Here is a 53,581-nt window from a genome sequence, read left to right on the forward strand (position 1 = left end):
GAAGGCGACCGCAAGCAGCGCTACATCAGCCACGGCATGGCGATTGCAGCACAAGCGCTCGACCATGTCGGCCTGCCCGCCATCATTCGCCCGTCCTTCACCATGGGCGGCACCGGCGGCGGCATCGCCTACAACCGCGCCGAATTCTACGAGATCGTCCAGTCCGGCCTCGACGCCTCGCCGACCACCGAAGTGCTGATCGAGGAGAGCGTGCTCGGCTGGAAGGAGTATGAGATGGAGGTTGTCCGCGACAAGGCCGACAACTGCATCATCATCTGCTCGATCGAGAACATCGACCCGATGGGCGTGCATACGGGAGACTCGATCACCGTCGCCCCTGCCCTGACGCTGACCGACAAAGAATACCAGATGATGCGCAACGCCTCGATCGCGGTGCTGCGCGAGATCGGCGTCGAGACCGGCGGCTCCAACGTGCAGTTCGCCGTGAATCCTGCCGACGGAAGACTCGTGGTGATCGAAATGAACCCGCGCGTCTCGCGCTCCTCGGCGCTCGCCTCCAAGGCGACCGGTTTTCCGATCGCCAAGATCGCCGCCAAGCTCGCCGTCGGCTACACGCTGGACGAGCTGGAGAACGACATCACCGGCGGCGCGACGCCGGCCTCGTTCGAGCCGAGTATCGACTATGTCGTGACCAAGATCCCGCGCTTTGCCTTCGAGAAATTCCCCGGCGCCGAGCCGGTGCTGACCACCTCGATGAAATCGGTCGGCGAGGTCATGGCCATCGGCCGCACCTTCCAGGAATCGCTGCAGAAGGCGCTACGCGGGCTGGAGACCGGCCTGACCGGCCTCGACGAGATCGAGATCCCCGGCATCGGCCACGGGAACGCGCCCGCCAGCCATGTCGACGACCGCAACGCTATCCGCGCCGCGCTCGGCACGCCGACGCCGGACCGGCTGCGCATGGTGGCGCAGGCGATCCGCATGGGCACCTCGCTGGAAGACGTGCATGCAATGTGCAAGATCGACCCGTGGTTCCTCGAGCAGATCGCCGGCATCCTCGACATGGAAGCCCGCATCCGCGAGCACGGCATTCCCGAGGATGCCACCAATCTGCGCATGCTGAAGGCGATGGGTTTCTCGGACGCCCGCCTCGCGTCGCTGGTCAGGAAAGACGTCGAAGAGATCCAGAAGATACGCGACAAGCTCGACGTTCATCCCGTCTACAAGCGCATCGACACTTGCGCCGCCGAGTTTGCCTCGCCCACCGCCTACATGTACTCGACCTACGAAGTGCCCTTTGCCGGCGCGCTCGCCAACGAGGCGCAGGTCTCGTCGCGCAAAAAGGTCGTCATTCTCGGCGGCGGCCCCAACCGCATCGGCCAGGGCATCGAGTTCGACTATTGCTGCTGCCATGCCGCCTTTGCGCTGCGCGACGCCGGCTTCGAGGCGATCATGGTCAACTGCAATCCCGAGACCGTGTCGACCGACTACGACACTTCCGACCGGCTCTATTTCGAGCCGCTGACGCCGGAGGACGTCTTGGAGATCCTGCGCGCCGAACAGGCCTCGGGCGAACTCGTCGGCGTCATCGTCCAGTTCGGCGGCCAGACGCCGCTCAAGCTCGCCGATGCGCTGGAGAAGGCTGGCATCCCGATCCTCGGCACCTCGCCCGACATGATCGATCTGGCCGAGGACCGCGACCGCTTCCAGAAGCTCTTGCACAAGCTCGGCCTCAGCCAGCCGAAGAATGGCATCGCCTATTCGGTCGAGCAGGCCCGCCTCGTCGCTGGCGAGCTTGGCTTCCCGCTGGTGGTGCGCCCGTCCTATGTGCTCGGCGGCCGCGCCATGCAGATCATCCACGACGAGAGCATGCTGCAATCCTATCTGCTCGACACCGTGCCCGGCCTGGTTCCGGAGGACATCAAGCAGAAATACCCCAACGACAAGACCGGCCAGATCAACACGCTGCTCGGCAAGAACCCGCTGCTGTTCGACACCTATCTGTCGGGCGCCATCGAGGTCGATGTCGATTGCCTCTGCGACGGCAGGTCGACCTACGTCTCCGGCATATTGGAGCACATCGAGGAGGCCGGCATCCATTCGGGCGACTCGGCCTGCTCGCTGCCGGTGCACTCGCTGCCTTCGGAGCTCGTCGACGAACTCGAGCGCCAGACGGCGGCCCTTGCCCGCGCGCTCAATGTCGGCGGGCTGATGAACGTGCAGTACGCGATCAAGGACGGCACGGTCTATGTGCTGGAGGTCAATCCGCGTGCGTCGCGCACCGTGCCCTTCGTCGCCAAGACCATCGGCCGGCCGATCGCAAAGATCGCCGCCCGCATCATGGCCGGCGAGAGCCTGGAAGACGCCTTCGCCCATTACGGCGCCATGCCCGACCCACGCAATCCCGGCCACATCGCGGTCAAGGAAGCGGTGTTCCCCTTCGCCCGTTTTCCGGGCGTCGACATCTTGCTTGGCCCGGAAATGCGCTCGACCGGCGAGGTCATGGGCCTCGACCGCGACTTCGCGCTGGCCTTCGCCAAGAGCCAGCTAGGCGCCGGCGTCGACCTGCCGCGCTCCGGCACGCTGTTCGTCTCGGTGCGCGACGAGGACAAGAAAGGCATCCTGCCGGCGGTCAAGCGGCTCGCCGGCCAGGGCTTCAAGGTGCTCGCCACCTCTGGCACCGCCCGCTTCCTCGCCGAAAACGGCGTCGCCGCCGAGAAAATCAACAAGGTACTGGAAGGCCGCCCGCACATCGAGGACGCCATCCGCAACCGCCAGGTGCAGATCGTCTTCAACACCACGGACGGCCAGAAGGCGGTCTCGGACTCGAAGTCGCTCCGCCGCGCCACGCTGATGCAGAAGGTGCCGTATTACACGACGCTATCGGGCGCGGCTGCGGTGGCTGAGGCGATTGCGGCGCTGCGGGCGGGAAGCCTGGAAGTGCGGCCGCTGCAGGAGTATTTTGCGTAGGCGATTAGCGCCTTCCCTTCTCCCCCTGTGGGAGAAGGTGGATCGGCGCTTTGGCGCCGAGACGGATGAGGGGTGCTCCAGCTTGGCAGATGTCTACTGGACGTCGCTCTCTTAGCCGGGCCAGTTTGCCTGGGGCCGGCAAATCGGCTATCTAATCTGAATATCTGGAAAAGTTTTCAGATTGGTGGAGGCCGCTGGTCTTAGGTATGGACCCTATTACCAGCGGCCCCGATGCCTCGGCTAGGCCGAGAACGATTCTCCGTTTGGACGGGAGAATCAGTCAGATGTTGCCATAGCTCGCACGACATTTGCAATTTTATTTGCCTCTGCTGTCGTCAAATCAAAAGGCAATCCTTGGATTTGAACGATCAAATCTTGGCGAATTGGTATCGGAAGCACCGATACGCTGGTCGGCGGAGCCATCACCGCCGGGGCGGCCGACCGAGCAGCAGGCCGTTCTGCTGACCCTTGGCCCACCTTTTGGCGCTCACTCACCTTTCGCGTTCCAGCCGCCCCTCCGACTTTAAACGTCATTGGGTTATCTTGGTAGTTTAAAAAATCTTCAACCGACGACTTAATGCGGCTCTTGTAAGTATTTAGGCTCCCTGGTGTATAATCGCCGCCAGCGATATTCGAAAATCTATGCATCAAGTGGTCAAGATCGACGTTAGCTAAATCAGCAGCCTCGGTATCATCAAGCAATGCAAGGACTTTTCCCGCCGCTGCCTTCCTGGCATTAGCGGTAGTCTTATTGAGCAGGCCCTTTCTCGCTAGGTAATCCAAAAACTCTAGCAGGGCTTCGCGCGATCTAGGTCTCACATCCATTGCAATCTCCTGTCCCCCATCACAATGATCGGCCTTCTCATCAAAGTCAACACGTACAATGTCAAATTTGATGATTTTTTTAAAAACTCGCCGTTTGATTGGACCTTGGGAGTGATCATTTTGACGGCCGGATTTTGATAGCAGTCACCGCCACGGCTGCAGGCTCGTGTCCCTGCCATAGGCGATGATCGTGTCGCAGACGGAAATCCAGTTCGCGCAGCGCGTCATCGTTCTAGAAGCGCCACGCGCGAAAACCACATCGCCTCAGAGCGATGTCCCGCTCGTCATCAAAAAATCCGAACCCTCATACTGGCCGCCGTCAATCTGGACGACCAACATAGCCTCGGCACATACGAAACCGGCAGTAAACCCCCAACGGGGACTTGACGGCGGAACTTGATGCCTGCGGCGCAAAATCCTTGGCCTAATCGCGGTTGATGGCCTTGTGGCCCGCTCTGCGAACGCCAGCGCCTCGCTCGCCTCAGCCGAGAAACCCAATAAACCGCCCCGCAAACAGCACGGACGTCCACAGCATCAGCGAAAGCACAGCCAGCACGGTCGTGGCCCCACCAGCCGGCTCGTCACCGCCTTTTGCGCGGCGCATGAAGACGAGGAAATTGGCGCCGGCAAGCAGGATGAGCGCCATCTTGGCGAGGAAAACCGGCATCGCCACATATTCGCTCGCCCTGACTGAAAACAGCAGCGAGCCCGTGACCAGCGCACCGCCGAACGCGCCCAATGCGGTGCGGCGCAGCAGCGCCACGAACGCCGGCTGCGGCAGCGAGCGGAAGGCGCCCAGGATCCTGAGGTCCATGAGCCAGACGCTGGTCAGCAGCGCGCCGATCGACATGATGTGCAGCGCATTGACGATTGGGTAGGCGACGAAAGAGGCCTTCAGTCCCCGCACAAGCGCGAGTTGCTCGATGCCGGCGAAAAACCCGTCCATTCAGGCCGGCGGCAAGCGGTCGGGATAGACATCATAGGTCTTGCCGCCGACGATGATGCGGACTGCCTTCATGCGCTTTTCGCTCTCGTCGCGCGAGCGATGGCCGATCGCCGTCACCTCGTCGCCGACCTTGGCAACACCTTCCGTGAAGCCGGCAGCGATCGTGCGGGAGGGCGGAGCCATCTCCACCCGCCAGACCGCTCCCTCGGCGTCGACATCCAGCGTGGCGTGCGGGTTGCCGATATAGATGGCCGTGATCCGGCCCTTGAGTTCGAAAAACCCGTCCTGCGTCCACGACCAGCCATGATGGGCATAGGCTGCGGTGGCGGCGGCAAGGAGCACAGCCGCCCCCAGCGCGACGCTCCGGTTGAAAGGTGACTGCATCGCTCGTCTCCTCGGTTCCGGCATTAGAGGGTAGGTCAGCGCGCGGCAGCGTCAAATCACATGAGGGCCTTTTGGGGCGCTGCGCTCCACAGCCATGGTAACGGCATGGATCCTAGGGTCTGCGCTCCGCTTCGCGTTCGCTCCGCCCTAGGATGACGAAGCGAGGGGAGGTTCCAGCCAATCTCCAACGTTCGCAATTGGCCTTATTCCACTGTACCTTCGTCATCCTAGGGCGGAGCCGGAGCGAAGCGACGTCGCGGAGACCCTAGGATCCATGCCGTTACCTTCGAGCGTCGCAGCCTCTGCTGAACGCACTTACCAAGGCGCTTGCCCCGACCTCTCACCCCGCCCAATCCACCTCGACCATTCCCAGCCGCTGATAGAGCCTGACGGCGGCGGCGTTCTCGACCGTGTTGGTCTTGAGGTCGACATGCACCGCGCCCCTTGCCTGAAACACCGCAAAGGCGTGCCGCATCAGCGCCTCGGCGATGCCCTTGCCGCGCGCCTCGGGATGGACGGCAAGGTCCTTGACGAAAGCCCGCGTCCAGCAGAGTGCCGCGCCCGCCAGCCGGCCCTTGCGGTCGATGACCAGGAAACACAAAGCGGGATCGAATTCGGCGTCGCCCGAAATGCGCGGCCACCATTCGTCGAACGGCCCGTCGGCGCCGTCGTCGAACACCGCGGTCAACAGCGCATGCAGAGCAAGCGCATCGGCGGCTTCGAAGCCGCGCATGAAAAAACCTTCTGGCCAGCGCGGCGCCAGAAGCGTGTCGTCGAGGACCTTGCGCAGTCTTATTTCGTTTGGCGCCGGCGGACGCGGCTCAGGCATCGGGCTGCATGCGGCGGCGCAGGCGGTCGCTGCCGAGGCCGGTTTCGCTCAGCATCCCCCTGCGTTTGGCGTCGTAATAATAGCCGCTCTGGTAGAGCCGGTCGGCGCGCTTGGGGTTGCCGCCTGAGACCAGCCAGGCGCCGCGCAGATATTTCACCGCATATTTCAGATTGGTCTCGGCGTCGAACAGGCCGCTCGCCGGCCCGTCATAGCCCATGCCGCGCGCCGTCGCGTGCTTGATCTGCATCAGCCCCCAATGGCCGCGATTGTAGGCTTTCGGGTTGAAGGTGCTCTCGCGGTTGACGACGCTGCGCACCAGATCGACCGGCACCTGGTAAAGCGCGGAATATTTCTCGATCAGCCGCTCGATCTCGCTGCGGCCGCCGGCGTTCGACTGGCCCTCTGCCAGGTCGGTCGCGGCCAGAGCGGCCGGGTTCTGCGGCACGGTGTAGGAAACCGGCTGAACGCCGGGCATGGCGGCGGTCTGTTCGGTGACCGGCATGGCGACAGCGGCCGTTGCGATGGCTGGCTGGGCATTGGCCGTCATGACGGCGGGCGCAGAAGCCGCCAGCGGCGTCGCCCCGGCAAAGGCGGCGGCCGGCTCGACCGGCAGCGCTGCCGTCTGGGCGAGGCCGGACGGTTCCGGCAGCACCGAAACCGTGTCGGGCAGCGCCAGCGTGAAGCCGGCATCGGTGTTGGCAGAGTTTTCCGTGAAGGCGGGCGCCGAGGTCACCGGCGAAGTCGAGGTGCAACCGCTGAGAGCGGCGACGGCCAACACCGCCGCAAGGACGGGAAAGAGGAATTTTGCTGGCAAGCGGCGCTCGGGTCCGGTTCGTCGGGTGTTAAGAAGTCCTTACACCAGCATCTTTCCCCCGGCAATCCGCGGTAGACGGTGGTTTTCGGGTGGCGAGCCGGGCCGGGAAATGCGATATTGTTCTGGATTTGTACTTCGAAGGATTCCGGAAAGGAGCACGCCATGGACGCCTCTCATGCCACCGCCGGCCACGCGGTATTCGAAACCGTGCTCGGCTTCATGGGCATCGCCTGGAGCGATGCCGGGCTGACCCGGCTCTGCCTGCCGCAGCGCAGTCGCGACGCGGTGGAGCGCCGGTTGCTGCGCCATGCCTCAGACATCGACCAGGCAGCCAAGCCCGAGCCGCAATGGGTTACGGAGCTGATCGCCTCGATCAAGGCCTATGCCGCCGGCGAGGATATCGATTTCTCCGGCGTGCCGGTCGATCTCAGCGGCGTCGACGAGTTCCGCCTGGCGATTTATGACGCGGCACGAAAGCTCGCCTTCGGCGAAACCACCACCTATGGCGAACTGGCCAAACGCGCCGGCCATGCCGGGCTGGCGCGTGAGACGGGCGCCGCACTCGGCGCCAACCCGGTGCCGCTGGTCATCCCTTGCCATCGCATCCTTGCCGCCGGCGGCAAGATCGGCGGATTTTCCGCGCCCGGCGGCTCGGCCACCAAGGAAAAGATGCTGGCAATGGAAGGCGTACGCGTCGGCCCGCCGCCGCCGGCACAAGTGTCGTTCGGGTTCTAGGTGTGCTGATATTCAGGTGACGCCCGCACCCCTGGGACGTCAACCGCCCCTAATCCGGAAGCAGGCGCCGGCGGAAACGCCGGTCGATCTCCACCCGCTTGCATTTGTAGACGGTGCAGGAATTCGTGTCGGCACTCGGCACCGAGGCCCGCGCCCTGACCTCGCCGATGTCGCAGAATTGCTGGCTCCGCACATAGCGGTCGTAGAGCGCCAGCCCCGGCACGCGCGCCGATCTGTAACGCAGGATGACGGCGCCCTCGCGCGCGATCGTCGCCTGCACCTTGCCGCAGCTCATGCGCGTCGGGTCGTAGCGCGAGACCGCCTGCGCCTCGGCGGCCACCAGCGTCAGGCAAGCGGCAAGCAGAACGATTTTCATGGCCCTCTCCCCCAAAACCCGGTCGCGCCCGAAGCCGGCGCGGTCTTCCCGCGTCAGGCGCGCAACGACGACGCTCTCACGCGATTGGGGCGGCCGTTGGGCAGCGTTGCCGCCGCGCCATTTTCCGCCCCGTCTTGTTTTTCGCGCGAAAGCATATTATATGCGGTCCATTGATATTTCGGCCGATCGATCCGGGCCTCGCGATATTCGCGTTTGCTGACGTTCTATCTCCAAAATCTCGATACAAACCGGCTGGGTTTCGGTCCAGTCAAACTAAAGCAAACGTAAAGGACTATCGAAATGGCAACAGGTACGGTCAAGTGGTTTAATTCCACCAAGGGTTTCGGCTTCATCCAGCCTGACAGCGGCGGCGCGGACGTTTTCGTTCACATCTCCGCAGTCGAGCGCGCTGGACTGTCGACCCTGGTCGAAGGCCAGAAGATCAACTTCGAGATCGAGCAGGACCGCCGCACTGGCAAGTCGTCCGCTGGATCTCTGAGCAAGGCAGCCTGATTTTGCGAATGGTGCGCGCCGGGCGCTAGCCCGGGGCGCGCGGCAAGTCACGGATGTACTGGCGGTCGCGCGAGAAGCGCGCCGGAGCGAAAGACCCCGACAAGTCGAAGCAGCAGATTGCTGCCGGCCCGGCCAAAACGCTCCCGATCAGGCTACCAAGCATGGGAAGGCGGGATTTTGTCCCGCCTTTTTGCTGTCTGGATTCCGATGAACCACCGCCTTGGTCCTATGGGACCACTTTGTGGTGTTTTTACCCCGGTCATGGTGCCATCAACCCATGAGCAAGCTTGAACAGATTGAGAAATCCGTCGCCGAACTAAGCCCCGAAGAGCTCAAGGCGTTTGCCGCATGGTTCGAGGCGCTGCAGGCCGACATGTGGGACCAGCAGTTTGAAGGCGATGCCAAGGCCGGCAGGCTGGACAGGCTTGCCGAGCAGGCCTTGGCTGATCATCGGGCCGGCCGGACTCGGCCTCTGTGAAGCATTTTGCCACTCCCTCGTTTTGGGAGGCTTACGCAAAACTGCCCTCGTTGATCAAAGCAAAGGCGAACAGACGTTTCGCCAAACTGAATTCTGAGCCGTTCCACCCGTCGTTGCATTTCAAACAGGTCGGGCGCTGTTGGTCGGCGCGGGTTGATGTCAATTACCGCGCCGTAGCTGTTCGCGACCACGATGACGTGGTCTGGTTCTGGATACGCACCCATTCCGAATATGATCGCCTGCTGAAATAGCCGCGCGTCCATTCACGCCACGGGCCGAAAGCCGCTAGCGCGACGTCCGGAGCGAGCCGCGAAGCGGCGATAAGCGTGAGAACAGAATTAAGGCAGCCACTCCAGCGGCACATGCCCCGGGTCGGCCTCGACCCGTTGCAGCCAGGCAGCGACCGCCGGATAGGCGTCGAGCTGAAAGCCGCCCGTCTCGGCCGTATGCGTATAGGCATAGAGCGCAATGTCGGCGACGCTGAGCGCACTGCCGGCGAAGAAGCTGCTCCCGGCCAGGTGCTTGTCCATGACGCCGAGCGCCTTGTTGCCGCGCTCCAGCGTCAGCGCCAGCCGCTCGGGCGTCGCGTCCTTGGCTCTTTCAGGGAAGGTCAGCAGCGCTCTGCGCACGGCGATATAAGGCTCGTGGCTGTATTGCTCGAAGAACAGCCACTGATAGGCCAGCGCGCGTTCGTATCTGTCCGCCGGCAGGAACCGCGTGCCTTCGGCGAGGTAGAGCAGGATGGCATTGGATTCGGCCAGCCGGCGGCCGTCGTCGAGTTCGAGCAGCGGCACCATGGCGTTCGGGTTTTTCGCGACATAGTCGGGCTTGCGCGTGTCGCCGGCATGCGAGCTGACCTCGACATTGGTGAAAGCGATGCCGAGCTTGGCCATCAACAGGCGCGGCTTGTAGCAATTGCCGCTGTCGATCATTCCATAGAGTATCATCGGTGCTCCCCCTTGCTCGCAACCACCCGTCTCAGGGCTTGATCCAGCCTCTATCGCGGCAGCGGCGGCTTCATCCAGTGATTTGTTTTGGCGTAACCATCAGCGCCGCTGATGCATTCATCCGAACAAAGGGATGACGTTGCTATCCCTGCCAAGCAGTCTGTCGCTCGACAGCGGCTCCTCATCGAACATCGTACCGGCCAGCGCCGGCCGGGCAAGATAAAAGCCCTGCAGCAGGTCGACGCCGCCATCCAGCGCGACGCGCAGATGCGTGGCGTTCTCGATGCCTTCGACCAGCACCTTGGCGCCACGGTCGTGCAGCGTCGAAACCAACGGCCGGAAAAACCGCTCGGCGGCGGCATGGCGGCAGAATTCGGCGAACCAGGTGCCGTCGATCTTGACGATGTCGGGCTGCACCAGAGCGACCCTTTCTTCCGTCGAATGCCCGGTACCGAAATCGTCGATGGCGATACGGACGCCGTCGCGCCGCATCTCACGCGCCAGGCTGACAAGCACCTTGTCGCCAGCCGCCTGCTCGGTGATCTCGCAGACCAGCATGCCGGGATGCAGGCCGAAATCCGCCAGATGCCTGGTCATCAGCCTGATTTCGGCCAGCGCCCGTGCGGGGTCATCGTTGATCAGCGGATTGTAGTTGAAGAACAGGTCGAGCCCGTCAACGCCGATGTTGCGGAAGTTGCGCAAATGCAGCACGCGGCACATGGTTTCGACAAACAGCCGATCCGCTGCCGGCAGGCCTTCGAAGAACATTTGCGGCGCCACCGGCCTGCCGGCACGATGCGGCTCGATCAGTCCCTCGACCGCGACAGCGGCGAGAAATCTGCCGCGCGGCGCGAAGACCGGCTGGTAGGCGCTCCTTAGCCGGAATGCGCCGTAGACGCCATATTCGATGCCGACCTCGTCGGCAAAGATCGCCTCTCCGACCTTGCGCCGCATGTCGGCTTGCCCGGTCACGATGACACCCTGCGGCCAAAGGGCCGCATCGGTCGCCGCGATGGCGAAACGGCCACGGGTATCTTCTCCGCATCGGCCGACACCGCGGCCGCCTGCCCGCTCATGTCGAAGACGCGAAAGCTGGTCGGCGCAAGTTCGGGGCGCGCCAGCACGTAGCCCTGCACCATCGAGGCGCCCGACTTTTCGGCAAGCTCGAGCTGCCAGCCCGTCTCGATGCCCTCGAATACCGTACGGATGCCTTGCTCTTCGAAGCTGGTCACCATGGCGGTCAGCAAGGCGAAGCCGGCACCGGATTCCATCAGCGTCATGATCCAGTCGGCATCGAACTTGACGATGTCGGGTCTGAGTTCCTTGATACGATTGATGTCGGATTCGTCGGCGCCGTAATCGTCGACTGCAATGCGCAAACCGTTGCCCCTGAGCGCCTCGACGAAATTGTAGAGCGTTTCCTGCGACGCCGATTTCTGCTCGGTGACCTCGCAGACGACGCGGCGCGGATCGATGTCGGCCTCGTGCAGCACCAGCCGCATGTCGCGCAGCGCCTTGTCGGCGATGCCGCGGTCGGTGAACACCGACGGATCGAAATTGATGAAGATCGAGGCGTCTCGCGGCAGGCAGGCGCCGGCGTTCAGAAGGTGCAGCGTCCGTGTCAGCGCCTCGATATGCAGGCGGTCGACCGCCGGACAGCTGTTGAAGAAACTCATCGGCTGCTGCGGCTCGCCGTCGCGGAACGGCCGGATCAGCCCTTCGAAGGCGACGACGGAAAGCTTGCCCTTGTTGAAGGCGAAGATCGGCTGGAAAGCGCTTTGCAGCGTATAGAGCCCCCAGACACCGCTGGCGGTGCCGTCATCATGGCGGATGATATGGGCAAGCTCGATGCTGCGCGTCACGGTTCCTCGCTGTACGAGACTGGCAGACCGGCCACGGTCCTGCCGTTCAAGCTTTTACCGATCGTTGATGAATTTATTGTTGCCAGCATTGCGCGTTAGCTCATTCGACAATGCCTGCGCTGGGCTTGCGCCGGGGCTTGCGCTTGACCAGATGATGCGACATGAGAGGCGCCGCGGCGCCTTCGCCGCGCCGGTGCTTTCTGGAGATATCTCTCATGGCCTTTCTTGCCGACGCCCTTTCCCGCGTAAAGCCTTCCGCGACCATCGCGGTGACGCAGAAAGCGCGCGAGCTGAAAAACGCCGGCCGGGACGTGATCGGGCTGGGCGCCGGCGAACCGGACTTCGACACCCCCGACAACATCAAGAACGCCGCAATCGAGGCGATCCGCCGCGGCGAGACGAAATATCCGCCGGTCTCCGGCATCGTGCCGCTGCGCGAAGCAATCGCGAAAAAGTTCAAGCGTGAGAACAATCTCGACTACCGGACGGAGCAGACCATCGTCGGCACCGGCGGCAAGCAGATCCTGTTCAACGCCTTCATGGCGACACTGAACCCCGGCGACGAGGTGATCATCCCGCGGCCCTATTGGGTGAGCTATCCCGAAATGGTAGCGATCTGCGGCGGCACCTCGGCCTTTGTCGAGACCTCGATCGACAACGGCTTCAAGCTGACGGCGGCCGTGCTGGAGAAGGCGATCACGCCGCGCACCAAATGGCTGTTGATGAACTCGCCGTCCAACCCCTCGGGCGCCGCCTATACCGAAGCGGAGCTCAAGAGCCTGGCCGACGTGCTGTTGAAGCACCCGCATGTCTGGGTGCTGACCGACGACATGTACGAGCATCTGACCTATGGCGACTTCGTCTTCAAGACGATCGCCGAGGTCGAGCCTAAGCTTTATGAGCGCACGCTGACCATGAACGGCGTGTCGAAGGCCTATGCCATGACCGGCTGGCGCATCGGCTATGCGGCAGGCCCGGTGCCGCTGATCAAGGCGATGGACATGATCCAGGGCCAGCAGACCTCCGGCGCCTGCACCATCGCCCAATGGGCGGCGGTCGAAGCGCTGAACGGCCCGCAGGATTTCATCCCGAAGAACAAGGCGATCTTCCAGGGCCGGCGCGATCTCGTCGTCTCGATGCTCAACCAGGCGCGCGGCATCACCTGCCCGTCGCCGGAGGGTGCTTTCTACGTCTATCCCTCCTGTGCCCAGCTGATCGGCAAGAAGACCAAGAGCGGCAAGGTGATCGACAGCGACGAAACCTTCTGCTCGGAACTGCTCGAGGCCGAGGGCGTGGCGGTTGTTTTCGGCTCGGCCTTTGGCCTCGGCCCGAACTTCCGCATCTCCTACGCCACATCGGAGACACTGCTCGAAGAGGCCTGCACGCGCATCCAGCGCTTTACTGCCTCGCTGGCCTGAGACGTTTCAGCCGCCATACTGCTCGTCGCTGACCTTCTCCAGCCAGTCGACATGCACACTCTCGAGTGCCTCCTGCATGGCGATGTGGGTCATCGCCGATTTGGCCGCGGCGCCGTGCCAGTGCTTTTCGCCGGCCGCAAAGGAGACGACGTCGCCGGCCCTGATCTCCTGGATCGGCCCGCCCCAGCTTTGCGCGAGGCCGGCACCGGACGTGACATAGAGCGTCTGGCCGAGCGGATGCGTGTGCCAGTGGGTGCGGGCGCCGGGCTCGAAGCTGACCAGCGTGGCCCTGAGCCGCGCCGGCGCCTCTTTCTCGATGATCGGCGTCTGCAAAACCCGGCCGGTGAAATATGTCTCCGGCGCAACGATCGTCGGCACGCTGCCGCAGGCAATGATCTTCATCGTCGCAATCCTCGATTTGATTCCTTGGTGTGCGGACTTAGACCCTACCACTTTCGTCCGATGCCGGCTGCATGTCCTGCCCGGCTACGGGCAAGGCGAGGCCAGAACAGGCCGGTGCGCGTGCGGTAGGCGTTGTAGGCATCGGCCAGCCTTGTCCGCGAAAATTTTCGCTCTTCGTCCAAGGCCGCGATCACATAGATCGTAACGATGCCGGCGACCGGCACCACCGCCCACACCGACCAGGTCGCGAGGCCCCATCCGATCCAGAAGATGATGTAGGACGTGTAGAACGGATGGCGGACATGGAAATAGGGGCCTTCGGTCACCAGGCTATCGGGCGTTTCGGGGTCGAATGCGAAACGCAGCCGCGCCTTGCGTGAGACCGAGATCGCCCACCAGAACAGCGCCGAGCTTGCCAGTTCGATGGCGAGCCCGCCGATCTTCGCTGCCACCGGCTGTCGCTCGATCCACAGCAGCGCCAGAAAGAATAGCGCCGTGCCGACGACGACGGCCGAAATGATCATGGCGCCTTGAGACATGCTCGATGACTGGAAATGCGCGCGCATCGACCAGGCATATTGGCCGAGCGTGGCGATGCTGCTGATCGAGAGGAGAAGGTCGAGTGTGGATTCCATCATCAGGGTCCCCGGGGTTAGCTGTGGTGGATTCGCTGCATCATACCCGGCGCAAGCCGAGAAATCATTTCTTAACCACCGTTCTAAACAACATGGTGATCTCGGCATGCGATGTTGACCTCGAGACAATCCGAAGGTCCAACCAGATATGGCCGTTTCCCACCGCACGATCCGCACGCCGCAAGCGGATTTGCGCCTCAGCCAGTCGTCGGGACGCGGCATCCCGCTTGTCCTGATCCACGGCTCGGGCAGTTCGCGCGCCGTATTCGCCCGCCAGTTCGACAGCCCGTTGGCCGCTGCCCATCGGTTGATTGCTTTCGACCTGCCCGGCCATGGCGAATCGTCTGACGCCCGCGATCCGGCGACGGACTATACCACCTCCGGCCTTGCCCAATCGGCGGCTCATCTCCTCGATGCTTTGGGGATCGGCCGCGCCGTCGTCTTCGGCTGGTCGCTTGGCGGGCACGTGGCAATCGAGCTCGCGAGTTTCCACCGCGCCGTCGGCGGGCTGATGCTAACCGGCGCGCCGCCGGTATCCAAGGGCCCTTTCGGCATGCTGCGCGGCTTCCATGCGCATTGGGACATGCTGCTGGCGTCCAAAAAGACCTATTCCGAACGCGATGCCGAGCGCTTCGAAACGCTCTGCTTCGGCGACACCGCCGACCCGTCCTTCCGCAAAACCATCCTGCGCACCGACGGCCGGCTGCGCGCCGCGGTGACGCGCGGCATGCTCACCGGCAAGGGCGCCGACCAGCGACAGGTGGTCGAGCAAGCCGCATTTCCGGTCGCCATCGTCAATGGCGAGAACGATCCGTTCGTCCGGCTCGGCTATTTTGAGACGCTCGCCTACGGCTCGCTGTGGGAGCATTGCCAAATCGTCCCCGGCGCCGGGCATGCGCCTTTCTGGGAACGTGCGGACCTGTTCAATCCGCTGCTCGCGCGCTTTGCCGAGACGGCGGCAGTGCAGCGCGTGGACGCAACCCCGCTGGCGTCGCGCCTAGCCGGCACCGGCTGAACCCGAACGTCAACTTCAAATCCCTTCAACTTCAAATCCCTTGCCCTCCCGGCCTGCCCGTGGGACGATGCCCTTTGGGTAGGTGGCAAATTGAAAAAAGCCTCGCCCGCGACGGCCGACAGGCCGGCCGCCGCTCACAGGGAAACGCCTGAGTGGAGGTCAGCCATGGGTACTCGCGCCGGAGGACGACGCACGGGACCGAAATGCATTGCCATAGTCGGTCCCTTCGCAAGCGGTAAGACGACACTTCTCGAAGCCATACTCGCCCGTACAGGCGCCATTCCCCGCCAGAATCCCGTTTCGTCGGGAAATACCGTTTCCGATCATTCGCCCGAGGCGCGTGCCCATGCGATGAGCGTCGAGGCGACCTTCGCTACCACCGAATTCATGGGCGAGCCGTTCACCTTCGTCGATTGTCCCGGTTCCATCGAATTCTCCTTCGAAGCCGAGCCGGTGCTGGCCGCCTGCGACGTCGCCGTGGTCGTCGCCGAAGCCGACGAGAAGAAGATCCCTGCCCTGCAGCTGATCATGCGCAAGCTCGATGATCTCGGCGTGCCGCGCATCCTTTTCCTGAACAAGGTCGACAAGGCGATAGCAGGCGTGCGCGACACGCTGAAGATGCTGCAGCCTGCAAGCTCGGTGCCTCTGCTGCTGCGCCAGATCCCGCTGCGCAAGGACGGCGTCGTCATCGGCTCGATCGATCTTGCTCTGGAGCGAGCCTACATCTACCGCGAATATGCCGAGAGCGAGGTCGCGCAGATCCCGAGCGACGACAAGGCGCGCGAGCTCGAGGCGCGCTTTTCCATGCTGGAGACGCTCGCCGACCATGACGACCGGCTGATGGAGCAATTGCTGGACGAGATCGAACCGCCAAAGGATGCCATCTTCGACGATCTTGCCGCCGACCTGCGCGACGGCATAGTGACGCCGGTGCTGATCGGCACCGCCGAGAAGGGCAATGGCGTGCTGCGCCTGTTGAAGACAATCCGTCACGACGCACCCGACATCGAGGCGACGCGCCAGCGTCTCGGCGCGCCCGATGGCAACGCCACCGTGGTCCAGGTGATGAAGACCGTCCACACCGCGCATGGCGGCAAGCTATCGGTGTCGCGCATCCTGTCCGGCCAGGTCGCCGACGCCGCCGAGCTGTTCCTTTCCAATGGCGAAACGGCAAAGGTCTCCGGCATCTACAAGATGCTCGGCAAGGACCAGTTCAAGCTGACTTCGGCCAAGGCCGGCGACACGGTCGCGCTCGGCAAGCTCGACGCCGTCAGGACCGGCCAGACGCTGAGCTCGACCAAGGGCGGCATCAAGCCGCTGGTCACGCTGGCGCCGCCCCAACCGGTCTTCGCCTTCGCTCTGCGGCCGAAAGAGCGCAAGGACGAGGTCAAGATGTCGGCGGCCATCCAGCGCCTGGCCGAGGAAGATCCCTCGCTCAACCTGCATCACAACCAGGATTCGGCCGAAACCGTGCTGTCTGGCCATGGCGAGATGCATCTGCGCGTCGTGCGCGAGCGGCTGGAAGGCAAGAACCAGATCCCGGTCGAAGGCCATGTGCCGGCCGTGCCCTACCGCGAGACGATCCGCAAAGCGACGCAGCAGCGCGGCCGCCACAAGAAGCAATCGGGTGGCCACGGCCAGTTCGGTGACGTGGTGATCGAGATCAAACCGCTGCCGCGCGGGTCAGGCTTCCAGTTCACCGATACGATCACCGGCGGCGTCGTGCCGAAGACCTACATCCAGTCGGTCGAGACCGGCGTGCGCGATTACCTGAAATCCGGGCCGCTCGGCTTCCCGGTCGTCGATGTTGCCGTCAACCTTTCCGACGGCTCCTACCATGCCGTCGATTCCTCCGATATGGCCTTCCAGATGGCGGCGAAGCTGGCGATGAAGGAAGGCATGGCCGCGTGCTCGCCGGTGCTGCTCGAACCGGTGATGAAGGTCGAGATCGTCACGCCGTCCGACGCGACGTCGAAGATCATCGCACTGATCCCGCAGCGGCGCGGCCAGATCCTCGGCTACGACGCGCGGCCTGATTGGCCCGGATGGGACGTTGTTGAGGCGACCATGCCGCAGGCCGAGATCGGCGACCTCATCATCGAGCTGCGCTCGGCCACTGCGGGTGTCGCCAGCTACCGGGCCGTCTTCGACCACATGGCCGAACTCACCGGCCGGTTGGCCGACGAAGCGCTGAACGCCAACGGCAAGGCCGCCTGAAACGGTAGTTTGCGGCCAGAACACAAGGAAACGGCGCCCGGATCATCCGGGCGCCGTTTCGTTGCGGACCGTCTTCGTGGGAGGCGAAACGGCAGGTCCGCCGCATGCTTGCCGCCGGTGCCTGGCGGCGGAGGAAGGTTCGGACGCGGTAGCCGCCTGAGCCCGGGTCGTCCGAGTGATGCCCCCATCCCCCGGACGAGCCACACCGCGTCCTATGTTCTGCTTAATCGATTTGGCGCGCCCGCGGCATGTTACCCGAGGTTACATGTCACTGTTACGCGACCGTTCCGGCCAATTTTCTGGCGATGTGTTGGTTTCGGGCAACAAAAAAGCCGGATCAATGAAGACCCGGCTGAGTTTGATTGGAAGTGCCTGTTAAGGCTAACCTCCAGAGGGGAACACTCGAGAGCGCTAATGGGAGGAGAACGCGCTCAGGAGATGATCTATATATGTGCTCTTCATGCCCAAGAAACAAGCATCTATTTTGCAACACACACATGCAAAAAGGCGCCGGCTGTGGTCTAATCCGTCCCGAAGCGCAATAGGACCAGTTGAATCGCTGAAATGCGGCGTGCGGCAAGGCAAAATTGATCTGCAGCCGCGAATCAGCAGCGATTCTTGCTCCGAAAGTCGAAAAACACAGGATGACGTGGAATCGTGCAGCACGCGTTTGTTTTTTCGGCAGCCAGACCTTGCTGGTGCATGTCGCCTAAAATCCCGCCTCGGACTTGACCCGAGGGTGCAGCGGTTTGTGATGCATGAATAAGAACAAGACCTGAGAAGCGTTGGAGGAAACCGTTCAAGGGCGCGCCTTAGAGCATGATCCCGGTCGAACAGGAAGATTAGAGTCCATCCCGATTTCATCGGGATGGAACAGGCTCTAGGTCAGGAGATCTCCATGCGGCCCGCTTCGGCGATCGCCGGCAGCGTCATCTTCCTTGCTGTAGCGCCCGGCGTGGTCGCCGGACTGCTGCCTTGGCTGCTGACCGACCGCTATCGCCTGCCCTGGTCGAGACTGCCCGGTTTCGTTCTTGTGGGCTGGCTGCTGGTTATCGCCGGCACAGCCATACTGCTGCACGCCTTTGCCCGGTTTGCCCTGGAGGGCCTGGGTACGCCAGCCCCGGTCGCGCCGACCGAAAGGCTGGTGGTCGGCGGCATCTACCGCCATGTGCGCAACCCGATGTATGTCGCTGTGCTGTCGATCATCCTCGGCCAGGCACTGCTGTTTTCGAGCTGGGCGGTCGCCGCCCATCTAGTCATCGCCGCGGCCGCCATGATCTCTTTCGTGAAACTATATGAGGAACCGACGCTTGCCCGCCGCTACGGCGCCGAATACGAAGCCTACCGCTGCGCGGTACCAGGCTGGCTGCCCCGCCTGACACCTTGGCGCGGGTAATTTCTGGACGCCGACAATTAGCGAAACCGGCGATACGGCCCCCTTCTCCCCGTCACTATCCGGGGAGAATGACGCTTTCACCGAAGCTTTCGCCAATCGCCGGCGCTGCTCGGAAAAGTCGACGAGCTGCACTAGAAACTAAAACGACCAGCTGCGCGCCTTGGCGATGATGAAATCGCGGAAGACATGCAGCTTCGCCTGGTTCTTCATCGCGTCGGGATAGGCGAAATAGGTATCGAAGGACGGCACTTCGGTTTCGGGCAACAACTGCACCAGCCCGGAATCCTTGCTGACCACATAATCCGGCAGCATGGCTATGCCGGCGCCGCCCTGCACCGCCCGCTTGATCGACAATATGTCGTTGATCTGCAGCGTCGGCACCCTTTGCCCACCTTCGAAATCGCCGACCGTCTCCAGCCAGTTCAGTTCCGACAGATGCGCCGGCACCGGCACGCCGAAGGTGACGATGCGATGGCCCTTCAGCTCGGCGATCGAATTCGGCTTGCCGTATTTGTTCACATAGGAGGGCGCCGCGTAGAGATGGAAATGCACGGTGAACAGGCGGCGCTGGATGAGGTCCGGCTGCTGCGGCTGGCGCAGCCTGATGGCGCAGTCGGCTTGGCGCATGGTGAGATCGAGCTCCTCATTGGCCAGGATGAGCTGCAGGCTGACCTCGGGATAGAGCTCGATGAATTCCTGCACGCGCTCGGTCAGCCAGCCGGCGCCGAGGCCGACCGTGGTCGTCACCCTGAGCACGCCGGAGGGCCGGTCCTTGGTTTCGGTCAGTCGCGATTTGATGGTTTCGAGCTTCATCAGCACGTCGTGTGCCGTGCGGAACAGCATCTCGCCCTGCTCGGTCAGCACCAGCCCGCGGGCATGGCGATTGAACAGCGGCACGCCGACGTCATGCTCGAGCGCGCTGACCTGCCGCGAGATCGCCGATTGCGACAAATGCAGTGTTTCCGCGGCATGGGTGAACGACCCCGCTTCTGCTGCGGCGTGAAACACGCGTAGCTTGTCCCAATCCAACGCCATGATTTCCCCTCGTCCTGTTTTCTGGCGTCCGCCTGTTTTGGCGTCTGAATGAAAAATCAGGCTTTTGCGCGGCTTTTCTCAGCCGCATGTTCAACAATCACTCCGCCGCTTCGCGGTGAACCTCGATCCCCGCCAGATATTTTTCCGCCTCGAGCGCGGCCATGCAGCCAAGCCCGGCCGCCGTCACCGCCTGGCGGTAGATATCGTCGGTCACGTCGCCGGCGGCGAACACGCCCGGCATGTCGGTGCGGGTCGAATCCGGTGCCGTCCACAGATAACCGTTCGGCTTCTGCTTCAGCTTGCCGGCAAACAGCTCGACCGCCGGTGCGTGGCCGATCGCCACAAACACGCCGTCGACCACGAGATGCATCTCCTGCCCGGTCACCACATTGCGCAGCTTCAGCCCTTCGACCGAAGGCGGCATCGGCGCCTTGCCGGGCCGGCCAGTGATCTCGTCGACGACCGTATCCCAGATGACGCGGACATTGTCCTTCTGCAGCAGCCGCTCGCGCAGGATGCGCTCGGCGCGGAAATCGCTGCGCCTGTGGATGACGGTGACGCTCTTGGCCAGGTTGGAGAGATAGAGCGCTTCCTCCACCGCCGAATTGCCGCCGCCGATCACCGCGACATCCTTGCCGCGATAGAAGAAGCCGTCGCAGGTGGCGCAGGCCGAGACGCCAAACCCCATGAAGGTGTGTTCGCTCGGGATGCCCAGCCACTTCGCCTGCGCGCCGGTGGCGATGATCAGCGCGTCGGCGGTATAGGTCGTACCGGAATCGCCCTTGGCGCGGAACGGCCGCACATTGAGGTCGACCTCGGTGATGATGTCGTTGACGATGTCGGTGCCGACATGCTCGGCCTGCTTGAGCATTTCGCTCATCAGCCATGGGCCCTGGATCGGGTCGGCGAAGCCCGGATAGTTTTCGACATCGGTGGTGATCATAAGTTGCCCGCCCTGCTGCAGGCCGGCGACCAGCATTGGCTTGAGCATGGCGCGGGCGGCATAGATCGCCGCCGTATAGCCGGCAGGGCCGGAGCCGATGATGAGAACAGGCGCGTGCTTGGTGATCATGAAAAGCCTCTGCGGGGGAGCAGCCATGGATTGTGGCATGAACTCTCGTCGATTGTTGCGCGTAATGTAAGTGTTGCCTGCGACGCCAGCAAGGCAAGTTGCCGTTCGTCCCCTGAAAGCTTCCGCACCGGCGACGGCGACAAGCAACCGGTAGCAAGATGATGCGAAAATCCTCGATCCACCGGATGGAATAGACAGCAAAGTCGTTTAACTACAAAGTCGCGAAAGATTCTTTCGCGTCACCACGGAAGCCCGCACGGAAGCCGCCATGCCGATCAAGGCCGATCTCGATGCCATCGACTGGAAGATCCTGCGCGAGCTTCAGCAGGACGGGCGCATGACCAATGTCGAACTGTCGAGCCGGGTCGGCATTTCGGCGCCGCCATGCCTGCGCCGCGTCAGGCGGCTGGAAGAAGCCGGCATCATCCGCGGCTACCGCGCCTTGCTCAACGCGCCGGCGCTCGGCCTCGACGTCGTCGCCTTCTGCCTGATCGGCCTGCATCACCAGGCCGACGCCGAGCTCAAGACCTTCGCCGAGCGCACCCGCGGCTGGCCGATCGTGCGCGATGCCTGGATGGTGTCGGGCGAGTCCGACTTCCTGCTGCATTGCGTGGCGAGCGACCTCGGCACCTTCCAGACCTTTGTCATCGAGGAACTGGCCTCGGCAGCCAATGTCGATACGGTGCGAACCGCGCTGACCATCCGCCGCGTCAAGGATGAAGGGCTAGTGGCGTTTTCAGCTTGAGAGACCTGAGAAACAAAACCCGCCTCAACGGGCGGGTCGTCGGCGCGAGTGGGCACCATAGTTGAATTAGTAGCATAGCTGCCGGCACAAAGCAAGAACAAAATGTGGCAGCCTCGACGAATCTGCCGATCTCCCCCCTTGCGGGGGAGATGCCCGGCAGGGCAGAGGGGGGTGTGACGGATCGCCAACGTCCGATTTCGACCGCTACCAAAATCAGGCCGTCGGCCGAGGATTGCGCTGTAATTGGCTGACCGGTCGGAGGGACAGCGCCCCCCTCTGCCCTGCCGGGCATCTCCCCCACAAGGGGGGAGATCGGCAGCTTCAGCGCTGGCGCCTAATCGAATACCCAATCACCCCGCGTCGCAGAGGCGCGTTTCGACCATTTCGCAGAGATGGTGGTAGAGGCACAAATGCCCCTGCTGGATGATCGGCGTCGAGGTCGAGGGTACGTTGAGCAGGATGTCGGATAGCGGCTTCAGCTTGCCGCCGGTGTCGCCGGTCAGGCTGATGACCGTCATGCCCATCATGCGCGCCTGCTGGGCGGCGGCGAGAATGCTTGGCGAATTGCCGCTGGTCGAGATGGCGAGCAGCACGGCGCCCGCCGAGCCATGCGCCTCGACCTGGCGCGCAAACACCGTGTCGAAGCCGTAGTCGTTGCCCCAGGCTGTCAGCACCGCCGCATTGGCGGGCAGCGCGATGACGTTGTAGGCCTTGCGCTCCCTGAGGAAGCGGCCGACCAGCTCGCCGGCGATGTGGATGGCATCGCTGGCCGAGCCGCCATTACCGGCGATCAGCAACGCCTTGCCCTGCGAAAGCGCGGCGACGACGGCGCTGACCGCCCGCTCCATCTCGCTGGTCAGGTCGCGCTCGACCATCGCCGAAATCGCGGCCGCCGAGCGGGCCAGGTAATCGTTCAGTTCGGACATGAAATCCTCAGTTCCCGGCGCGCAATCTGCCGATGGTGCCGGTCGTGCTCTTGCCGGCGACGAGGTCGACCAGCACGACGCGCCCGCCGGCCTTCTGCACGACATCGGCGCCAACCACCTGATCGACCGTATAGTCGGCGCCCTTGACCAGTATGTCGGGGCTCAGCGCCTCGATCAGCGAAAGCGGCGTATCCTCCTCGAAGATGACGACGGCGTCGACCGAGGCAAGTGCTGCCAGCACGCAGGCCCGGTCATGCTGGTCGTTGACCGGGCGCCCCGGCCCTTTCAGCCGGCGCACCGAGGCATCGCTGTTGAGGCCGAGCACCAGCCGGTCGCACTGGCTGCGCGCCGCGTGCAACAGGCTGACATGGCCGGCGTGCAGGATATCGAAACAGCCATTGGTGAAGCCGACGCTCAAGCCCTCGTCCTTCCAGGCCGCCACCAGCCGCGCTGCGGCGGCGGCATCGAGGATGGCATCCTTGTGGGCAACCGGACCATGCGAGCGAAACAGCGCGCCGGTGAGTTCCTCGATCGTCAGCCGCGCCGTGCCGCGCTTGCCGACGACAACGCCGCCGGCCGCGTTGGCGATCGATCCGGCCATGACACGATCCGCCCCTGCAGCAAGCGCCAGTGCAAACGTCGCGATCACCGTGTCGCCGGCGCCCGAAACGTCGAACACTTCGCGCGCCTGCGTGGCGATATGGCGGGCGTCGTCCGCACCGACGACGCTCATGCCCTTCTCACTGCGCGTCGCGACGACGAAATCGAAACCGTGCGCCGCAATCAGCTGGCGCGCCGCCGCCTCGATCTCGTCGTCGGCGAACACCGCGCGGCCGACCGCCTCGCCGAGCTCCTTGCGGTTGGGCGTGATTGCCGTCGCGCCGGCATAACGCGCATAGTCGCTGCCCTTCGGATCGACCAGCACCGGCTTACCCGCCGCGCGGCAGATCGAGATCAGCTCGCCGGCGACGCCTTCGAGCAGCACGCCCTTGCCATAGTCGGACAGGATGACGATGTCGGCGCCGACCAGCGCGTCGCGGAAATGCCCGACCATCATCGCCCGCTCGGCATCGCCCAGCGGCTTGATTTCCTCTTCGTCGAAACGCAGCACCTGCTGGTTGAGCGCGCTGAAGCGGCTTTTCGACGACGTCATGCGGTCGGCATCCTGCGCCAGCCCGCCGGTGTCGACGCCAAACTCGCCGAGCATGCGCATGAGGTTCTTGCCGGCCTCGTCAGCACCGATCACCGAGACCGGTATCGCGGCAGCGCCGAGCGAAACGATATTGGCGACGACATTGCCGGCGCCACCCATTGCCAGCATTTCGCCGCGCCCGTGCAGCACGGGGATCGGCGCCTCCGGCGAAATGCGCTCGATTACGCCATTGACGAAACGGTCGAGGATGAAATCGCCGACCACCAGCACAGTGGCGCTGCCGAAGCGCAAGATGGCGCGGTGAAGAGGTTCGGGTGAAGGCAGCTTGATCATGTCAACGCGCGGGAGAGCCGATTTCAGTGACAGGGAAATTCGATTGGCAGGGCCGGCCGTTCATGGCGATGCCGATATACCGCAATTCCAGCCAACGCAACGGCAGGCCTTCGACCGATCGCGGCAGCGCGACGGTGCGTCAGCTTTTCTGCAACGCGACATGCACGCCCAGCCCGACGAGCACCGCACCGCCGGCGCGCCGCATCAGTCGTTGCGCCCGGCTCGAGCGCCGCAGCCTGGCGGTCACCGCGCCGGCCAGCATCACGCAAACAATGTCGGCCGACGAGAACATCAAATTGACGATCGTTCCAAGCACGACGAACTGCAGCCAGACCGGAAACGCTGCCGAGGCATCGATGAATTGCGGCAGGAACGCCATGAAGAAAATCGCCGTCTTGGGATTGAGCACCTCGACGGCAACGCTCTCGAAAAAGGCGCGGCGGGCGGATTTCGGCTGAATTCCCGGCAAAACCGCATCGCCTTGGGCCTTGGCGCGAAACAGCGAAACACCGAGCCAGATCAGATACAGTGCACCGACCAGCTTGACCGCCATGTAAAGCACCGGCACGGCATGGAAAAGCACCGACAGGCCGACAGCGGCGGCGAAGACATGGACATAGCCGCCGAGATGGATGCCGAGCGCCGCCATCAGGCCGGACCAGCGGCCGCGCGCCATGGTTTGCGCGGCGGCATAGAGCATCGCCGGACCGGGGATATAGGCGAAGATCGCCGTGGTGGCGAAAAAGGCGACAAGCAGTTCGGTTGACGGCATTACCTTGCTCCTGTCGCCGGTCGGCCGGCAGGCCGACCGAAACGAGACCTTTGCGGCGCCACTATGACGCTCATCCTGCCGCCCGCCACCTGCTTTGTCGACAGCCCGGCCCGGCTCCCCTATAAGGCCAGAATCCCACAAGGCTACAACCGACACAAGGTACCAGAGGCTTTCATGATCATCGTCACGGGCGGCGCCGGCATGATCGGTTCCAACATCGTCGCCGCGCTCAACGCCGACGGTTTCAGCGACATCCTCGTCGTCGACGACCTCACCGACGGCCACAAGATCGCCAATCTCGCCGATCTCGAGATCGCCGATTATCTCGACAAGGACGATTTCCTGGCGCGGATGGAAGCCGGGGACCTCGGCCGCATCGAGGCCGTCTTCCACCAGGGTGCCTGCTCGACCACCACCGAATGGAACGGCAAGTTCATGATGGAGGTCAACTACACCTATTCGAAGCACTTGCTGCACGCCTGCCTGGCCCTGCGCGTACCCTTCCTCTATGCCTCGTCCGCTTCGGTCTATGGCGGCGGCGCCGAGTTCCGCGAGGATCCGCAATACGAATGGCCGCTCAACGTCTATGCCTATTCGAAAAAGCTGTTCGACGACTATATCCGCCGCACCGTGTTCGATACCGACCATTCGCCGGTGGCGGGCCTGCGTTATTTCAACGTCTACGGACCGCGCGAGGCGCATAAAGGCGCCATGGCCTCGGTCGCCTTCCATTTGTTCAACCAGGTCGAACGCGGCGAAAACCCCAAGCTGTTCGGCGCCTATGACGGTTTCGGGCCCGGCGAGCAGAGCCGCGATTTCATCCATGTCGGCGATGTCGCCGACGTCAATCTGTGGCTGTGGAAACGCGGCTCGAGCGGCATCTTCAACTGCGGCACCGGCAAGGCCCAGCCGTTCCGCGCCATTGCCGAAACGGTGATCGATACGCTCGGCCAAGGCCAGATCGAATTCATCGAATTTCCCGACCACCTCAAGGGCAGCTACCAGAGCTTTACGCAAGCTGATATGTCCCGCTTGCGCGCAGCCGGTTACAATGGCCAGTTCCGCACAGTGGAAACCGGCGTCAGAGACTATGTCGAATGGCTGAAAGCCCAACGATCCTCGTGATCGGCCCACGCTGGGTGGGCGACATGGTGATGGCGCAGTGCCTGTTCCAGGCGCTGAGGGAGCTTCATCCGAACGCCGCCATCGACGTGCTGGCGCCGGCCTGGGCAGCCCCCCTGGTCAAGCGCATGCCCGAAATACGCCAGCAGATCGATCTGCCGCTGAAATCCGGCGCGTTCGAATTCCGCGTCCGCAGGCGCTTCGGCCGCCTGCTGCGCGGCCGCTACGACATGGCCTATATCCTGCCGGGCAGCTGGAAGTCGGCGCTGATCCCGTTCTTTGCCGGCATTCCGCGCCGCGTCGGCCATCTCAAGGAAATGCGCTATGGGCTGCTGACCGACATCGTGCCCTTGCCCGATCGCCTGAAACGGCGCACCGCGCAGGCCTATTTCGGCCTTGCCCAGGGCGGCGGCTTCCGGGCTCCCAAGCTTGCCGTCGATCAGGATAACCAGGCGGCACTGCTCGGCCGTTTCGGGCTGACGGCGAGGAAATTCGTGGCACTTATGCCCGGCGCCGAATTCGGCCCGGCCAAGCGCTGGCCGAGCGAACACTATGCCGGCCTCGCCCGCGAGATGATGGCGAAGGGGCTTGGCGTCGCGCTGTTCGGATCGAAGAACGACGCCGAGGTGACGGCTGAAATCGCCGCGCTTGCGCCGGGCGCCGTCGATCTCGCCGGCCAGACGCGGCTGGAGGATGCCATCGACCTGATCGCCGCGGCGAGGCTCGCCGTCTCCAACGACAGCGGGCTGATGCATGTCGCCGCCGCGGTCGGCACGCCGGTTGTCGCCGTCTACGGCTCGACCTCGCCGCAGAACACGCCGCCGCTCGCAGAGCGTCGCGAACTGGTCTGGCTCGGCCTGTCCTGTTCGCCGTGCCACAGGAAGACCTGCCCACTCGGTCATCTCAACTGCCTGAAGGCGCTGGACGTCGAACGCGTGGTGGTGGCGGCGGAGCGGCTGCTGGAAATGCCGGCCGCCGCATGAAGGTGCTGATTGTCAAGACGTCGTCGATGGGCGACGTCATCCACACCTTTCCCGCGATCGAGGATGCGCGCCGCGCCCGGCCCGGCCTGTCGTTCGACTGGTGCGTGGAAGAGGCCTTTGCCGGCATCGTGGCGCTGCATCCCGCCATCCAAACCATCCACAGCGTGGCGATCCGGCGCTGGCGCAGGAAGCTGCTCGAGCCCGGCACATGGCGGGAAGTGGTCGGCTTGTGCCGCGCCTTGCGCGATTGCCGCTACGACCTCGTTCTCGATGCGCAAGGCTTGCTGAAATCGGCGCTGGTGGCGCGGCTGGCGGCAGGACCGATCGCCGGGTTCGACCGCTCGAGCGCCCGCGAGCCTTCGGCGAGTTTATTTTATGGCCATCGCTACGCCGTGCCGCGCGGCCTGCACGCAATCGAGCGCACGAGACGGCTGTTCGGGTTGGCGCTCGGCTACGAGCCGGATTTTTCCCGGCTTGACTCCGGCATCGTTCCGCCAGCCGGAAGATCGACTTTTGTCGGCGAAAAGACCGCCTTCCTGCTGCACGGCACCAGCCGCGAGGACAAGAAATGGCCGGTCGCGGACTGGATCGAAACCGCCCGGCTTCTCGTGGCACGAGGGATGACGCCGGTCACCACCTGGTCGAACGACCGGGAAAAGGCAGTTGCCGAGGCGATCGCCGGCGCCGTTTCGCAAACCGTGGTGGTTCCCAGGTCGCCGCTTGCCGAGATCGCCGCCGTCATCGGCGGCTCGGCGCTGGTCATCGGCGCCGACACCGGCCTGACCCATCTCGCCAGCGCTTTCGGCCTGCCGACGGTGGCGGTATTCCTGGCCACCGAGCCCGGTCTGACCGGCCCGCGCGGCCCATTCTCATCGACGCTGCTGGCCAAGCCCGGCCGCGGCGTCACGCCGCCGGAGGTGATGGCGGAAGCAGAGAGATTGCTGACACTCAAATCGCAGGCTGCGATGTAGAATTTTAGCGGGCGGCAATTGCTGGCTGCGCGTCGGAGGGATGTATGTCGAAGTTTCAGATGCAGATCGAGACTGCCCACCCGATTCTGTTCCTCTCCGACTCCTCGCCGCTGGTGTCGATCCCAGACAATGCGGGCGAGATATTCGCCACTGCAACCAGCGATTGCCTGTGCTTTTGCGGATTGTCCTTTGTCGATGGAGCGACCCTCGTAACCATCACGGATCAGAATTGTGAGGGTGGCGGGGCGAAATTCTTCTGCGGAACAATCGACGTCCCAAGCGGAGTGGCCACTTTGAGCGACAGCAGCTCGTTCCGCTATGTGAACATACCGGTCCCGCCGGGACCGGTGTCAATCGAAGTTTGGGCTGACAACGACCAAAATCCCGATTGGGTCTGGGTCAAGCTTGGGGCGATCCGCGCCCGCTGAGCAGCCTTTCGCCCGCAAGCACGCTGTTTATCGGCTCGCGGCCTAAATAAACTGCACCTGGACGATCTCGTAGCCCCTGGCGCCGCCCGGTGCGTTGACCTCGATGGCGTCGCCGACTTCCTTGCCGATCAGGGCACGCGCGATCGGCGAGGAGATCGAGATGCGGCCGGACTTCACGTCAGCCTCCTGGTCGCCGACGATCTGGTAGGTCTTTTTCTCCTCGGTATCCTCGTCGACCAGCACCACGGTGGCGCCGAACTTGACCTTGTCGCCGCTGAGCTTGGTGACGTCGATCACCTCGGCCCGCGCGATCAGATCCTCGAGTTCGTTGACCCGGCCCTCATTGAGGCTCTGCGCCTCTTTTGCCGCGTGATATTCGGCATTTTCGGAGAGGTCGCCATGCGAGCGCGCTTCGGAGATCGCCTCGATGATACGCGGCCGCTCCTGTTGCTGGCGCCAGCGCAGTTCTTCCTTCAATGACGCGAACCCCTCGCCTGTCATCGGGACCTTGTTCATATGCCTGACCTTTCCTGCCGCCGCCCCCGCAATCGGGAGCGACCTTGTCGATGGTACAAAAAGAAAACGGTCCGGCAGCCTCGGGCTAACGGAACCGTCTCACCACAATTTCGCAAGATATAGCAATCTTCGCGGGTTTTTCACGTCCAAAAAGTCGGTTTTTGAAAAATCATCGACCGATTGCGCGGCTGACCCAACGTAAAGCGGGGTTCCAAGATCGTATCGTGTGTACCGTGATGCCAAATCCCGGTTGTGGCCAAACGTGCGCAGCACAGCAAAAAACCGGCTGCGATCGCTCACAGCCGGTTATGAGGAGCGTTCCGGAGGATCAGCTCCTCATGAAATGATCGATCTGCTCCGACAGCATGCCGTATTCGCGAGACCCCTTGCCCGTGCGCTTCTCGATTTCGCGGAGCTGTTCCTGGGCGCCGGCAAGATCGCCGATCTGCAGGTGCGCCTCGCCGAGATATTCGCGCACCAGCGTGTAATTCGGGTCGATGCGCAGCGCTTCCTCGTAATAGCCGAGGCCGACGGTGACACGGCCGGAATGGCGGTGCGAATAGCCAAGATAGTTGAGGATGCGCGGATCCTGCTTGTTGGCGGCGAGGCTGAGCACGGCGATCGCCTCGTCATAGCGTCCATCCATGGCCAGCGCGCGACCGGCATCATAGATGCTGTCGTCGTCCAGCATGCCTTGCTTCGGCGAGACACATTTCTTCTGCTTCTTGTCCCAAACCTCCCCCTTCTTGCACTGGCTCTGGCCGCCGCCGCCACCTCCCCCGCCTTCACCAGCCGAAAACGCCGGCGCCACAAACAGCGGTAGGGCGGCGATGGCCATGACCTGAATCAGCAGTCGTCTGCGCATTACACTCTCCTTTGAACCTGACAATGCAACACTAACGCCGGGCCGAAGCCGTTTCGTCCCCGGAAAATGCCATTCTATCTCAAAACCGCGATCTCTCCCAGGAAGGCCATCTTATCCCGGGAACAGAGGGCGTCGGAAATCATGGTTCACGATTAACGCCGACGCGCAAGAGAACGTGACGAGCGCTGCAAATCCGCTATCATCGGGCCGACCGAGCACGAAGCAGGGAGACGGCCGGTGCAGCAACGCGTTGAACGAGACTGGGAGCTTTCGATCGGTCCCGACACCGTGCGCCTGTTCATCCTGAAGGCGAAGGCGCTCAGCGCCGCCGTCAACGAAGACTATGCCGACGGCGCCGAGCACGAGGTAGAGCTCGACGGCAACGCGCACGACAACCACCATCACGACGGCCTTGCCGAGGAAAGCTCCGAAAATCTCACGGAGGAGGAACTGCGCGAACTGATCGACGACCTCAATGTCGACGAAGCGGCCGAACTGATTGCGTTGGCCTGGGTCGGTCGCGGCGACTATGACGCGACGGAATGGACGGACGCGCTGACCGCCGCCCGCGAGCGCGCCAACAAGCGCACGGCAAAGTACCTGCTCGGCATGCCGCTGCTGGCGGACTGGCTCGAGGAGGGCCTGGAAGCGATCGGCGCGTGACGGCGCGGTTACCGATTGTGATCGCCGGCCCGCCTCGCCCAAGGCAACTTCCCCGCATTCTGGCCGTTGCGAAGTAATGGCGGCGTTTGGCTTTTTCAGATTGGGTAGATTGCTGCTGGCCGTTACGGCTACGTCGCTGACGGGACCCGCTCTGGCCAAGGCGCCCGAACTGCCGCAAACTGCACCGGTTCCGCAGTTCAACCAGGAAGCCACGCCGCCGTCGCCAGCCGACATCCCGGTCCCCGAGCCGCGCCCGGCGGATGCCCCGGAGGCTGAGCCGCCCCAAAACGAGCAGCCGCAAAACGGGCAGCCCCAAAATGGCCAGCCCAAGACCCAGCAGCCGGAGCCGCCGGCGATTGCACCACAGCCTCCTGAAAAGCCGGCGCAGGCTGAGCCGCCGGCAAGCCCACCGGCCGCGCCACCAAACCCGGCCGAGGCAGACAAAAAGACGGAGCAAGAAATCCTTCCAGATCCTCGCTCGGCCGCCATTGCCGGGAAGGAAATGCCGGCCGAAGAATTGGCCTGCCGCAGGCGGCTGAAGTCGATGGGCGTCGATTTCGAGGAGCGCAAGCCCGAGCATGATACCGCGGTCGGTTGCTCGATCCCTTACCCGGTCGTGCTGAAAACGCTCGGCAAATCCATCGCCATCGGTCCCGAAACCGAGCTCAATTGCCAGATGGCGGAAGCGGCCGCCCGCTTTGCTGCTTCGGTCATCCAGCCTGCCGCAAAGGCCGAGTTCGGCACGGATATCAAATCGATCGGCCAGGCCTCCGCCTTCGTCTGCCGGCCGCGCCACGCCGGCGGCAAACTGTCGGAGCACGCCTTCGGCAACGCCCTCGACATCGCCAGCTTCACGCTTTCCGACGGGAAAGAGATCGATGTCGGTCCAACGCCGCCGCAGAAGGACGCGGAATTCCTGGATGCAGTGCGCAAGGCCGCCTGCGGGCCGTTCAAGACCGTGCTTGGCCCCGGCAGCGATGCCGATCATTCGCTGCATCTCCACTTCGACCTCGAACCGCGCCGCAATGGCGGCACGTTTTGCCAATGACGCCGGGCGCCGACAGTGGCGCCGCAATTTGGCCGCAGGCGTGAACGGCGCCGCTGATTTTTCCTTTACTCTTCAGGTTTAGAGTCTGTGCCATCCAGGGACAGGAACCCTTCCGATGGCCGGGCTATTTGGCGCTGCGCTTGCCGCTGCGCGGCACACAGGACGCGCGCGCATGGCCGGCAGGCTTGCCGCCATGCTTGCCATTGCGGCGATCTCCGCCTGCAACACCGGCAGCGTATTGTCGCTGCAGCCGGCCGTCGATGTCGGCAGCCAGACCGCTGCCGTTCCGCCCAATTCCGACCCACAAGATTCCGGCCCCCAAGATTCCGGCCCGGAATATTCCGGCATGCAGCGCCTCGTCCCGTCCAACCCCTATTTGACGGCCGCCTATCCGCGCTTGGACAACCCGATGTCGCCGGCCGAACAGATGCCGGCCGCAGAGATCGATTGCCGCAAGGAACTGAAGCGCCTCGGCGTCATCTACACCGACGTTGCGCCGATCCACGAAGGCCAGTGCGGCATCGACTATCCGGTCAAGGTATCGGCCATCGGCAGCGTCGAGATGAAGCCGGCCGCGACGCTGACCTGCGACATGGCCGCCACCTTTGCCGGCTGGACCAGGAACGAACTCGTCCCGTCGGCCCGCTGGCGCTATTTTTCAGGCGTCAGGACCATCCACCAGGGCTCGAGCTATTCCTGCCGCAGGATTGCCGGCGAAGGTGTTTTGTCGGAACACGGCAAGGGCAATGCACTCGACGTGATGAGCATCGAGCTCAACAATGGCGACGACATCGACGTCCGCAAGCCCGGCCTGTTCGCCTTCCGCACACGCGGCTTCCTCAACAATGTGCGCGCCGACGGCTGCCAGTACTTCACCACAGTGCTCGGCCCCGGCTACAATTACGATCACCGCAACCATTTCCATTTCGACATCAAGAACCGCAAGAACGGCTACCGCGCCTGCCGCTGATTGCAGCCCCTGCCCAAGACTTGCTGCGGCGGTTAAGATCGTCGAGCCGTCGCGGATTCGCGGAACCTGCACCGGCGCGCGGCGGTTGTGCCATTAACGTCCTAAGAGGATGGCGTGGGGCATATTGACAGCTGTGATAAAGTGAATGGCCATGAACAAGAGCGTCTTCGCTTACATCAATCCGGCCATTCTCAAATGGGCCCGGGAACAAGCCAGCCTCACCCCCGAAGTAGCGGCGGAAGGCCTTGGCGTGTCCGTCGACAAACTGCTTGCCTGTGAATCCGGAGAAAAGCAGCTGACGTTCCCGCAATTCCTGAAGGCTGCGAATTTCTACAAGCGTGCGCCGGCGATTTTCTACCTCGACCAGCCGCCAAAAGGCTTCCAGCCAATTCAGGACTTCCGCCGTCTCCGCGAGACACCAGAGGATGCGTTCAAATCCGGCCTGGAATGGACCATTCGTCAAGCCCAGGAGCGCCGCGAGCTCGCGCTTGAGCTGCGCGCCGATGTCGGCGACCCCATTCAGGAGTTCACCTTGAGGGCGACCGTCAACGATGACGTGGAGAACCTAGCCAAGGTCATCCGCGATTATCTCGGCGTGCGCAAGATCGACCAGCAGGGCTGGCGCGCCAAAGCATTTGACAACTGGCGGGCAGCGATTGAGGCCAAGGACGTGCTGGTATTTATGGTGCCCCGACTCGCCCTGACCGAAATGCGCGGCGTCGCGATAGCCGATGCAAGGTTGCCCATCATCCTCATTAATTCCAAGGACCGCACCAACGGCCGCACGTTCACGCTTTTGCACGAGTTCTGCCATTTGGTGGTCCGCGCCAGCGGCATCAGCGGCCTCGACTTTGTGGCCCCCGAGCCGGCCAAGGCCATAGTCGAGCAATTCTGCAATGCGGTCGCTGGCGCCACCCTCGTGCCCCGCGATTGGTTGTTGGGCGAGCCTCTGGTCCGTGCCAAGGGCCAGGACGTGACTTGGGATAACGACGAACTGGCTGCCCTGGCGGCCCGTTTCGGCGCCAGCCGCGAGGTTGTCCTGCGCCGGCTGCTAACCCTCGGCCGGACAACTAACGCCTTCTATGAAAGCCGCCGTGCGGCCTTCCAGAAGGAATATGACGCGCTTGACCAACGCACCTCCTCCACCGGCGGACCGCCGCGTCACCTGACCGTACTGAGTCAGCTAGGTCGGAGTTACACGCGTCTGGTGTTCCGAGGCTACTACGATCGCCAGCTGACGCTAAGAGACGTGGCCAACCACCTCAACATGCAGGTCAATGCCGTTCCCGATATCGAGCGCGCTGCCTTCGGCATGAACGGATAGGTCGGTGGCAACGGTCTATTGCATCGACACATCGGCGCTGATAGCCGCCTAGTACGAACGCTATAAGCCGAAACGCTTTCCGAAACTGTGGAATCAGTTCGACGCCTTGATTGGCGAGGGCCGCTTGGTGTCGTCGCTCCTGGTGTTGAACGAGTGCGAAAAACGCTCACCCGACTTGCACGAGTGGTTGAAAGAGCGCGAAGCCATGTTCATCGCCCCTGACCAGATGCTGCAACAGCGGGTGCACTATGTCCTCAACACCTACACAGGGCTGGTCGCGGCCGGCAAGCAGAAGTTTGCGGCCGACAGCTTCGTCATCGCGACGGCGGATGTGCGTGGCTACACGCTGGTCACCGAGGAAACGGGCCTAGACAGCCTCCGGAAGATCCCCGGCGTTTGCAATGCCATGGGAATTCCCTTCTGCAATCTGATGCAACTGTTTGATGCGGAAGACTGGACGATCGGCTAGGCGCCGACGGCTGCCAGTATTTCGTGCAAAAGCGCCCCGATCAGCTGCGTTGCGTGCCGCCGGTGGAAGCCTTGATGTGCTGCGCCACCAGACCCTGGACGTGCCACAAGTTTCTGTCGCGGATTCCGCTTTCCTCGAGCATGCTGACGGTGCGGAACAGATACTGGGCGGACGAACCCCAATGTCCGGCTGCGCGCGCCAATGTCTGTGCCACCTGATCGAGCGGCAGCCGCCCGGCATAAGCTTTGCCGTCGGGCGCCGCGACGAAGGCCAGGGCGCGTAGCGGACCGTCGCCACGCGCCGGTTTGCCCTTCATCACGCCCTCATTCGTGCTAGCCGGTTCTACGCCATTTCATGCTAAAATATGACGATAGACCGGCTGAGCGCCGCTTGCCAAGGATTTCCGGCCTGCCAATTCGAGCGCCAATGCATGAGCCAACGAAGCCTTCGACGACGTGCAACGACCTGGCTGGTGGCATGCTGTGCCGCTTATCTTTCGCTCGCCTATTTCGCCGCGCCTGAGTTCTGGACGTTGCGGGACCGCAATTTTCGCAGCCGGCAATTCGAGATGGTGACGCACACGCCGCAAGGCATTCTGGGCGATCCGATCAATGTCGGCCTTGTCGGCACCAGGAAGGAGCTTGTCCATGCTTTTGCCGTCGCCGGCTGGGATACGGCAGACGCGATCACGCTGAAGACCGCGATCGAGATCGGCGAAAGCGTGCTGTTTAACCGCCCCTATCCCGATGCGCCGGTCAGCCGGCTGCTGTTCGAAGGCCGCGCCCAGGACCTCGCCTTCGAAAAGCCGGTCGGCGACAGCGCCGACCGGCGCCACCACGTCCGTTTCTGGCAGACCGATGCGACCGGCGACGACGGCCGGCCGCTTTGGCTTGGCTCGGCAAGCTTCGACCGCGGCGTCGGCCTCAGCCACGATACCGGCGCGATCACCCATCACATCGGCCCCGACATCGACGCCGAGCGCGACGGGTTGATGCGCGACCTCGCCGCTGCCGGCATGCTGATCTCGACCAGCCAGATACCAGGCGTCGGCGCCACAAAGGCCGGGCGCAACGGCGAAGGCGATCCCTATTTCACCGACGGCAAGGCCATTGTCGGCGTGCTGCTGCAACTGCCGTAAGCGCCATCAGCCTTCCCGTCTGACAGCCATTTTCGTGCCGACGGGGTTCAGGGCACGGCGATCACGATCTTGCCGAACGGTCCCGTCTCCAATCGCTCAAATGCCTGCGGCACCTCGTCGAAGCCAAACACCTTGTCGATCACCGGCTTGATCGCAAGCGTCTCGATCGCCTGGTTCATCCGCTCGAAAGCGCGGCGATGGCCGATCGATATGCCCTGTACGACGATCCGGTTGCGCAGGAACGGAATGATCGGGAAACTAAGCTCCATGCTGCCGAGAAGGCCGATGAGCGACAGCCTGCCGTCGGCGCCCAGCGCATTGAGCGAGCGCCGCGCATTGTCGCCGCCGACCATTTCCAGCACATGCCTGACGCCGGCGCCGTTTGTCAGCTTGCGCGCCGCCTCGTCCCATGCCGGCTGGCTGCGATAATTGATTCCCTTCCAGGCGCCGAGCGCCTTCGCCCGCTCGAGCTTCTCGTCGCAGCTCGAGGTGACGATGGCGCGCAGGCCTAAGGCGGCGGCAAATTGCAGCGCAAACAGCGACACGCCGCCAGTGCCCTGGATGAGAACGGTTTCGCCCGGGATCGGCTTGGCCGCCTCGACCAGCGCGAACCAGGCCGTCAGCGCCGCGATCGGCAGCGTCGATGCCTCGATGTCGCTGAGCGACGGCGGCGCCGCCACGGCGGCATCCTCATGAAACAGCACATGCTCGGACAGCGTGCCGGGCAGTGACGAACCCAGCGTATGCTTGTGCAGCACGGGCGGCGCGTCGCCGTCCGGCCAGTCGGCGATGACCTGGCCGAGCACGCGCTGCCCGATGCCGAAGCGGCTGACTTTGCCGCCGATCGCCACCACCTCGCCAACCGCGTCCGATGTCGGCACGAACGGAAAGCTGAGGTCCGGTATCAGCACGCCATCGACGATCATCCTGTCCTTGTAATTCAGCGATACCGCTGTGACGCGCACCAGCAGGTCATGCCGCCCGGGTTGGGGCAGCTTGCCCTCAGCCGGCTTCAGCCTGGACAGACCGAAACCGTTCATCTGCCAGGATTTGTTTTCGGTGCTCATTTGGTTCGCGCTCCGCGGTTGATGGCTGCGCGGACATTTACGCTGTTTCACTATGGAGAAAAGAGCTTCTATGTGGCACGTTTTGCAACGGATTAATGAGTGAAACTCTACAATAGGAGCGCTTCATTGGAATCGGCCAATCTGCAGGGCATCGTCGCATTCGTTCATACCGTGGAGGCTGGCAGCTTCACCGGCGCCGCTGTCCGGTTGCATGTCACGAAATCGGCGGTCGGCAAGTCGATCGCACAGCTGGAACAGCGATTGGGCGTTCGCCTGCTCAACCGTACCACCCGTAGCCTCGGCCCAACCAGCGAGGGCCTGAGCTACTATGAAGCCTGCGTCAGGGCGCTGGCCGAGATCGAAGCCGCCCAGTCACTGCTCGCTTCCCGCAAGCAGGTGCCTTCCGGGCGGCTGCGCGTCGACCTGCCTCTGGCTTTCGGCCGGCGATGCGTCGCCCCGGTGCTGTTCGACATTTCCAAAAAATTCCCGGATCTGACGATGGAAATCTCGTTCAACGACCGGCGCGTCGACCTGATCGAGGAAGGCATCGATCTGGCGGTGCGCATGGGCGATCTCGACGACAGCCTTTCGATCGCCGCGCGCCGCATCTATGCCCAGCGTTCGGGCATCGTCGCCGTCCCCGCCTATCTCGACGCCCATGGCAGGCCGCAATCGATCGAGGATCTCGCCAGGCATAGCCTCATCGGCTACGGCCGCGACGGCGCTGTCCATCCCTGGACCGTCAGGCATGCCGACGGCCGTCTCGAAAAATTCGCGCCCAAGGCGCGGCTGGTGCTCGGCCACGGCGAACCGATGCTCGATGCGGTACTGGCCGGCTGCGGCATCGTCTTTCTGCCGACATGGCTGACGGCCGACAGCATCAGGCGCGGTGAGCTCGAAATGGTTCTGTCGGACTGTCTTGTCGAAAATACCGCGGTGCATGCCATCTGGCCGGTAACACGCAACCTCGCGCCAAAGGTGCGCGTCGTTGTCGACACCCTGATCGAGCATTTTTCCGCGCCGCCCTGGGATGCCGCTTGATTGCTCCGCCGGCTAGTTGAAAAGACAAAGGGCCATTGCTTAAGGTTTGCGCTGCCAGGGCGGCGCCGACTTCGACAATTGATAACCTCCAACACGAATTGGGCATTATCTTTTCTGTCTGAAGCGATTGCCCTGAAAAATCGCGACCGTCCTATTTTCGAAAACCGCGTGGCAATGCTATGGACCCGGCATGCTTTATGCTGAAATTGCCATCGTGGTCGTCCTCATCTGTGTGAACGGCCTTCTGTCGATGTCCGAGCTCGCCATCGTCTCGTCGCGGCCGGCGCGCCTCAAGGCGATGATCGACCGCAACGTCAAGGGCGCTGGCCGGGCTCTGGCGCTCGGCGCCAATCCGGGCAAATTCCTGTCCTCGGTGCAGATCGGCATCACTTTGGTCGGCGTCTTGTCCGGCGCCTTTTCCGGCGCCACGCTTGGCGAGCGGTTGGCCACCTTCCTGGTGTCGGCCGGTATCCGCGAAAGCCTCGCCGACCCGCTCGGCGTCGGCATCGTCGTCGCCCTAATCACCTATGGCTCGCTGATCATCGGCGAACTGGTGCCCAAGCAGATCGCCTTGCGCGACCCCGAACGGGTCGCCGTCAGGGTCGCTCCGGCAATGACCATCCTCGCCAGCATCTCGGCGCCGCTGGTTTTCCTGCTCGACTTTTCCGGCCGTGCCCTCCTGTGGCTGCTTGGCCAGCGCGGCCAGAGCGAGGAGAAGGTTACCGACGAGGAGATCAAGATGCTGGTCGCCGAGGCCGAGCACCACGGCACCATCGAATCCGACGAACGCCGCATGATCGCGGGCGTCATGCGGCTCGGCGACCGTGCCGTGCGCGCGGTGATGACGCCGCGCACCGAGGTCGACTGGATCAATTTGCAAGCCGACGAGGCCGCCATCAGGAAGCTGCTGATGGATACCCAGCATTCGCGCCTGCCGGCCGGCGACGGCGGCGTCGATGCCATGATTGGTGTCGTCCAGACCCGCGACGTGCTGGCCGCGATGCTGGGCGGCCGCGCCCTGGACCCGCGCCGGCACGTGCGCACCGCCCCGATCGTGCATGACCAGGCCGACGCGCTGGATGTGCTTGCGACGCTGAAGGAATCCGACGTGCCGATGGCGCTGGTGCACGACGAATACGGCCATTTCGAAGGCATTGTCACCCCGGCCGACATACTGGAAGCGATCACCGGCGTCTTCCGCTCGGACCTCGATGCCGGCGACGAGGAAAACGCCGTCAAGCGCGAGGACGGCTCATGGCTGCTCGCCGGCTACATGCAGGCCGACGAGATGGCGGAGGTTCTCCGCATCGACCTGCCCGAGAACCGCGACTACGAAACCGTCGCCGGCTATGTGCTGTCGCATATGCACCATCTGCCGGCGACCGGCGAATGCGTCGACGCGCAAGGCTGGCGCTTCGAGGTCGTCGACCTCGACGGCCGCCGCATCGACAAGCTCATCGCCACCCGACTGCCCGGCGCCCACCGCGAGGTCGTGCGGTAACGATCGACGCGACTTATGGGCTATATGCTCGCGGCGACACCGCTCGCACAATCAAAGTTGATTGGGAATACCGCCTATGGTCGACCACCTTTTCGCCGACCCGTATCTCGCTGCCGTCTACGATGCCTGGCACCCGAGATCTGCGCGCGACGACTATGATTTCTACCTGCCCCGCATTCTAACAGCAGACGCGGTGCTTGATGTCGGATGTGGAACGGGCACCCTCCTTCACGAGGCACGCCTGGCCGGACATTCAGGGCGGCTCTGCGGCATCGACCCAGCACCCGGCGTGTTGAATCGCGCACGAACGCGCACGGATATCGAATGGGTCCTCGGCGATCTCCAATCGGCCGGCTGGACAGCCGAGTTTGATCTCATTGTGATGACGGGGCATGCATTCCAGGCCCTTGTCAGCGACGAAGACCTGCGGGATTTGATGGCGGCTGCGCGACAGGCCCTTGTGCCAGGCGGATGCTTCGCGTTCGAGACGCGGAACCCTTCTGTGCGGGCGTGGGAGCGCTGGACACCCGAAAATGCGGTCGTCGTTGAGCTACCTGACGGGTCTCTGGTGCAGATCACAACAGAGGTGATCATGCCGTTCGATGGACAGACGGTGACATTCACCCACAGGTTCGGCGGAAAGCATCCGAGCCTTCCGCAAGTTAGTCGCAGCACCTTGCGATTCCTCGACACGGACGCCTTATCGAGCCTGCTGGGGAACGCGGGGCTACGGATCGAACAGCAATTCGGCGGCTTTGACGGCAGCCCACTTGGCCCTTCGAGCCCCGAGATCATCACGTTCGCGACGAGATGAAAAGGAGTATCCGCTCTCCAACCTGCAAGGAACGACAACTCGCGGACCCATTGCGGACGTGGAGCCGTATTTCGCGGCGACTGCCGCCGACCGTAGGTCAGAGCCAAGCTTGGCAATCGCAGGATTTAGCGATCAATCGATTGCCTCGATGCCTTGCGCCTTCAGCCGTTCGATATGGTCCTTCATCTCTTTCAGCCGCTCGGGGGAGTGGCCCTGCCACTCGGCGACCTCGCCCGTGATCCTGAGCGGCTCACGGGAGCGATAGGACTGCGTCGGATTGCCGGGAAATTTCTTGCCCGTAAGATTGGGGTCGTCCATGATCGGGCCGGTTGGCTCCACGATATAGACCCTTTCCCGTCCGTCACCAGCGGCCAGCTCTGCACCCCAGATGGCCGCATCCAGAGTGCCGGTCAGATAGACCCAGGCTGCCTGCTTTCTCGCGCCGTAATTGGAGCTGTAGCCGGCTTCTATCAGGTCTCCCGGTTTAAGGTCGACCCGGGTGCCGTGGTAGAATTGGCGTGCGTTGTCGGGGGCTGTCATCGGCTCGCTACCCATCCTCGCTGTCTCAGGCATCATGGTGCCGTGGTGCGCACTATTTCATGCACGTCACCAAATCAAGCATCTGGCCGTGCGGTTATCGGCTCCCGACACCCATTCCGGTTATCCCGCCCGATGCACGCTATCGGTCGGCTGCCGGTGCGGGTATTATCGGCGCCTGTACGTCGCTATGGTGGAAAAATGGATCTGCAAACCTTCAGGGATTCGATTGCGAAACCACAGCCGCCAGACGGTTTGAGCCCTGCCCTGCAGGCGCTGTGGTGGGATGCAAAGGGCGATTGGGCTAAGGCGCACGAGTGCGCGCAGCGGCGCGACGATACTGCGGGCATGCACGTGCATGCCTACCTCCACCGCAAGGAAGGCGACCAGTCGAATGCGGAATATTGGTATCGCCGCTGCAACGCCGCGCCATCGACCTTAAGTCTTGACGAGGAATGGGAAGAGTTGGCGCGTGCACTTTTAGGGCAAAGCTGACGCCTGCTCGGCCCCTCGCAAAATAGCCGGTCCTGCAACCACTTGCCGGGGCTTCAGCTGGCGCCCTGTGGCATGTCCCTGCCGTTCCATTCCGCAGTGCGCGCCCGCGCCTCTTCGGCGATCAGCTTGAACTCCCGCATCTTCGCAGCCTCGATGGCGAATGCGCTGCTTGGCAGGACGCCGGGGTCCTCCTGACTGTTCTGAAACTGAAAACGGGCCTCCAGCTCGGCCCATATTCGCTCGGGTGCCGTATCCTTGCTGGCAAGCAGTGCGACGACCAGCGCCAAAGTCTCGCGCTGGGCGTTCAGCCGCCCTTCGATCTCTTCATTCGGCAATTCGGACATGCGGGTCGCTTCCAGTTTCTGGCTCAACGGCAAAATCGCACCCTTGTTCCGGAATTCAGCGACGGCACGTGAGCAATTCCGAAAACGCGAGCAACAGTTTTCCCGTTAACCGACAGGGTCCGACCGGGGCTGAGGTTCCGCACCGTCGACCCCTCCAGGTTGACAGCGCAGGCCCATCGATTTAAGTTCGCGTTAGTGGCCACTAACGCGAAACATTGGACAGCGCTCGGAGACTCGACGAGGCGCACGATATTCGAATTGTTGGTCGAACAGCCTTGTTCGGTCAGCGGACTTGCTCGTGTGCTGCCTGTAACCAGGCCGGCGGTCTCTCAGCACTTGAAAGTACTCAAGGATGCCGGGCTTGTGGCCGACACGCGCTCAGGCAAGGAACGAATATACCGTATCGATCCGGACGGCCTAGCAAGTCTGCGCGCGGAAATCGATCAGTTCTGGAGCAAGACCCTGGCGAGCTACAAACTGGCCGTCGAGCACCCAAAGAAGGACCAGCCATGAGCAAGCTTCCTGCAACCGCGTCCGTAAGGCATTTCGTCGTTGTCGAGGCACCTATCGCGCGTGCCTTCAAGGTCTTCACCGAGGATTTCGGGAAATTCAAACCTCGCGAGCACAATCTTCTTGCCGTACCGATCGCAGAGACGATCTTCGAACCCTGGGTCGGGGGCCACGTTTACGATCGCGGCGTGGACGGCAGCGAGTGCCGCTGGGCTCGTGTGTTGGCTTACAATCCCCCCAGCCGGCTGATTCTGAGCTGGGACATCAGCCCTCGGTGGCAGATTGAGAGCGACCTGAACAAAACCAGCGAATGGGAAGTCCGGTTCACGGCTGAGACGGAGAACCGAACCCGGGTTGAGATCGAGCACCGGAATCTCGAACGCCATGGCGAAGGCTGGGAGGGCGTGCGCGGGGGGGTTGATAGCGATCAAGGCTGGCCGCTGTACTTGCGGCGGTTCCACGACCTTTTCCCCGGTGCAACCGCCTGACACCGTTTGCGATTTTGAGGGCGTGACTGGCAAGAACCGTTTGGTCCACTGCGATCCCAGTGAGTGGAGACAAGACGGAAGTCTATTGTTAAGCATTCTCGGCGTCCTCGCGCTCTGTTTGCTCTCGATAGTATTGGCAGTACTCGGGTTCGTCCAATGGGTTGGCAGGAGCGCTGGCGAGACCGGTAATCCCGGCAGACGACGACAACCGGCTCTATAGGATCGATCGCGTTCACATGAAGTCGGTCGAGGCATTGGCGCCCCCTATCGTGCCCGCAGTGCTAGCGATGATGGTTGGTGTTGGAGCGCCCACTTTGGCGACATTGGTCTGGGCCCACCTGGCGACACGCCTCCTCCATCTGGGAATCTATCGGCATGGCGGAAACGCCGCCAAGGGAGATAGTCTCAGGACGATTCTGTACGTCTCTGGAGCGTTGGTCACGTTGGCCCTCATCCTTTTGACTGGATGGGCAGCGTTCAATTGACGTGGGCGCCACTTCTTGGAGGCTACAGTTCGCGAGACTCGGCGGCGGACGCTATGAAACCTTCTGATTTTTAAGCCGTTATCGCCGGATGCCCGAGGCTAGATTCAAGCCGAAATCGGTTGACGCCGCCCAATTGCGCGATGCCGAGAAGTCGCGCCACGAGAAACAATCGACTGTCGAAGCCGCGTCCGAGGTCGTCGGCGAGGCCGCGCCACCGCCGGATTTCATCGAACCCGATCCGGAGCTGACACCCGAAGAGGCCGAGCAGGCGCGCAAGAGGTACCTGCTGAAGCGTTTCTGGATCAGCGCGCGCGGTTACTGGGGCAGCATTGGCGATAGGCTCGCTTGGCCATGCACGATCGGGCTGTTGGTCCTGATCGTCACCAATGTCGGCTTCCAGTATGGGATCAATGTCTGGAATCGCGCAATTTTCGACGCCATTGAGCAACGCAACGCCCATACCGTATATCGGCTGAGCGCCGTTTTCGTGCCGCTCGTGCTCGGAAGCACAAGCCTTGTGGTGGCACAAGTCTTCTTTCGTATGACGATACAGCGCCGCTGGCGCTCCTGGCTCACCACCGCAGTCATCGCGCGTTGGCTCGCAAGTGGCCGCTACTATCAGCTGAACCTCGTCGGCGGCGACCACAGCAATCCCGAAGCCCGCATCGCCGAGGATTTGCGGATTGCCACAGAATCGCCCGTCGATTTCATTGCCGGTGTCATCGTCGCATTTCTGTCGGCCTCGACCTTCATCGTGGTGCTGTGGACGATCGGCGGCGCCTTGACCCTGCCGATTGCAGGTTCGACCGTCACCATTCCCGGCTTCCTGGTCGTCACCGCGGTAATCTATGCCGCAATCACGTCCACCTCGATGGCGGTCATCGGCCGCCATTTCGTCCACCTCTCCGAGGAAAAAAACCAGGCGGAAGCTGAGTTCCGCTACACGCTGACGCGCGTGCGGGAAAACGGCGAGAGTATCGCATTGCTCGGCGGCGAGGAGGAGGAGCGCAGCGGCATGGACAAGACATTCGCCCATGTGCTCAGGCAGTGGGCGCTCCTTGCAGGCCAGCACATGCGCACAGCGCTGGTGTCGCAGGGGTCGAGCCTGTTTGCGCCGGTCGTGCCGGTTCTGCTTTGCGCTCCAAAGTTTCTCGAAGGCAGCATGACACTTGGACAGGTAATGCAGGCTGCCTCGGCCTTTGCCATCGTGCAGGGCGCGTTCGGGTGGCTGGTCGACAACTACCCCCGTCTCGCTGATTGGAATGCCTGTGCACGGCGCATCGCCTCGCTGATGATGTCGCTCGACGGGCTCGAGCGGGCGGAACAGAGCAACACCCTTGGACGCATTAAGCGCGGCGAAACCGAAGGCGATGCGATGCTTGGGCTGAACAATCTCTCCGTGTCGCTCGACGACGGTACCGCCGTGGTCAAGGAAACCGAGGTCGTGATCAAACCAGCCGAGCGGGTGCTCGTTGCCGGCGAATCCGGCTCAGGCAAGAGCACGCTGGTGCGGGCCGTCGCAGGCCTGTGGCCGTGGGGTAGCGGCAGCGTCAACATCCACGCCGACAGACGGTTGTTCATGTTGCCGCAACGGCCTTACATCCCCACCGGGACGCTTCGCCGCGCAGTCGCCTATCCAGGCGCTGCCGACAACTGGACGCTGAAAAAGATCAAGGCGGCTCTCGACAAGGTGGGACTCGATTATCTCAACGCCAAGATCGAAGAGGACGCGCCATGGGACCAGACCTTGTCGGGTGGCGAAAAGCAGCGGCTCGCCTTCGCGCGTCTTCTGCTGCACAGCCCCGATATCATAGTGCTGGATGAAGCAACCTCAGCACTTGATGAGAAGAGCCAGGACAAGATGATGGAGATGATCATTCGCGAATTGCCGAAGGTCACCATCATCAGCGTAGCGCATCGCGCCGAGCTGGAAACCTTTCATAGCCGCAAGATCACGTTGGAGCGTCGCGAGGGCGGCGCAAAGCTTGTCAGCGATATCGATCTCGTCCCGCGCAAGGGCAGACGGAACTTGCTTGTGCGCCTCCTGAGGCACCGGGGCGCCCAACCGAAAGCCAGCACGCCCTTGAGCAAAGCGGCGCTGCCCCAGACAAAGCTGCCCCAGACAAAAAAGTGAAGGCCACCGGTCGGGACCCGGCGGACCGTCGCCCGTTCGAGTCACTGCCCACATCTGGTCTTAAAAGTGCCAGCCGTGATACCTTGATGCCGTGCAGGTGTTGCTGTCGGAACGTCAGATGGCACGAGCGCATTCCATTTTCGTAGTGCAACGCCGAGGCTGGCTGTGCAAAAGCCCGGATTGACTTCAAGGCCCGGGTTGATTTCAAAAGCCCAGGTTGTTTCCAAAAGCCCAGGTTGATCAAAAGCCCAGGTTGATTCAAAAGCAAAGGGACCAGCAATGACAATCGCCAAGAACACGATCTGCCTTTGGTATGACAAGGACGCCGAGGCTGCGGCCCGCTTCTATGCCGAGACTTTCCCCGACAGCTTGGTGAAATCCGTCCACCGCGCTCCCAGCGACTACCCGTCCGGCAAGGCGGGCGACGTGCTGACGGTCGAGTTCACGGTCGCCGGCATCCCCTGCCTCGGCCTCAATGGCGGTCCCGCGTTCAAACACAACGAAGCCTTCTCCTTCCAGATCGCCACCGACGATCAGCAGGAGACCGACCGCTACTGGAACGCCATCGTCGGCAATGGCGGCCAGGAAAGTGCCTGCGTTTGGTGCAAGGACAAATGGGGCATCTCCTGGCAAATCACGCCGCGCGTTCTGACCGAGGCGATGGCTGCCGGCGGCGACGAAGCAAAGCGCGCATTCGAGGCGATGATGGAGATGAAGAAAATCGACGTTGCCGCGATCGAGGCAGCGCGGCGCGGCTGATAGTGCTGGGGTGACCCGAAGCAGAAGTCGGTGCATCACCCGGCTGAGGAGATCATCGACAAGATCAGAGCGGAGCGGCTGGGAATGCCGCCGTGCCCATCATGTCCAGGCAGGCGTGCGATGGTGTTGAACTGCGCCGAGTTTTACGACGCCGAGCTGCGACGGCACAACGAGGTCTTCAGGGCTGCCGTCAAGGCGGGAAACGCGTGATCGCGTGCTCGATATCGGATGCGGCTCGGGACAATCTTCTCGCGATGCTGCCCGCGTCGCGGTGGAAGGCAGCGTGCTCGGGGTGGACGTATCGGCCGAGATGCTCGAGTTCGCCCGGAGGCGTAGCGCGGACGAGGGATTGCGAAACGTCGCCTTCGAGCGCGGCAATGCGCAATTGCTGGCGTTTCCGCCTGCCGGCTTCGATCTGTGCATCAGTCGCTTTGGCGTGATGTTCTTTGCCGATCCGGCGGCGGCGTTCGCCAATATCGGCCGGGCGATGCGACCAGGGGCACGTCTTGTGTGGATGGTATGGCAGGGCCAGGACCGCAACGAGTGGGCGACTGCCATTCAGCGGGCGATTGCGCCGGGGACCGCCATATCGGCAGCCGCCGCCACCCCGTTTTCGCTCGGTGACCCCGTCATCACCGCGGAGGTCTTGCGTGCGTCCGGTTTTGTTTCGGTCGACTTTGCCGAAGTGCATGAACCGGTTTTCTATGGCCTGGACGTCGATGCGGCTTATGACGCTTTGCTTGGCCTGCAACTGGTGAAGGATCCGCTGGCTAGCGCGGATGTGGATGTCGCTGCGGCGCTGCGGCGGTTGCGCGAACTGCTCGACGCGCGCTTGACCGCGGACGGCGTGCTTTTCGACTCGCGTGCCTGGATCATCACCGCAGTTCGGGCGAGCTGATAGTAGCGGTTTTTCGGACATTGATCTGTAGGCGAACTGTCCCCTCGGCTCGGCCTTCCCGTCACCCTATTTGCGGCGTGACTTCTGAAAGCAGCCAATCCCGAAAAGCCCTGACTTTGCGCTGACGGATCGCCGCTGGCGGGTAGACGAGATAGAAGCTGGAGGGGGATTTCAGGGCGTGGCCGAAGGGGCGGACAAGTCGCCCGGCGGCAAGGTCGGCTGCAACGAGCATGGTCCGGCCCAGCACCACCCCTTCGCCTTGTGCTGCCGACTCCATCGCAAAGGTGGCAGAGTCGAAGCTAATCCCGCTCTGCGGGTCCACGCCGTCGACCCCGGCGCTTGCGAGCCAGGTCGCCCAGTCGATCGGAAAGCTGTCACGGATCAGCGTGTGATGTTTAAGATCCTGAGGAGTGCGGAGCGGATGTGCACCCTCAAGAAGCTTTGGGCTGCACACTGGAAACACCTCCTCGCCGGTCAAGAACTCTGACGTGAGCCCCGCATAATTTCCGCTGCCATAGCGGACCGCGACATCGATGCCGTCGCCGAGGAAGTTGGTCAGCTTCCCGCTCGTCGAAACCCGCACATCGATGTCGCCATGCGCACGGTGAAAGCGATAGAGGCGTGGCACCAGCCATCTCCCCGCGAAGCCATCGGAGGTACTGACGTTCAGTGTCGAGCTCGAATAGCGGGCCGTTGCTGCAGCGGTGGCGGCAGCCAACTGGTCGAGCACCTCGCGCACCGCCCGCGCATAGGGCTCGCCGACGGCGGTCAGGCTCACCGAACGCGTACCGCGCTCGAACAGCTGCACACCGAGCTGATCCTCAAGGTTCTTGATCGCCCGGCTGATGGCGCCGTGGGTGACATGAAGTTCCTCTGCCGCCTTGGAGAAACTCAACAGGCGCGCCGCCGCCTCGAAGCTCGGCAAGGTGGTGAGGGGAGGCAGTTTCCGGGGCATGATCGATACCTGCATGTGTGAGCGATGCTCACACATTGTCGCCGATAAGTCGTTTGTCGTCCAGACCGGAAGACGGCATGTTTGCTCACGTAATCAGCCATCCACCGCCGCTGCAAAAGGCAAGTCTGATGTGACTGATACTCTCGCTGACGAAAGTCGCGGGGCAACTACCAACACCAAAACTGCCGCAACCCTGGGAGAGCACCATGAGCGCCAAACGAGTTGAACCCATCGTCGACGTCCTGACCGGCATGGCCGGCCGCATCCTCGCCTCGAGCAGCCGGCGCCGGACCGAGCGGCTGATTACACGCTTCTCGACCCGCCGGCTCGAAGACCTCGGGTTTGCCCGCGACTGGGACGGCTCGGTCTATCGGCCGTCGGACTACCGCTAGCCTGAACGAAAGTAACGGCGGACAGGTTCTTCGCGAAAGATCGCTGTCGCAAGGAATTAACGGAGAACGGACATGGCCACCATCCATCCATTCCTCTGGTTCAACACCGACGCCAAGGAGGCCCGCGATTTCTATCTCTCGGTCTTCAAGAACGGCAAAGTGCTCGAGACGATCGAATACACCGACTGGGTGTCCGGAACCAACAAGACGGTCCCGCATGCCACCTTCGATTTCGAGCTCGAGGGACTGCACCTTACAGCGCTCAACGCCGGGCCGCAGCCGCCCTTCAACGAGCGGCTCTCGCTCTACATCGAGACCAAGGACCAGGCCGAGACCGACTACTACTATGAGGCGCTCACCGCCGGCGGCGGCAGGGAACAACCCTGCGGCTGGCTCACTGACAAGTTCGGCGTCTATTGGCAGGTCATCCCGGAAATCCTGCCGCGGCTCAGTGCCGATCCGGATCGCGAAAAGGCCAACCGCGTCCGGCAGGCGATGTATGGGATGCGCAAGATCATCATCGCCGACCTCGAAGCCGCCTACGCCGGCAAGGCTTGACCCTCACCTACATCGCAAACGAATGGAGACCTCCCGTGACATCGCTCGTGGACAGGAAAGTCATCGTCGTCGGAGGCAGCTCCGGCATCGGTCTTGGCGTCGCCGAAGCTGCGCTCAACAGCGGAGCGACGGTCGTGATCGTCAGCCGGTCGCAAGAGAAACTGCAGGCGGCCGAACGGACGCTCAATGCGGGTAATCGCGTGACAAGTTTGGTCGCCGACATGACCGACGAAGCAGACGTCGCTCGCCTGTTCGAAGAGGCCGGTCATTTCGATCACCTCGTATCGACCGCCGGAACACTGCCGCCCGGCGACCCCATCGAGCGCGCCGACATGGAGGCGGTGCGGCGCTTCGTCGACAACAAGCTGATTGGCGCCGTCATGCTCGCCAAGCACGCTGTGCGCACCCTGAGGGCCGGCGGCTCCATGACCTTCACGTCGGGTATCAACAAGGACAAGCCGCCGGTGCCGGGAGGTGCAGTCGTCTCCGCGATTGCCGGCTCATTCAGCTACTTCGCCCGCGCCCTGGCGCTCGAACTGGCCCCGACACGCGTCAATGTCGTGTCTCCCGGATGGGTCGACACACCGATGTGGGACATCGTTGGAGAAGCCAAATCCGGCTTCTTTGCCGACATGGCTGCCCGGTTGCCATCGAGAAAAATTCCGACCGCCGCGGACGTCGCCGCCGCCTACCTCTACCTCATGGAAAGTGACTTCACGACCGGCGAGACAATCCGCATCGATGGCGGCCATAACCTGATCTAGCCGCCATTTGCACGCCGCCTGAATGGGTTGAGGCGGCATGACCGCCAGTCCGGCGCACTGCTGCCGGAGGCGGCGAGCGCCGGCGGCGTCATGCCGGCGTCGCTCAATCGGGGTTTACATCGGCAGCCAGGCACCTAGTTTTAACGTTTCGCGCCGTGCACTTGAGTGCGTGGATGATCGAGGACGGGACCGTGAGCTCTGGCCGGCCCCTCAAAACCTTCCAAAAGGATGACTACCATGACACAGGCCAAGAATGGCGACACCGTGCGCATCAATTACAATGGCCGCCTCGCAGACGGCACCCAATTCGATTCTTCCGGCAACGAACCGCTGCAATTCACGCTGGGTGAAGGACAGGTGATTCCCGGTCTTGAAACCCATGTCGAGGGCATGGAGGTGGGCGCGAAAAGCACCGTGACTGTTCCCGCCGAGGCCGCCTATGGCCCCCACCGCCCCGAAGCGGTCATGACCGTTGACCGCGCCCGCGTACCAGACAACATCAACGTCGATATCGGCACTCGATTGCAGGTCAGAACCCCAGAAGGGCGCCCGATGCCGGTAACAGTCGTCGGCGTGGACGACGCCAGCGTCAAGCTCGACGGCAATCATCCGTTGGCCGGGCGGGATCTGGTGTTCGACGTTGAACTGGTCGAGATCGTTCAGGCGGCGTAGGGCACGGTCAAGGCCGTGTTGGCTATGACCTGGGGTGACGCACTTGCGCCGGAGATTTCGGCGGTGCGTCACCTGTCGGAGGAAAAGACCGCGAGCAGCGCGGCGTTCGCGGTCGGTTACGAAAGCGTGTCACAATTCACCCGGGAGCACGGTCGTCTGTTCGGTCTCGCTTGACAGCGGACTTCTCGTGACCGCAAAGTCTCGTGATGCGGGCGATTGGTTGGAATAGAATTGCGCGTGTCGGGGCAATCGTGCTGATGATCGGCACAAATGTTCCTGTGCCGGCACGTTCCGATTCGCTCCTTCTCACAAGCCCGTCCCAGCCAGCCAATGTCGGCGATGCGATGCTGGCGGCTGCCAATTATCATGATTCCGGCGACTATGATCGCGACCTTGCCGCAGTGGCGAAGCAGGCCGGCGACTGGGTCGTCAAGCGCGCGACGGAGGTGCCTCGCCCCGCACTGGTGCTCGACATCGACGAGACGGCTTTGGCCAACTGGGAAGTGATCACACGTGACAATTTCGGCCGCCCGATCAGCGGCGCCTGCGATATCGCAATCGACGGTCCCTGTGGCTGGGCCGCCTGGGACCAGCTTGCGAAGGATCCGGCCATCGACCCGGTGCTGGAGGTCTTCCGGCAGGCGCAAACGGCGAAAGTCGCGGTGTTCTTCATCACCGGACGTCCGGAGGACCAGCGTCAGGCAACCGAACAGAACCTGCAGTCGGCCGGCTATGCCGGCTATGAGCACCTTTACATGGTCCAGCCTGGGGCCAAATACGGCTCCGCCGCAGATTTCAAGGCACCCATAAGGGCCGAAATCGAAAAGGCCGGCTACACGATAATTGCCAATGTCGGCGACCAGCCATCCGACTTGTTCGGGGGGCATGCCGAGAAGCTGTTCCTGCTGCCAAATCCGTTCTATCGGGTTCGCTGACGGCCGGAACGGCACAAGCCCGGATCCCCGGCTCCTTGCCGAGCACTACTAGGGTATCAAGACGACCTTGCCGGTCGCGCCGCGCTCCTCCAGCAGGCGATGCGCCTGACTGGCCTGGTCGAGCGGGAAGCGACCGCCGTTGGTCACTTTAAGCTCACCACTTGCCGCCAGATTGAAGAGCCCCGACAGGTCGTCACGGAGCACGTCTGGAGAGAGCAGCGGCAGCAGTGCAAAACCTCTCAGCGACTGGTTGCGGCCGATCATCGCCTCCATCTCCGGGCCGCCGAGCGCGTATCTGCCAAGTGCGGCAAACACCAGCTCTCCGCGAGGCGCCAGAGCCTCCAGCGCAACCGCCGTCAGCGGGCCGCCGACAATGTCGTAGACGATGTTCACGCCGGCGCCGCCTGCCGCTTCCCGGACGCGCTCCGGCCAGTCCGTGTTGCTATAATCGACGGCAGCGTCGGCCCCCAGCGACAAAGCAAGATCGAGCTTGGCCTTGCTGCCGGCAGCCGCGATGACATTGCTCGCCCCTGCCCGCTTCGCAAGCTGGACAAGCAACGAACCGACGCCGCCCGCGGCAGCGGCGACCAGCACCGATCTGCCGGCCGGCGGGCTTTGCCGCGATAGATGCAGCGCCGTCAGCCCTTGCACCATCAATGCCGTGGCCTGTTCGAAAGAGAGCGCATCCGGCAATGGCACGGCCAGGCTTGCGTCGATCGTCACATAATCGGCATAGCCGCCAAAAGGCCGGCTCGAGGCGAACAACGGCGCGGCGACGCGCGTGCCGAGCAAGGAAGCCTCCACCCCATGCCCGAGCGCCTCCACGATCCCGGTGGCCTCGACGCCAGGGGCCATCGGCAGCTGCGGCGTCACCGCGTAGCGATCGGCGCGCATCAGCACTTCGAAGAAATTCACCCCGGCCGCATGAACGCGGACCAGGACCTCGCCGGCTTGCGGCTCGGGCTTCGGCACCTCAACCATTTCGAGAACGTCAGGGTCGCCGAAACGGTTCAGTTGAATGGCTCTCATCGCATGCACCGATCGTTATTGGCATCGGCCGCTGTTTGCCACTATCTGCCTGGCTTCGACTACACACCGATTTGTCCGCCGCTGACCGGGAGGTGACCATGGCCAAGCTGATCAAGAGACTGCCGATGCTGCCGGCCGAGCGCGCGCTGAAAGTGATTTCGGGCCGCTGGAAGGCGATCATCCTCTACCATCTCTTCGACGGCCCCCGGCGGCTGTCGGCGCTGCAGGCGCTGATGCCCGGCATCACCCAGAAAGTGCTGATCCAGCAGCTTCGCGAAATGGAAGAGCACGGCCTCGTTCGCCGCGAGATCTTTGCCGAGATCCCCTCACGCGTGGAATATTCGGCGACGCGGCTCGGCCTCAGCCTCGAGCCCATCCTGCTGGCACTTTGCCAGTGGGGCCAGCACCACGCCGACGAGCTGAATGAGATGGACCGCCTTGCCGACTGTATCATCAGACCAAGGCAAGGGCAGGACGCGCATGCCGTCTCAAAAAAGGGCGGCGCATGCGCCGCCCTGAATCCTTGGAAGAACTAATCCTTGGGAGGATTGTTCGAACCTGCACTCAGGCCGCCTTGACTTCCTCGGCGACGGCATCGGCCTGACGCGCCGTCTTAAGCACCCTGGCCCACCATGCAATGTCGTTGACCAGCGCGGTTGCCGCCTGGTTGAGGTGCTCGAACTCGTCGAGCTTCTTGTCACCTTGCTTGACGGCAAGGAAATCGGCCCAGGAGATGTGCACGGCGGACTTCACCGGCGCCATCTGCAACTCGACCGCATGTAGCCTCAGCTGCTCGACCGCACGCGCGCCACCAACGCTGCCATAGCCGACGAAGCCGGCCGCCTTCTTGTTCCACTCGTTGGCGGCGTAGTCGATGGCGTTCTTCAGCACGGCCGTCGGGCCATGATTGTATTCGGCGGCGGTGAAGATGAAGCCGTCGAATCCGGCGACCTTCTTTTGCCAGCGCTGCGCCACTTCGTTCTGCGACGGCGCCCAGGCGGAGGATGCGACCTCATCGAAGAACGGCAGCGGGAAATCGCGCAGGTCGACGACTTCGACGTCGATGTCGGCATGCGACTTGGCGATCTTGGCAATCCATTGGGCCGGCACGTCGGCAAAGCGCGCCGCGCGGGTCGAACCAATGATGATGGCGATTTTGGGTTTTGACATAGAGGGGCTCTCCTTACAGGAATACTGGTATCGTTTAGATACCTGCGCTATATGAGTAACTGGCCGCTCAATGTGCAAGGAGGCACTTTTTTGTTACCAAGGCACCCGCTCCGCACCGAGGACTGCCGCGCCGTCTCGGAAATCCTGCAGCGCGTCGGCGACAAATGGACGGTGCTCGTCGTCGGCAAGCTCGGTAACGGGCCGTTCCGTTTCAATGAACTGCGCAGCGCCGTCGGCGGCATTTCACAGAAGATGCTGACCACCACCTTGCGCGGGCTCGAGCGCGACGGCTTCGTCACGCGCACCGTGTTCCCGACCATCCCGCCGCGGGTCGACTACGAATTGACCGACCTTGGCTACGAGCTTCTGGTGCCGGTCGGTGCACTCGGCGAATGGGCGCGCAAGAACACCGAGCGTGTCAAGGTCGCGCGCGAAAAATTCGACGCCATGCACAGCTGAGCCCTTGCGCTGCAAAGGTTTGAACCTGTCGGGGAGCCTCCGGATGAGCGCTACTGCTGTAATTGCATCTTGCTCTTCGGCAGCTTCTCGATCCGGTTCCATTTCGGGTTGGGACTGACCACCTTGCCGCCAATCGTGCAGGTCGTGGTCGTCTCCTTGCGGCAATTGCTCACCGTCGTACCGCTGGTGTCGCATTTCGTCGCCGAGCAGATCTCGCACTTGGCCGCCTGCCCGTTGATGGTGCGGTTTTCCGACGTGCAGGTGGCGCCTGGATCGCCTTTTTTGACCTCGGCAAAAGCGCTTGCGGACGACAGGCAG

The 53,581-nt window shown here is 63.0% G+C and carries 62 protein-coding genes and 3 pseudogenes (2 of these 65 cut by a window edge); 38 read left to right on the top strand and 27 right to left on the bottom strand.

Annotated elements, in window-relative coordinates:
- Positions 1-2,931, top strand: partial view of a carbamoyl-phosphate synthase large subunit gene (carB, locus tag NKH43_RS18145; protein WP_352859259.1) — the 3' portion only. The gene continues 573 nt to the left of window position 1, outside the view; only the last 2,931 of its 3,504 coding nucleotides appear in the window; its start codon lies beyond the left edge, outside the window; its stop codon occupies positions 2,929-2,931.
- Between the two features lie 276 nt (positions 2,932-3,207).
- On the opposite strand, the gene NKH43_RS18150 is transcribed toward carB, so the two are convergent.
- From NKH43_RS18150 to NKH43_RS18170, 5 genes are all read right to left on the bottom strand, one after another.
- Positions 3,208-3,756 (bottom strand): site-specific integrase, encoded by a 549-nt coding sequence (locus tag NKH43_RS18150; RefSeq protein WP_352859261.1) that lies wholly within the window; start codon positions 3,754-3,756, stop codon positions 3,208-3,210.
- Between the two features lie 481 nt (positions 3,757-4,237).
- Positions 4,238-4,702, bottom strand: coding sequence for a DUF6644 family protein (locus NKH43_RS18155; RefSeq protein WP_352859263.1), 465 nt, complete (start codon positions 4,700-4,702; stop codon positions 4,238-4,240).
- On the bottom strand, positions 4,703-5,086 hold the full coding sequence (locus NKH43_RS18160) for a DUF6152 family protein (RefSeq protein WP_352859265.1): 384 nt from the start codon (positions 5,084-5,086) through the stop codon (positions 4,703-4,705).
- Between the two features lie 340 nt (positions 5,087-5,426).
- Complete coding sequence (locus tag NKH43_RS18165) at positions 5,427-5,915, bottom strand: GNAT family N-acetyltransferase (protein ID WP_023719367.1); 489 nt, start codon at positions 5,913-5,915, stop codon at positions 5,427-5,429.
- Complete coding sequence (locus NKH43_RS18170; RefSeq protein WP_352516008.1) at positions 5,908-6,729, bottom strand: transglycosylase SLT domain-containing protein; 822 nt, start codon at positions 6,727-6,729, stop codon at positions 5,908-5,910. Before NKH43_RS18170 ends, NKH43_RS18165 begins: the two co-directional genes overlap by 8 nt.
- Positions 6,730-6,891: 162 nt before the next feature.
- On the opposite strand from NKH43_RS18170, the gene NKH43_RS18175 reads away from it, so the two are divergent.
- A complete protein-coding gene (locus tag NKH43_RS18175) occupies positions 6,892-7,464 on the top strand; it encodes a methylated-DNA--[protein]-cysteine S-methyltransferase (protein WP_352846715.1) in 573 nt (190 codons plus the stop codon).
- A gap of 49 nt (positions 7,465-7,513) precedes the next feature.
- Here NKH43_RS18175 and NKH43_RS18180 read toward each other — a convergent pair whose 3' ends face one another.
- Positions 7,514-7,840: a hypothetical protein gene (locus NKH43_RS18180; protein ID WP_023719370.1), complete on the bottom strand. Its 327-nt coding sequence runs from the start codon at positions 7,838-7,840 to the stop codon at positions 7,514-7,516.
- A 300-nt stretch (positions 7,841-8,140) separates the two neighbouring features.
- Here NKH43_RS18180 and NKH43_RS18185 point away from each other — a divergent pair, with 300 nt between their 5' ends.
- The 3 genes from NKH43_RS18185 to NKH43_RS18195 all read left to right on the top strand — a co-directional run bounded on the left by NKH43_RS18185 (position 8,141) and on the right by NKH43_RS18195 (position 9,082).
- Entirely contained in the window at positions 8,141-8,353 is a 213-nt protein-coding gene (locus NKH43_RS18185; RefSeq protein ID WP_023678332.1) for a cold-shock protein, read from the top strand.
- 277 nt (positions 8,354-8,630) lie between these two features.
- Positions 8,631-8,831 (top strand): hypothetical protein, encoded by a 201-nt coding sequence (locus NKH43_RS18190; RefSeq protein WP_352495012.1) that lies wholly within the window; start codon positions 8,631-8,633, stop codon positions 8,829-8,831.
- A complete protein-coding gene (locus NKH43_RS18195) occupies positions 8,828-9,082 on the top strand; it encodes a ParE family toxin-like protein (RefSeq protein ID WP_352592436.1) in 255 nt (84 codons plus the stop codon). The genes NKH43_RS18190 and NKH43_RS18195 overlap by 4 nt, the downstream gene beginning before the upstream one ends.
- An 87-nt stretch (positions 9,083-9,169) precedes the next feature.
- On the opposite strand, the gene NKH43_RS18200 is transcribed toward NKH43_RS18195, so the two are convergent.
- From NKH43_RS18200 to NKH43_RS18210, 3 genes are all read right to left on the bottom strand, one after another.
- On the bottom strand, positions 9,170-9,778 hold the full coding sequence (locus tag NKH43_RS18200) for a glutathione S-transferase family protein (protein ID WP_352494924.1): 609 nt from the start codon (positions 9,776-9,778) through the stop codon (positions 9,170-9,172).
- Between the two features lie 117 nt (positions 9,779-9,895).
- On the bottom strand, positions 9,896-10,750 hold the full coding sequence (locus NKH43_RS18205) for an EAL domain-containing protein (RefSeq protein ID WP_352859268.1): 855 nt from the start codon (positions 10,748-10,750) through the stop codon (positions 9,896-9,898).
- Positions 10,747-11,640 (bottom strand): EAL domain-containing protein, encoded by an 894-nt coding sequence (locus NKH43_RS18210; protein WP_352859270.1) that lies wholly within the window; start codon positions 11,638-11,640, stop codon positions 10,747-10,749. The genes NKH43_RS18205 and NKH43_RS18210 overlap by 4 nt, the downstream gene beginning before the upstream one ends.
- Positions 11,641-11,855: 215 nt before the next feature.
- On the opposite strand from NKH43_RS18210, the gene NKH43_RS18215 reads away from it, so the two are divergent.
- Positions 11,856-13,058, top strand: coding sequence for a pyridoxal phosphate-dependent aminotransferase (locus tag NKH43_RS18215; protein ID WP_023719377.1), 1,203 nt, complete (start codon positions 11,856-11,858; stop codon positions 13,056-13,058).
- 6 nt (positions 13,059-13,064) lie between these two features.
- Here the strand turns inward: NKH43_RS18215 and NKH43_RS18220 are convergent, their stop codons facing one another.
- Entirely contained in the window at positions 13,065-13,460 is a 396-nt protein-coding gene (locus NKH43_RS18220) for a (R)-mandelonitrile lyase (protein WP_352859272.1), read from the bottom strand.
- Between the two features lie 44 nt (positions 13,461-13,504).
- A complete protein-coding gene (locus tag NKH43_RS18225; protein ID WP_352859273.1) occupies positions 13,505-14,098 on the bottom strand; it encodes a methyltransferase family protein in 594 nt (197 codons plus the stop codon).
- 145 nt (positions 14,099-14,243) lie between these two features.
- Between NKH43_RS18225 and NKH43_RS18230 the strand changes: the two genes are divergently transcribed.
- From NKH43_RS18230 to NKH43_RS18240, 3 genes are all read left to right on the top strand, one after another.
- Positions 14,244-15,110 (top strand): alpha/beta fold hydrolase, encoded by an 867-nt coding sequence (locus tag NKH43_RS18230; protein ID WP_352859274.1) that lies wholly within the window; start codon positions 14,244-14,246, stop codon positions 15,108-15,110.
- 165 nt (positions 15,111-15,275) lie between these two features.
- Entirely contained in the window at positions 15,276-17,327 is a 2,052-nt protein-coding gene (locus NKH43_RS18235) for an elongation factor G (protein ID WP_352846700.1), read from the top strand.
- 898 nt (positions 17,328-18,225) lie between these two features.
- Positions 18,226-18,723, top strand: coding sequence for a methyltransferase family protein (locus tag NKH43_RS18240; RefSeq protein WP_352859276.1), 498 nt, complete (start codon positions 18,226-18,228; stop codon positions 18,721-18,723).
- A gap of 138 nt (positions 18,724-18,861) precedes the next feature.
- On the opposite strand, the gene NKH43_RS18245 is transcribed toward NKH43_RS18240, so the two are convergent.
- Together NKH43_RS18245 and trxB are read right to left on the bottom strand one after the other, a co-directional pair.
- Entirely contained in the window at positions 18,862-19,758 is an 897-nt protein-coding gene (locus tag NKH43_RS18245) for a LysR family transcriptional regulator (protein WP_352859278.1), read from the bottom strand.
- Positions 19,759-19,855: 97 nt separating this feature from the next.
- A complete protein-coding gene (trxB, locus tag NKH43_RS18250; protein ID WP_023719101.1) occupies positions 19,856-20,830 on the bottom strand; it encodes a thioredoxin-disulfide reductase in 975 nt (324 codons plus the stop codon).
- 268 nt (positions 20,831-21,098) lie between these two features.
- Between trxB and NKH43_RS18255 the strand changes: the two genes are divergently transcribed.
- On the top strand, positions 21,099-21,575 hold the full coding sequence (locus tag NKH43_RS18255) for an Lrp/AsnC family transcriptional regulator (protein WP_352483142.1): 477 nt from the start codon (positions 21,099-21,101) through the stop codon (positions 21,573-21,575).
- Between the two features lie 350 nt (positions 21,576-21,925).
- Here the strand turns inward: NKH43_RS18255 and NKH43_RS18260 are convergent, their stop codons facing one another.
- The 3 genes from NKH43_RS18260 to NKH43_RS18270 all read right to left on the bottom strand — a co-directional run bounded on the left by NKH43_RS18260 (position 21,926) and on the right by NKH43_RS18270 (position 24,759).
- Positions 21,926-22,501 carry a D-sedoheptulose-7-phosphate isomerase gene (locus NKH43_RS18260; RefSeq protein ID WP_023678348.1) on the bottom strand — a complete coding sequence of 192 codons (576 nt, stop codon included), beginning with the start codon at positions 22,499-22,501 and terminating at the stop codon, positions 21,926-21,928.
- A 7-nt stretch (positions 22,502-22,508) separates the two neighbouring features.
- Positions 22,509-23,987: a D-glycero-beta-D-manno-heptose-7-phosphate kinase gene (gene rfaE1, locus NKH43_RS18265; RefSeq protein ID WP_352859280.1), complete on the bottom strand. Its 1,479-nt coding sequence runs from the start codon at positions 23,985-23,987 to the stop codon at positions 22,509-22,511.
- 139 nt (positions 23,988-24,126) lie between these two features.
- Positions 24,127-24,759 (bottom strand): LysE family translocator, encoded by a 633-nt coding sequence (locus NKH43_RS18270; protein WP_352859282.1) that lies wholly within the window; start codon positions 24,757-24,759, stop codon positions 24,127-24,129.
- Between the two features lie 174 nt (positions 24,760-24,933).
- Here NKH43_RS18270 and rfaD point away from each other — a divergent pair, with 174 nt between their 5' ends.
- The 4 genes from rfaD to NKH43_RS18290 are packed head-to-tail and all read left to right on the top strand — an operon-like array spanning position 24,934 to position 28,263.
- Entirely contained in the window at positions 24,934-25,884 is a 951-nt protein-coding gene (gene rfaD / locus NKH43_RS18275) for an ADP-glyceromanno-heptose 6-epimerase (RefSeq protein ID WP_352859284.1), read from the top strand.
- On the top strand, positions 25,857-26,864 hold the full coding sequence (waaF, locus tag NKH43_RS18280; RefSeq protein WP_352859285.1) for a lipopolysaccharide heptosyltransferase II: 1,008 nt from the start codon (positions 25,857-25,859) through the stop codon (positions 26,862-26,864). Before rfaD ends, waaF begins: the two co-directional genes overlap by 28 nt.
- The gene (gene waaC / locus NKH43_RS18285; RefSeq protein WP_352856882.1) at positions 26,861-27,835 is read left to right on the top strand and encodes a lipopolysaccharide heptosyltransferase I; all 975 of its coding nucleotides are present in this window, start codon (positions 26,861-26,863) and stop codon (positions 27,833-27,835) included. The genes waaF and waaC overlap by 4 nt, the downstream gene beginning before the upstream one ends.
- Positions 27,836-27,894: 59 nt before the next feature.
- Entirely contained in the window at positions 27,895-28,263 is a 369-nt protein-coding gene (locus tag NKH43_RS18290) for a hypothetical protein (RefSeq protein WP_352859287.1), read from the top strand.
- A gap of 42 nt (positions 28,264-28,305) precedes the next feature.
- On the opposite strand, the gene greA is transcribed toward NKH43_RS18290, so the two are convergent.
- Positions 28,306-28,779, bottom strand: coding sequence for a transcription elongation factor GreA (gene greA / locus NKH43_RS18295; RefSeq protein ID WP_023719113.1), 474 nt, complete (start codon positions 28,777-28,779; stop codon positions 28,306-28,308).
- A 328-nt stretch (positions 28,780-29,107) separates the two neighbouring features.
- A complete protein-coding gene (locus NKH43_RS18300; protein WP_352494917.1) occupies positions 29,108-29,644 on the bottom strand; it encodes a tetratricopeptide repeat protein in 537 nt (178 codons plus the stop codon).
- Positions 29,645-29,881: 237 nt separating this feature from the next.
- On the opposite strand from NKH43_RS18300, the gene NKH43_RS18305 reads away from it, so the two are divergent.
- The 5 genes and pseudogenes from NKH43_RS18305 to NKH43_RS18325 form a co-directional block, all read left to right on the top strand.
- Positions 29,882-30,307 carry a DUF3775 domain-containing protein gene (locus NKH43_RS18305; RefSeq protein WP_023719115.1) on the top strand — a complete coding sequence of 142 codons (426 nt, stop codon included), beginning with the start codon at positions 29,882-29,884 and terminating at the stop codon, positions 30,305-30,307.
- Positions 30,308-30,383: 76 nt separating this feature from the next.
- The gene (locus NKH43_RS18310) at positions 30,384-31,355 is read left to right on the top strand and encodes an extensin-like domain-containing protein (RefSeq protein WP_352483137.1); all 972 of its coding nucleotides are present in this window, start codon (positions 30,384-30,386) and stop codon (positions 31,353-31,355) included.
- A gap of 115 nt (positions 31,356-31,470) precedes the next feature.
- Positions 31,471-32,325, top strand: coding sequence for an extensin-like domain-containing protein (locus NKH43_RS18315; protein ID WP_352483136.1), 855 nt, complete (start codon positions 31,471-31,473; stop codon positions 32,323-32,325).
- A gap of 145 nt (positions 32,326-32,470) precedes the next feature.
- Positions 32,471-33,649, top strand: coding sequence for an ImmA/IrrE family metallo-endopeptidase (locus NKH43_RS18320; protein ID WP_352859290.1), 1,179 nt, complete (start codon positions 32,471-32,473; stop codon positions 33,647-33,649).
- 67 nt (positions 33,650-33,716) lie between these two features.
- Positions 33,717-34,118 (top strand): annotated as a pseudogene (locus tag NKH43_RS18325) (DUF4411 family protein); the annotation flags it as partial.
- Between the two features lie 40 nt (positions 34,119-34,158).
- Here NKH43_RS18325 and NKH43_RS18330 read toward each other — a convergent pair.
- On the bottom strand, positions 34,159-34,434 hold the full coding sequence (locus NKH43_RS18330; RefSeq protein WP_502906488.1) for a gamma-glutamylcyclotransferase: 276 nt from the start codon (positions 34,432-34,434) through the stop codon (positions 34,159-34,161).
- 114 nt (positions 34,435-34,548) lie between these two features.
- Between NKH43_RS18330 and NKH43_RS18335 the strand changes: the two genes are divergently transcribed.
- Complete coding sequence (locus tag NKH43_RS18335) at positions 34,549-35,256, top strand: LssY C-terminal domain-containing protein (protein ID WP_352483134.1); 708 nt, start codon at positions 34,549-34,551, stop codon at positions 35,254-35,256.
- A 47-nt stretch (positions 35,257-35,303) separates the two neighbouring features.
- Here the strand turns inward: NKH43_RS18335 and NKH43_RS18340 are convergent, their stop codons facing one another.
- Positions 35,304-36,323 (bottom strand): zinc-dependent alcohol dehydrogenase family protein, encoded by a 1,020-nt coding sequence (locus NKH43_RS18340; RefSeq protein ID WP_352592476.1) that lies wholly within the window; start codon positions 36,321-36,323, stop codon positions 35,304-35,306.
- A 126-nt stretch (positions 36,324-36,449) separates the two neighbouring features.
- Here NKH43_RS18340 and NKH43_RS18345 point away from each other — a divergent pair, with 126 nt between their 5' ends.
- From NKH43_RS18345 to NKH43_RS18355, 3 genes are all read left to right on the top strand, one after another.
- On the top strand, positions 36,450-37,364 hold the full coding sequence (locus NKH43_RS18345) for a LysR family transcriptional regulator (RefSeq protein WP_352859292.1): 915 nt from the start codon (positions 36,450-36,452) through the stop codon (positions 37,362-37,364).
- Between the two features lie 190 nt (positions 37,365-37,554).
- Positions 37,555-38,865: a hemolysin family protein gene (locus tag NKH43_RS18350; RefSeq protein WP_352592482.1), complete on the top strand. Its 1,311-nt coding sequence runs from the start codon at positions 37,555-37,557 to the stop codon at positions 38,863-38,865.
- Between the two features lie 76 nt (positions 38,866-38,941).
- Positions 38,942-39,679, top strand: coding sequence for a class I SAM-dependent DNA methyltransferase (locus NKH43_RS18355; RefSeq protein ID WP_352592485.1), 738 nt, complete (start codon positions 38,942-38,944; stop codon positions 39,677-39,679).
- A gap of 132 nt (positions 39,680-39,811) precedes the next feature.
- On the opposite strand, the gene arr is transcribed toward NKH43_RS18355, so the two are convergent.
- Complete coding sequence (gene arr, locus NKH43_RS18360; protein WP_502895871.1) at positions 39,812-40,219, bottom strand: NAD(+)--rifampin ADP-ribosyltransferase; 408 nt, start codon at positions 40,217-40,219, stop codon at positions 39,812-39,814.
- A 198-nt stretch (positions 40,220-40,417) separates the two neighbouring features.
- Here arr and NKH43_RS18365 point away from each other — a divergent pair, with 198 nt between their 5' ends.
- Complete coding sequence (locus NKH43_RS18365) at positions 40,418-40,711, top strand: hypothetical protein (protein ID WP_352494911.1); 294 nt, start codon at positions 40,418-40,420, stop codon at positions 40,709-40,711.
- A 53-nt stretch (positions 40,712-40,764) separates the two neighbouring features.
- Here NKH43_RS18365 and NKH43_RS18370 read toward each other — a convergent pair whose 3' ends face one another.
- On the bottom strand, positions 40,765-41,055 hold the full coding sequence (locus NKH43_RS18370) for a hypothetical protein (protein WP_352494910.1): 291 nt from the start codon (positions 41,053-41,055) through the stop codon (positions 40,765-40,767).
- A gap of 195 nt (positions 41,056-41,250) precedes the next feature.
- Between NKH43_RS18370 and NKH43_RS18375 the strand changes: the two genes are divergently transcribed.
- The 4 genes from NKH43_RS18375 to NKH43_RS18390 all read left to right on the top strand — a co-directional run bounded on the left by NKH43_RS18375 (position 41,251) and on the right by NKH43_RS18390 (position 44,672).
- On the top strand, positions 41,251-41,568 hold the full coding sequence (locus NKH43_RS18375; protein WP_023678365.1) for an ArsR/SmtB family transcription factor: 318 nt from the start codon (positions 41,251-41,253) through the stop codon (positions 41,566-41,568).
- Positions 41,565-42,053, top strand: coding sequence for an SRPBCC family protein (locus tag NKH43_RS18380; RefSeq protein WP_352859295.1), 489 nt, complete (start codon positions 41,565-41,567; stop codon positions 42,051-42,053). Before NKH43_RS18375 ends, NKH43_RS18380 begins: the two co-directional genes overlap by 4 nt.
- Positions 42,054-42,289: 236 nt before the next feature.
- Positions 42,290-42,538, top strand: coding sequence for an MAPEG family protein (locus NKH43_RS18385; RefSeq protein ID WP_352859297.1), 249 nt, complete (start codon positions 42,290-42,292; stop codon positions 42,536-42,538).
- Between the two features lie 88 nt (positions 42,539-42,626).
- A complete protein-coding gene (locus NKH43_RS18390) occupies positions 42,627-44,672 on the top strand; it encodes an ABC transporter ATP-binding protein/permease (RefSeq protein WP_352856867.1) in 2,046 nt (681 codons plus the stop codon).
- 41 nt (positions 44,673-44,713) lie between these two features.
- Here NKH43_RS18390 and NKH43_RS18395 read toward each other — a convergent pair whose 3' ends face one another.
- Complete coding sequence (locus tag NKH43_RS18395) at positions 44,714-44,965, bottom strand: hypothetical protein (protein WP_156948077.1); 252 nt, start codon at positions 44,963-44,965, stop codon at positions 44,714-44,716.
- Here NKH43_RS18395 and NKH43_RS18400 point away from each other — a divergent pair.
- Together NKH43_RS18400 and NKH43_RS18405 are read left to right on the top strand one after the other, a co-directional pair.
- A complete protein-coding gene (locus NKH43_RS18400) occupies positions 44,958-45,431 on the top strand; it encodes a VOC family protein (protein WP_352859342.1) in 474 nt (157 codons plus the stop codon). The two genes, NKH43_RS18395 and NKH43_RS18400, sit on opposite strands and share 8 nt — an antisense overlap.
- A gap of 120 nt (positions 45,432-45,551) precedes the next feature.
- Positions 45,552-46,329 (top strand): annotated as a pseudogene (locus NKH43_RS18405) (class I SAM-dependent methyltransferase).
- Positions 46,330-46,390: 61 nt separating this feature from the next.
- Here NKH43_RS18405 and NKH43_RS18410 read toward each other — a convergent pair.
- Positions 46,391-47,284, bottom strand: a complete 894-nt coding sequence (locus tag NKH43_RS18410; protein ID WP_352859343.1) for a transcriptional regulator GcvA — start codon at positions 47,282-47,284, stop codon at positions 46,391-46,393.
- A 206-nt stretch (positions 47,285-47,490) separates the two neighbouring features.
- Between NKH43_RS18410 and NKH43_RS18415 the strand changes: the two genes are divergently transcribed.
- The 6 genes and pseudogenes from NKH43_RS18415 to NKH43_RS18440 all read left to right on the top strand — a co-directional run bounded on the left by NKH43_RS18415 (position 47,491) and on the right by NKH43_RS18440 (position 50,605).
- A complete protein-coding gene (locus NKH43_RS18415) occupies positions 47,491-47,676 on the top strand; it encodes a DUF1127 domain-containing protein (protein ID WP_352859299.1) in 186 nt (61 codons plus the stop codon).
- 72 nt (positions 47,677-47,748) lie between these two features.
- On the top strand, positions 47,749-48,234 hold the full coding sequence (locus NKH43_RS18420) for a VOC family protein (protein ID WP_352483124.1): 486 nt from the start codon (positions 47,749-47,751) through the stop codon (positions 48,232-48,234).
- 35 nt (positions 48,235-48,269) lie between these two features.
- Positions 48,270-48,998 carry an SDR family oxidoreductase gene (locus tag NKH43_RS18425; RefSeq protein WP_352859301.1) on the top strand — a complete coding sequence of 243 codons (729 nt, stop codon included), beginning with the start codon at positions 48,270-48,272 and terminating at the stop codon, positions 48,996-48,998.
- A gap of 237 nt (positions 48,999-49,235) precedes the next feature.
- Positions 49,236-49,670 (top strand): FKBP-type peptidyl-prolyl cis-trans isomerase, encoded by a 435-nt coding sequence (locus tag NKH43_RS18430; protein WP_023719136.1) that lies wholly within the window; start codon positions 49,236-49,238, stop codon positions 49,668-49,670.
- 90 nt (positions 49,671-49,760) lie between these two features.
- A pseudogene (locus NKH43_RS18435) lies at positions 49,761-49,844 on the top strand (helix-turn-helix domain-containing protein); the annotation flags it as partial.
- Positions 49,845-49,927: 83 nt separating this feature from the next.
- Positions 49,928-50,605 (top strand): HAD family acid phosphatase, encoded by a 678-nt coding sequence (locus NKH43_RS18440; RefSeq protein WP_156948082.1) that lies wholly within the window; start codon positions 49,928-49,930, stop codon positions 50,603-50,605.
- Positions 50,606-50,653: 48 nt separating this feature from the next.
- Here NKH43_RS18440 and NKH43_RS18445 read toward each other — a convergent pair whose 3' ends face one another.
- Positions 50,654-51,634, bottom strand: coding sequence for a quinone oxidoreductase family protein (locus NKH43_RS18445; RefSeq protein WP_352859303.1), 981 nt, complete (start codon positions 51,632-51,634; stop codon positions 50,654-50,656).
- 98 nt (positions 51,635-51,732) lie between these two features.
- On the opposite strand from NKH43_RS18445, the gene NKH43_RS18450 reads away from it, so the two are divergent.
- On the top strand, positions 51,733-52,170 hold the full coding sequence (locus NKH43_RS18450) for a winged helix-turn-helix transcriptional regulator (RefSeq protein WP_352859304.1): 438 nt from the start codon (positions 51,733-51,735) through the stop codon (positions 52,168-52,170).
- Between the two features lie 28 nt (positions 52,171-52,198).
- On the opposite strand, the gene NKH43_RS18455 is transcribed toward NKH43_RS18450, so the two are convergent.
- Positions 52,199-52,804: an NADPH-dependent FMN reductase gene (locus NKH43_RS18455; protein WP_352859306.1), complete on the bottom strand. Its 606-nt coding sequence runs from the start codon at positions 52,802-52,804 to the stop codon at positions 52,199-52,201.
- Positions 52,805-52,894: 90 nt separating this feature from the next.
- On the opposite strand from NKH43_RS18455, the gene NKH43_RS18460 reads away from it, so the two are divergent.
- Positions 52,895-53,263 (top strand): winged helix-turn-helix transcriptional regulator, encoded by a 369-nt coding sequence (locus NKH43_RS18460; RefSeq protein WP_352859308.1) that lies wholly within the window; start codon positions 52,895-52,897, stop codon positions 53,261-53,263.
- 50 nt (positions 53,264-53,313) lie between these two features.
- Here NKH43_RS18460 and NKH43_RS18465 read toward each other — a convergent pair whose 3' ends face one another.
- Positions 53,314-53,581, bottom strand: partial view of a hypothetical protein gene (locus NKH43_RS18465; protein ID WP_023719143.1) — the 3' portion only. Its footprint extends 53 nt past the window's final position; 268 of the gene's 321 nt are visible here — the last part of the coding sequence; its start codon lies beyond the right edge, outside the window — the gene reads right to left on this strand; the stop codon is at positions 53,314-53,316.

The sequence above is a fragment of the Mesorhizobium sp. M1163 genome (assembly GCF_040318415.1).
Classification (GTDB): Bacteria; Pseudomonadota; Alphaproteobacteria; order Rhizobiales; family Rhizobiaceae; genus Mesorhizobium.

What these genes read in the sequence shown, in the direction of transcription:
- NKH43_RS18225 (WP_352859273.1), bottom strand. Translation starts at nt 14,098, where the DNA reads ATGATGGAATCCACACTCGACCTTCTCCTCTCGATCAGCAGCATCGCC.
- NKH43_RS18300 (WP_352494917.1), bottom strand. Translation starts at nt 29,644, where the DNA reads ATGCGCAGACGACTGCTGATTCAGGTCATGGCCATCGCCGCCCTACCG.
- NKH43_RS18385 (WP_352859297.1), top strand. Translation starts at nt 42,290, where the DNA reads ATGAAGTCGGTCGAGGCATTGGCGCCCCCTATCGTGCCCGCAGTGCTA.
- arr (WP_502895871.1), bottom strand. Translation starts at nt 40,219, where the DNA reads ATGACAGCCCCCGACAACGCACGCCAATTCTACCACGGCACCCGGGTC.
- NKH43_RS18390 (WP_352856867.1), top strand. Translation starts at nt 42,627, where the DNA reads ATGCCCGAGGCTAGATTCAAGCCGAAATCGGTTGACGCCGCCCAATTG.
- NKH43_RS18235 (WP_352846700.1), top strand. Translation starts at nt 15,276, where the DNA reads ATGGGTACTCGCGCCGGAGGACGACGCACGGGACCGAAATGCATTGCC.
- NKH43_RS18420 (WP_352483124.1), top strand. Translation starts at nt 47,749, where the DNA reads ATGGCCACCATCCATCCATTCCTCTGGTTCAACACCGACGCCAAGGAG.
- trxB (WP_023719101.1), bottom strand. Translation starts at nt 20,830, where the DNA reads ATGATCACCAAGCACGCGCCTGTTCTCATCATCGGCTCCGGCCCTGCC.
- NKH43_RS18355 (WP_352592485.1), top strand. Translation starts at nt 38,942, where the DNA reads ATGGTCGACCACCTTTTCGCCGACCCGTATCTCGCTGCCGTCTACGAT.
- NKH43_RS18185 (WP_023678332.1), top strand. Translation starts at nt 8,141, where the DNA reads ATGGCAACAGGTACGGTCAAGTGGTTTAATTCCACCAAGGGTTTCGGC.
- greA (WP_023719113.1), bottom strand. Translation starts at nt 28,779, where the DNA reads ATGAACAAGGTCCCGATGACAGGCGAGGGGTTCGCGTCATTGAAGGAA.
- NKH43_RS18230 (WP_352859274.1), top strand. Translation starts at nt 14,244, where the DNA reads ATGGCCGTTTCCCACCGCACGATCCGCACGCCGCAAGCGGATTTGCGC.
- NKH43_RS18260 (WP_023678348.1), bottom strand. Translation starts at nt 22,501, where the DNA reads ATGTCCGAACTGAACGATTACCTGGCCCGCTCGGCGGCCGCGATTTCG.
- NKH43_RS18320 (WP_352859290.1), top strand. Translation starts at nt 32,471, where the DNA reads ATGGCCATGAACAAGAGCGTCTTCGCTTACATCAATCCGGCCATTCTC.
- NKH43_RS18220 (WP_352859272.1), bottom strand. Translation starts at nt 13,460, where the DNA reads ATGAAGATCATTGCCTGCGGCAGCGTGCCGACGATCGTTGCGCCGGAG.
- NKH43_RS18245 (WP_352859278.1), bottom strand. Translation starts at nt 19,758, where the DNA reads ATGGCGTTGGATTGGGACAAGCTACGCGTGTTTCACGCCGCAGCAGAA.
- NKH43_RS18415 (WP_352859299.1), top strand. Translation starts at nt 47,491, where the DNA reads ATGAGCGCCAAACGAGTTGAACCCATCGTCGACGTCCTGACCGGCATG.
- NKH43_RS18160 (WP_352859265.1), bottom strand. Translation starts at nt 5,086, where the DNA reads ATGCAGTCACCTTTCAACCGGAGCGTCGCGCTGGGGGCGGCTGTGCTC.
- rfaD (WP_352859284.1), top strand. Translation starts at nt 24,934, where the DNA reads ATGATCATCGTCACGGGCGGCGCCGGCATGATCGGTTCCAACATCGTC.
- waaF (WP_352859285.1), top strand. Translation starts at nt 25,857, where the DNA reads ATGGCTGAAAGCCCAACGATCCTCGTGATCGGCCCACGCTGGGTGGGC.
- NKH43_RS18270 (WP_352859282.1), bottom strand. Translation starts at nt 24,759, where the DNA reads ATGCCGTCAACCGAACTGCTTGTCGCCTTTTTCGCCACCACGGCGATC.
- NKH43_RS18315 (WP_352483136.1), top strand. Translation starts at nt 31,471, where the DNA reads ATGGCCGGGCTATTTGGCGCTGCGCTTGCCGCTGCGCGGCACACAGGA.
- rfaE1 (WP_352859280.1), bottom strand. Translation starts at nt 23,987, where the DNA reads ATGATCAAGCTGCCTTCACCCGAACCTCTTCACCGCGCCATCTTGCGC.
- NKH43_RS18450 (WP_352859304.1), top strand. Translation starts at nt 51,733, where the DNA reads ATGGCCAAGCTGATCAAGAGACTGCCGATGCTGCCGGCCGAGCGCGCG.
- NKH43_RS18175 (WP_352846715.1), top strand. Translation starts at nt 6,892, where the DNA reads ATGGACGCCTCTCATGCCACCGCCGGCCACGCGGTATTCGAAACCGTG.
- NKH43_RS18410 (WP_352859343.1), bottom strand. Translation starts at nt 47,284, where the DNA reads ATGCCCCGGAAACTGCCTCCCCTCACCACCTTGCCGAGCTTCGAGGCG.
- NKH43_RS18335 (WP_352483134.1), top strand. Translation starts at nt 34,549, where the DNA reads ATGAGCCAACGAAGCCTTCGACGACGTGCAACGACCTGGCTGGTGGCA.
- NKH43_RS18180 (WP_023719370.1), bottom strand. Translation starts at nt 7,840, where the DNA reads ATGAAAATCGTTCTGCTTGCCGCTTGCCTGACGCTGGTGGCCGCCGAG.
- waaC (WP_352856882.1), top strand. Translation starts at nt 26,861, where the DNA reads ATGAAGGTGCTGATTGTCAAGACGTCGTCGATGGGCGACGTCATCCAC.
- NKH43_RS18430 (WP_023719136.1), top strand. Translation starts at nt 49,236, where the DNA reads ATGACACAGGCCAAGAATGGCGACACCGTGCGCATCAATTACAATGGC.
- NKH43_RS18200 (WP_352494924.1), bottom strand. Translation starts at nt 9,778, where the DNA reads ATGATACTCTATGGAATGATCGACAGCGGCAATTGCTACAAGCCGCGC.
- NKH43_RS18330 (WP_502906488.1), bottom strand. Translation starts at nt 34,434, where the DNA reads ATGAAGGGCAAACCGGCGCGTGGCGACGGTCCGCTACGCGCCCTGGCC.
- NKH43_RS18310 (WP_352483137.1), top strand. Translation starts at nt 30,384, where the DNA reads ATGGCGGCGTTTGGCTTTTTCAGATTGGGTAGATTGCTGCTGGCCGTT.
- NKH43_RS18190 (WP_352495012.1), top strand. Translation starts at nt 8,631, where the DNA reads ATGAGCAAGCTTGAACAGATTGAGAAATCCGTCGCCGAACTAAGCCCC.
- NKH43_RS18155 (WP_352859263.1), bottom strand. Translation starts at nt 4,702, where the DNA reads ATGGACGGGTTTTTCGCCGGCATCGAGCAACTCGCGCTTGTGCGGGGA.
- NKH43_RS18215 (WP_023719377.1), top strand. Translation starts at nt 11,856, where the DNA reads ATGGCCTTTCTTGCCGACGCCCTTTCCCGCGTAAAGCCTTCCGCGACC.
- NKH43_RS18365 (WP_352494911.1), top strand. Translation starts at nt 40,418, where the DNA reads ATGGATCTGCAAACCTTCAGGGATTCGATTGCGAAACCACAGCCGCCA.
- NKH43_RS18370 (WP_352494910.1), bottom strand. Translation starts at nt 41,055, where the DNA reads ATGTCCGAATTGCCGAATGAAGAGATCGAAGGGCGGCTGAACGCCCAG.
- NKH43_RS18350 (WP_352592482.1), top strand. Translation starts at nt 37,555, where the DNA reads ATGCTTTATGCTGAAATTGCCATCGTGGTCGTCCTCATCTGTGTGAAC.
- NKH43_RS18240 (WP_352859276.1), top strand. Translation starts at nt 18,226, where the DNA reads ATGCGGCCCGCTTCGGCGATCGCCGGCAGCGTCATCTTCCTTGCTGTA.
- NKH43_RS18255 (WP_352483142.1), top strand. Translation starts at nt 21,099, where the DNA reads ATGCCGATCAAGGCCGATCTCGATGCCATCGACTGGAAGATCCTGCGC.
- NKH43_RS18380 (WP_352859295.1), top strand. Translation starts at nt 41,565, where the DNA reads ATGAGCAAGCTTCCTGCAACCGCGTCCGTAAGGCATTTCGTCGTTGTC.
- NKH43_RS18165 (WP_023719367.1), bottom strand. Translation starts at nt 5,915, where the DNA reads ATGCCTGAGCCGCGTCCGCCGGCGCCAAACGAAATAAGACTGCGCAAG.
- NKH43_RS18340 (WP_352592476.1), bottom strand. Translation starts at nt 36,323, where the DNA reads ATGAGCACCGAAAACAAATCCTGGCAGATGAACGGTTTCGGTCTGTCC.
- NKH43_RS18440 (WP_156948082.1), top strand. Translation starts at nt 49,928, where the DNA reads ATGATCGGCACAAATGTTCCTGTGCCGGCACGTTCCGATTCGCTCCTT.
- NKH43_RS18290 (WP_352859287.1), top strand. Translation starts at nt 27,895, where the DNA reads ATGCAGATCGAGACTGCCCACCCGATTCTGTTCCTCTCCGACTCCTCG.
- NKH43_RS18445 (WP_352859303.1), bottom strand. Translation starts at nt 51,634, where the DNA reads ATGAGAGCCATTCAACTGAACCGTTTCGGCGACCCTGACGTTCTCGAA.
- NKH43_RS18455 (WP_352859306.1), bottom strand. Translation starts at nt 52,804, where the DNA reads ATGTCAAAACCCAAAATCGCCATCATCATTGGTTCGACCCGCGCGGCG.
- NKH43_RS18150 (WP_352859261.1), bottom strand. Translation starts at nt 3,756, where the DNA reads ATGGATGTGAGACCTAGATCGCGCGAAGCCCTGCTAGAGTTTTTGGAT.